The following is a 57,671-nucleotide window of genomic DNA, read 5'->3' as shown; positions in this document are numbered from 1 at the left end:
AATCCCCAGTTATTTCGAGAAATCAAAGGCCGCTTGAATACTGGCAATATGGCGATCGCCTCTGCCCTTTCCCTAAGCGCTCAACTGCTGCTGTGGATGTATTTCAGCGCCCAGATACCCGTTCCCCCTGCTAATGGCAACTACACTTATCCCATCCATCACAGATTTTGCTTAGAGACTGCCAAGTCCTCTGAGAAACAGTGCGTCAGAGATGCCTTGGGCAACTTTGCCATTGACTGGCCCAACTGGTGGCTAGAGATATTCATTTTGCTGAGCATATTGAGCGTGTTAGCTTTATTAGTAGCAGGGACTTATCTGCTGGTCAGCGACTTAGACAAAGAGGAACGCCGCGGCACCCTCAACTTTATTCGCCTCAGTCCCCAATCTGCCAAAACAATTTTTCTCGGCAAAATTCTGGGCGTCCCAATTTTACTTTATCTAGCAGCAATTCTGACAGTACCGCTGCATTTGTACGCTGGATTAGCAGCCCAAATACCCCTGAATGAAATTTTATGTTTCTACACAGCCGCTGCCGCTAGCTGTGCTTTATTTTACAGCGGTGCGATGCTATTCGGATTGACAACCAGTTGGTTGGGAGGATTTCAACCTTGGTTGGCTAGCGCTACGGTTTTTGTTGTGTTTGGGATTTCTTGGCTGCCGCTCACGCGAGCTGCTTGGGATGTGTTACATTTTTTGTCTCCCCTTGCTATGCTGAGATATCAGCTTTTTGTAGTTGATAAAACTGATTTCGATTCGTTAATTGAAAACTTAGACAAGTTGCAATGGTTTTACTCGCCAGTGGGTACAAATATTGCGAGTGGCCTTGCTTTGTGTCTCTTGGTTTGTGGTACCGGAACCTACTGGATGTGGCAGGGATGGCAGCGCCGCTTTCCAAATCCCAGTGCTACAGTTTTGAGCAAGCGGCAAAGTTATTTGCTAGTTATCTGCTGTCAGGTAATATTTTTAGGGTTTGCACTCCAATCAGACACCCCAGACAACGCTAATCTCATCTGTTTACTTATCTTGAATTTGGTGATGTTCTTAGCTTTAATTGCAGCTTTAACATCTGACAGACAATCATTGTACGATTGGGCGAGGTATCGGAAACAAATCGTTCCCAGCAATCAGAAGCTGTGGCGGCGCTACCCACTACTCGATTTAATTTGGAGCGATAAAAGTCCGGCTGCAGTTGCGATCGCGATTAATTTCCTCAGCTCAGTAATAATTTTAACACCTTGGGCACTGTTGGAAAAAAGTGAGAATAATGGATTTTGGGGTGTAATTTTCTGCCTGAACCTTATCCTGATTTACGCAGCCATCACCCAACTATTCCTATTTACCCAAACCCGAAATCAGGAAATTTGGGCTGCCTGCACAGTCGGTGGCGCTATCTTGTTGCCGCCTCTGATTTTATCTATGCTCTTGCTCACCCCTGAAAAAGCTCCTCTGTTGTGGTTGTGTTCAACATTTGGTGGCTTTTGGTCTTCGTCGTCTCTGGCAGCGTCAGGAAATACAATTTTGCTCTCCATACTGAGTCAGTGGAGTGTCTTGGTGTTGTTGAATCTCAAATTACGATCGCAACTGAGACTCGCAGGGCAATCAGCTTCTAAAGCACTGCTGAAAGCTTGAAAAAGCTGGGGAAGGGATTAAACGTGAAACTCCGATTCAGGCAGGGATTTAAACCCCTGCCTGAAAGCTTAAGTCGTCTGAAAACGACTGTTTAACTAACTTATTATGCCAATTCCGCATTTATAATCCACTTTATATTGAGCGATGGTGGTCGCCGCCACACACACAAAGCCCCCCTTCGCAGGCTTTAAAATTAAAGTTGAAAAATAATTTCTGACTGGACAGATCCAAAATTATAGAGTCAGCGTATATTACTAATGAAAGCAGTACAAAATTTCATAGGTTCGCACCGCTAAAAATTTCAGCTTGCCTGTTTGCAGTTGAGCTGCGATCGCCCTTGGCTACACACCCAACTATAAAATACGGCTAAGTGATCTGTATTTAGGAGTGAGTTTATTTGAATCCGGGGGCGGGTTTATATATCATTTTAGCTGCGTGTAATACTTTTATGGCAACCCACCCCTACAGCCGAAGATAAGAAAAACTATCCTCAAAGTGCGAATTTGTGATATTTTGACTGAGAATACCGCCACCGTTAGGCAACAGAAGTATCAAATTTAGAGGGTGATTAGAGCATGGCAGAAATTAGAGGCACCGCCCAAGCAGACTTGCTTGCAGGAACTCCCGAAAATGACCTAATTTTTGGTTTGATGGGCAATGACACCATTACCGCAAACTCTGGTAATGACAGTATTTATGGAGGAAAACAAAGCGATTTAATTGAGGGCAATTTAGGTCAAGATTCGCTTTTTGGAGATTTAGAGAACGACACTATTAACGGCGGAGACGGTAACGATTTTTTGGTGGGCGGAAAAGGCAGCGATTCCATATCGGGAAACTCCGGCAATGATGTTTTGTCTGGCGATCGAGATACTGATGTCCTGATAGGCGGAGACGGGGCAGACCTATTTGTTTTGAGACGCTACGCTGAGGCAGATCCGGTTCGTACCAGCGGCGGTGTTAGTTTGGCAAATGCAGACGCGATCGCCGATTTTACACCCGGTACAGATTTAATCGGTTTGGGCGAAGGTCTCAGTTTTAGCGACTTAAATATTCTCGAAGCTGGAAACAATACTGTTATCCAAGACCGCGTAACAGGAGAATTTCTCGCTACCCTCCAAGGGGTGAGACAAAGTGCGATTAACCAGGCAAGTTTCACTAATAATATTAGCAGCGTTGTTCCCAATCCCCCGCCTCCAGCGCGGACAACGGCTTATGCTTTAACTCCTGCTAATCGGATTGTCGGTTTTAGCCTTTCCAATCCGGGAAGTGTGATCTCAGATTTGCCCGTGACTGGATTGCAAGCGGGAGAAAGTTTGCTGGGAATTGATTATCGGCCGGCTAACGGTTTGCTTTACGGTGTGGGTTCTAGCAATCGCTTGTATACTGTCAATCCGATGACTGGGGAAGCAAGTCCAGTCGGTAACGGGGAGTTTGCTGTTCCCCTAACTCCGGGGGCTGCGGGTTTTGATTTCAATCCGACAGTCGATCGAATTCGGTTTGTCAATCAAGCCGATCAAAACGCCCGCCTCAACCCGGATACCGGGGCACTTGTGGATTTTGACACGCTGGCGGGGGGAATTCAACTAGACGGGAATTTGGCTTATGCTGCGGGCGATCGCAATTTTGGAAGTTCTCCGGCTGCTGCTGGGGCTGCGTATGTGAATAACTTTGCAGGCGCAACTTCTACAACCCTGTTTGCAATTGACAGCGATTTGGATGTTTTGGTGCGCCAAGATCCGCCGAATAATGGAGTGTTGAATACGATCGGATCTTTGGGAGTTGATGCTACTAGCGTTCTCGGCTTTGATGTCAGGAGTATTGGCGGCCGCGAGGTGGCAGTGGCGGCGCTGGAAGTTGGGGGCGTTTCCGGCTTGTACAATATCAATTTAAGTAGTGGTCAAGCTTCCTTTGTCGGTCAAATTGCCGACGGGAGACAGATTAACGGTTTGGCTTTGCCTTTGCCTACAGCTTACGCTTTAACTGTCAGAAATGGCGCTGAAACAATTGTCGGTTTTAACGAGGCGGGACCGCGGGCGATTCTCAGCGACGTGGCAGTTACGGGGTTGCAGCCGGGAGAAAGTTTGCTGGGAATAGATTTTCGCCCCGCTAACGGTTTGCTTTACGGTGTGAGTTCTAGCAATCGCTTGTACGCGATCAATCCGGTTACTGGGGCTGCAAGTCAAGTCGGTAGCGGGCAGTTTGCTGTTCCCCTTACTCCGGGGGCTGCGGGTTTTGATTTCAATCCGACGGTCGATCGAATTCGGTTTGTCAATCAAGCCGGTCAAAACGCCCGTCTCAACCCTGATACTGGGGCACTTGTAGATTTTGACACCCTGACGGGGGGAATTCAACTCGACGGGAATTTGGCTTACCGGACTGGCGATCGCAATTTTGGCAATCCCGGCGCTGGTGCTGCTGCTGCGTATGTGAATAACTTTGCCGGGGCCACTTCGACGACACTATTTGCAATTGACACCAATTTAGACGTTTTGGTGCGCCAAGATCCGCCGAATAATGGAGTGTTGAATACGATCGGATCTTTGGGAATTGATGCTGGTACTGTTCTCGGCTTTGATATCAGGAGTGTTAACGGTAACGAGACGGCTTTGGCTGCGATCGAGGTTGGCGGAGTTTCCAGCCTGTACAATATCAATTTGACGACCGGTCAAGCTTCGATCGTCGGCCAAATTGGTGACGGGCGAGGGATTAAAGGCTTAGCACTGACTTTGATTTAACTGCTAGATTCCCAGCGATTTTAGGCATCAATTATCTAGTTTTTAGGTGGAAAATTGAAAACAAGTCAGCTTTTCTACAATCTCAAATTGCAGGACTAAGGCCAACTGGCTACAAGTCGATAGTCCTGTGACAGTTGGCCTTAGTCCTAATTGTCAATCTAAAATCGTTTGGGCAATTCCAAATACTTCGGCTACGCGAGAGTACAAGTTCAAAATTCCAAATTCAAAATTCCCAACTTGAGGTAACATATTATTTTGACAACAAAGATAATATGTTATCTCAAGTTTTTTACTTGCTCCGTTCCCGCAGTGACGGCAAATATCTCTGTGCCAATCCCAATCCCGATGCGGCAGTTAGTTACCTGCTGATGTTTCGCGAAGACTATGACGCTTTGAGTTATCTCAACGCCCACGCTGCTGAGGTTGCCGATCGATTCGGGGTAGAATCGATTTCTGGTTCTTCTGTCAAAAAGCTGCTCGAACGTTGGGGATTTAACGGTGTGGGGGTTGTTCAAGACCCCCTGTTGCCAAATATTGAGTTTTTAACAACTCATTAAAGTTATTTTCCTTAAAATTGAACTCGAATCATGAATCTAAAAAAAAGGTTGCCACACTCTCCCTTGGCGATCGCCGCTTATTGCCTGATTATTGCGATCGGCATCATTTTTTGGGGCGGGCCGATTTCTGTAGCTGGATCAGTTGCAGAATTGAGAATTGGCGAAGGGTCTAGGTATGGGTTAGCCCGTGAAGGTCATCGAATTACGATCGTGTCCGGACATTCTTTTTCATGCGATTGGAAAGATGCCTCCAATAACATCAATCGATGTAGAACGAACCTGAAAGGTCGATCGCTTGAGATTGAATTTAAGGAAGGATGGTTGGAAGTAGTACCGCAGTGTAATATTAGATACAGCGGACAATCGTTTCAATGCGGCGCTTTTTATGACTTGCCCCACAAACCCAATCAAGCCGATGTCTGGATAGAAAATTCTCTGGGCTTAACAGACTTCGATCGAATTTGGCTTTTTTTAACCAATCCATTAGCCAATATCTTCGGAAATATGATCGAAAGTGATTGGGATAATATAACACCTATTTTGAGTTGGGTAGTAGCCATTCTAATTGCAGCGGCACTCGGTGTGCAGTTTATGCAAACACCCAGGGTTGGGTCGAGATTTGCAGGTTTGATTCTAATCGTGCCGATATCAATATTAATCACACCGATCGTTTGGTGCTTTACACTATTAGTCTTGATACTAACCGGACACGTTGATTGATAAAGTAATAATAAGTAATAGACATCTCCCATAATTATTGTGGAACAGGCCGTCCAGCCTGTTCTTCACAGCCTTTTTGGAAGATGTCTAATAAGTGATAAGTGATAAGTGATTAACTCTCGAATTATAATTTCCATTTTCAAGCGCGGAAGCAAAGAGAGTAGTCATGCGATAAAGCCGTTTCCCGAATTCTCGGATGAGATTCAAAATAGCGTTATCGATCGCCTCGCCTTAAACGGAACTTACACCGTGTAATGGCTGTAGCGATCGCCCGATCGACCTTCCCGAGTCCGAAGCCCCATATTTAGTGCAAATTGTCAAATTTATCAAGCTTTCACCCTAAATCTGAATCCTGTTGTATATTCGTAGTCTGTTGATTTATTCCGACACGTCAGTACACAACCTATGGTTCGAGAATTAGAGCGATCGAGTGCCAGCGAGAAACGCAACCCGTCCGATTTCCCCGAAACAGCACCCGCAGCCAATCCAGTATTTTTTAGGACTTACAGCCGCCGTACCGAGACGGGAAGGGAGACTTGGGCCCAAGTGTGCGATCGAACAGTCAAGGGGTTGCAAAAGCTGGGAAACCTCACCCCCGAAGAAACACAACTGCTGCACCGGATGCAAAACCAGCTCAAAACCCTCGCTTCAGGCCGCTGGCTGTGGGTAGGTGGCAGCAAATGGATCGAACAACCAGAGAATTTTTCCGGTGCATATAATTGCTCCTCAACAAATATTCTCGACTGGCGTTCCTTTGGTTTGTTGATGGATTTGGCAATGATGGGCTGCGGCACTGGGGCAGTCTTGGAACCACAATATATCAACCAACTGCCGCCGATTCGCAACCGTTTAACCCTAACCATGCAAGGCGAAATTGGCTCTACACCCGCCCAGTTGCGCCGTCAAGAAACAGAAGTAAAAATAGCCGAAAAAACCGCAACTATTTATGTCGGAGATTCTCGCCAAGGTTGGGTAAACTCCTATCAAACTTTGCTGGAATTATCCACAGATGAAAGATTTGCAGGAGAAGTTCAACTATTCATTGATTTGAGCGATGTTCGCCCGGTGGGAGAACCTTTAAAAGGTTTTGGCGGAGTAGCAAATCCGGTGAAATTGCCCGACCTTTATCAGCGCTGCGCCGCTATTTTGAATAAAGCTTTAGGGCGGCAGTTAAATTCAGTTGAATGCTGCGTTCTGATAGATGAAGCTGCGGTGACAATTGTGGCTGGCAATATTAGAAGATCGGCCGGAATGCGTCAGTTTTCTTCTGATGACGAACTGGGGGCAAATGCTAAAAACAATTTGTGGCAACAAGATGAAAGCGGCAACTGGAGAATAGATCCAGAACGCGATGCCCTTCGGATGGCCAACCATACGCGAGTTTTCCATACCAAACCTACACTAGAAGAATGTATAGATGCTGTCCGCAAACAGTATTACAGCGGCGAAGGTGCGATTCAATGGGCCGGCGAAGCTGTAGCTAGATCTAACGTTGATTTACTTTCAACACCGAGTCTTAGAAGTGAGTTTTTGAAAGCTTACGACGAAGGAAAAGCTAAAGAGTGGTTGCAGGAACGCCATCCTAATATGACTGCTGGGGAGTTAGAGCATCGGTTAGTCCGCGTGGGCTTAAACCCGTGTGGTAAGTAATTTTGCCTCACGTAAAAAACTTCGCAAAATCGGAGAAGACTGAGATGTTAACTCCGAGGTAAGTAAGGGAATTAAAAATCCTTTACCACCGTAGAGCGTACCGGGTGAACCTTCTTTATTGAAGAATATAATCCTGGCAAGAGTGCGGGGCATTTACAACTAAAGTAGATGAAAAAGTACGCCGATCTACAGGGAAAATCGAATCTGTAGAACTAAAGGATAAAAAGCCTCTAGGGTAACAAAAATGGAAATCATCGGCTCTAATTTCCACTGTAATTTGGCGGAGGTTCACCTCAATCAAATTGATCCTTACAACTTCAAAGAACAGGAGGAAGCTTTCAGGGCTGCGGCTCTATCTGTCGCGGTACTTCTCAATCACAAATTTCTTGAACCGCGCTATCAATACAGCCGCGAACTAGACCCGATTGTCGGCGTATCTTTCACGGGATTGTTCGATTTCTTCGTTCACGCTTTCGGCGTTGAGTGGCTGCGCTGGTGGGTGGAAGGCCGCCCGCAAACTCCGCAAGGAATCGCTTTTAAACAGCGGGAAGAAGAGTATTTGAGTGGTTGGCGGGAGATTGTGAATCGGGTAGTATGGGATTATTGCGATCGCCATTCCTTAAAACGCCCAAATCGCTGCACAACGGTTCAACCATCGGGTACTAAATCTCTGCTGACAGGTGCTTCCCCTGGGTGGCATCCGCCGAAAGCCCAGCGTTTTATTCGCCGCATCACTTTCGGCAAAAACGACCCCGTAGCCCTCGCCTGTATCGACTACGGATACAATGTGATTCCGTCTCAATCTGACAAGGATGAAAACGGCAATTTGCTGAACAATCCCTTCGATGAACGCTGCACGGAATGGCTGGTAGAAATACCTGTTGCAGTAAGTTGGGCTGACTTGCCCGGTGCTGATGAAATTGACATTAACAAGTTCTCAGCGGCGGCACAAATGGACTTTTATATGCAGGTGCAAAAGTTCTATGTGCGACATAACACTTCAGCCACGATTGAACTGCGCGAAAATGAAGTAGAAAGTTTGGGTACTCGGATTTACGAAGCGATTCGCGATGATGAAGGCTACATTTCCGCAGCGCTTTTAGCTCGGTTTGATGCTCTTGAAACTTTCCCGCGTCTGCCCTTTGAACCGATAAACAAGGAAACTTACACCAAGATGGTGGAAGAAACTTTAGCGCGCCGCGAAATTGATGTTTTTCACGCGGCTTTGAGTCGCTATGACTTAGGTGAAATGATGGATTCGGGGCCGGCGGGTTGCGATTCTGATAAGTGTCTGATGCCGGAGACTAAGGCTATGTAATAGCCTTGAAGGAAATCCCCCAAATGGGGGATTTTTTTTATGTTTAATTGCATATAAACATAAAATCGTAGATACTGTCTTGGTCTGTCAAAGAGTACCGTTCAAATAATTGGGATCGAAAGGCTTTTGGGATTTTAAAATCCCAAAAGCCAAATGCACTACCTTCCGATATCAGGGAAAAAACGTACATTGAGTGGGGGCGGGTTCCTCAGATTATTAATTTTTGGCGATTATGGTTGGTAAAAGTCTGCCCTAGAGGAATTGGGGTTTAATGTTCCGCTGTCAAAAGATGGAATTGCTCGGTATCAATGCGATTTGCTCGATACAAAACTTCAGCTATTTCCGAAAGCGCTAACACAGAATGTGCGCGATAACCGTTGGCCTGCATCTTATCTTTGACTCCCTGTTCGTGGTCGATCAATACCACGATATCTTCCACATTCAAGCCAGCAGATTTTAACTTAGCCGCGCCTTCCATTACGCTTTTGCCACTAATCAAAATATCATCGACTACGACAATCATTTCTCCTGGATGAAAATGCCCCTCGATTAATTTGCCGGCACCGTAAGTTTTCACCTCCTTGCGCGGGAAAATCATCGGGCGTTCCATCCGCAAGGCTAAACCGGTTGCTGTGGGTAAAGAACCGTAGGGAATTCCCGCAATGCGATCGAATTTTAAGTTTTTAAGAATGTCTGCATAAGCGCTGACAATTTGGTGGAAAATCTGGGGAATTGAGATTATTTTCCGCAAGTCGATGTAATATGGAAATACGGCGCCCGATGCTTGTACGTGGTCGCCAAAAACTACGCAGCCGATGTCGTAAAGTTGCAAGATTAAATCGCGGTGAGGTTCCGGTTGTAAAAAGCAAACATCGGGCAGCCACAATTCGCAAGTGGGACTACCTTCGATCGCGCGCAGCCTCTGTTGATTAATATTATCCCGCAATTTCTCAATTTCTCGGTGCGGCTCTTTCCCCGCTAATAAAATCGGGGGGACTGGCAGCAATAAACCTTCACCATTCTTGCTTAAACCGGCCGCCAGCAGTTGTGCGAGGTCGTTTTCTTCTGTCAGGTCATTTTCTTCGGCGATGTCTCCTTCGACTAAAATTAGGCGTTCAGGAGCAGCTTGGCGGATGCGCGCCAACATATCCGGCATTACTCCTACTTCTAAACCGACTTTTTCGGGAGTTCCCCAAGTTTGAGAGAGTCGGACTAAGTGCAAGTACAAAGGATTTTCGGGCGTCGGGTATTCTTGCACAGCCTCGGCTGAGGGGTTGGCGGTGGCACAGAGTACAAAAACAGTTTTTCCGGCGTATAACAAAAAAGGCGCTACTTGGTCGAATCCGGCATAGGGACTTAAGGTAATAGCGTCAACTCGCCAGTCTTGAAATACAATTTTGGCAAAGACTGTGCTGGTATTTAAATCGCAGTGTTTGGCATCTAAAATTACTGGCAGGTGAGGGGGAATAATTGTTAAAATTTCTTGCAGCAATGCCCAACCTGGAATACCGAGAGATTGGTAAAAACCGAGGGTGATTTTGCAGGCACAGATTAAATCGGCTGTTTGGTCGATCGCACTTTTTAGCTTTGCAAACAAATCAGTTACAAAACTTTGAGTTTCCTCCCCTGTCATGGAAACCAGCGGGGGCAAGGTTTCCGGGTCGGGATCGAGGGCTAAATACAGCAAACTTTGATTGGTTTCAACAGCCGCTAACAGTTTATCGAAAAAGTCGGTTCGTTCCGTCATAATTTGTTAGGAAGGTAAGGGGAATTAAAAAAATTGGAGATCAAAGTGGGATTGGTGTTGTGCCGGAAGAAACCGATCCCCGTTGAAATTGAAATTAAGAATCTTTTAAGATTGTAGAATGTAAAGAGCAGGAAATCTGTAACTTGGGGAGCAGTTTCATGGGGAATGATTTTCGGGTTGGCTACACGGGTGATTGCACCTAAGTCACAGCAAGTCAATTAGTTGTGGTAAACTAACCAGTGTCCGGGCGGGGATTTTATCGGCATTCCCTGGGGAAGGCGAGTTTAGCAAATGCGAATTTGCCAGGGGCAGATTTAAGAGAAGCAAATTTTAGGGAAGCTAATTTATCGGGGGCAAATTTGAGCGGCGCTTCTTTGTGGCAAGCTAATTTACAAGGCGCTAATTTGACTCAAGTTAATTTAATCCAGAGCCCGTTTGACGGGGTTAATTTAAAAAATACTACCGTTGTAGGTGTTATTTTGGTTGACGGTAGTATTAAATAGAAGCAGAAGCTAAAGCAATGCCCGCCTTATATTATGGATAGTAATAAATGATCGGTACGATCGACTTTAGGATTTGGGACGAGTTGCTGCAACGCTACGTTGACGATTTCGGTCGCGTCAATTATCGGGGCTGGAAAGCTGAGGGGGCGGATGTTCTGAGGGCGTGGCTGGAAAGTTTGGCAGATGTGGATTTGGCGGATTGTAGTGATGCGGATGCGCGGCTGGCGTTGTGGCTGAATGCGTACAATGCGATCGCAATTTCTCAAGTTCTCGAAGTATATCCGATCGCGTCGATCCGTCCCAAAGTTTTGGGAATTCCCAACTGGCTGAGTTTTTTGGATTTTTTCACTCGTTCAAATTCGATTATTGGCGGCAAAAAGTACAGTCTCAATCAAATCGAACACGCAATTTTGCGGCCGGAATTTGCCGAACCGCGCATCCATTTTGCATTAGTTTGCGCTTCAGTCGGGTGCCCGCTGCTGCGCCGGGGGGCTTATTTCCCGGAGTCTGTACGGACTCAACTAGAAGCGGATGCCAGCCGTTTTATTCACAATCCTGATAAGGTGCGATATGATGCCGAGAAAAAGACGCTTTATTTGAGCAAGATTTTTAAGTGGTACGAGGAGGATTTTGTAAAGGCGGCGGGTTCGGTGGCTGAGTATGTGGGCGGTTATTTGGGGCCGGAGGCGGCTGTGAGTGATGGATGGGCGATCGTTTTTTTGCCCTATGACTGGAATTTGAATCGGGTTGAAGGTTGAGATTTGCGCCTATGGGTAGGTGTTTTTTTGAGGGGGTAATTTTTTTCGGCTGTATCAGTTGCGTAGTATGGGTTTAAGGCACTTTAGGAAAAATCCGCCGGACGCAAATGCTGTATTGCTTGCTGTGAAAGGTTGTGAGGTTTATGGAAAATTTTGCCTCTTGACAGGCCGGTTTTGAAATGGTAGTTTTAATGTGTACAGACGCAAACGAACCTTGAAAACTAAATACAGTAACGGTTTCAGAAACCAACTGTTGCAATCAACCTAAATCCCTATCAGGGATTGAAACTTTGTCCGCTCAGAGATCGAGCATAGCAGATATGTCAAGGGTTGCAATCAACCTAAATCCCTATCAGGGATTGAAACCGCCTCATCCTTTGTGAAATAGCGGGGGGTGTCTGGTTGCAATCAACCTAAATCCCTATCAGGGATTGAAACGCGCAATCACCTTCGCTCGCTAGTGAATCGCGGGTTGCAATCAACCTAAATCCCTATCAGGGATTGAAACAAGTTAGGAAGCTATCGCCCCGACCTTTGGGGCTTTGTTGCAATCAACCTAAATCCCTATCAGGGATTGAAACGCTGCTGCAAATTCGGCATCCCGCGCGATCGATTGTTGCAATCAACCTAAATCCCTATCAGGGATTGAAACCCATCTGCTTCGCAGCCAAAGAAACATCTAGCCCAAGTTGCAATCAACCTAAATCCCTATCAGGGATTGAAACCATCAACTCCACCATATTCAGGATGGTAGTTTTCAAGTTGCAATCAACCTAAATCCCTATCAGGGATTGAAACACTGACCGCCCACGGGTTAGAGTTCGATCGCAAAGTGTTGCAATCAACCTAAATCCCTATCAGGGATTGAAACACTGGAGTGCCATCAAGACAATGAAGTTATTCAAGGCGTTGCAATCAACCTAAATCCCTATCAGGGATTGAAACACGCGGATTACGGTGCTCGCGTGTGTAAATTTTTTGTTGCAATCAACCTAAATCCCTATCAGGGATTGAAACTTGTTTGGGGGCATAGAATGTGTGACCTTCCGAAGTTGCAATCAACCTAAATCCCTATCAGGGATTGAAACTACCCCGATCCGGGATGCAAGTTGCCTGAACCTGGTTGCAATCAACCTAAATCCCTATCAGGGATTGAAACACTCATATTAACGGCGTAAAAACAGTTTTTGCTGATAAAAGTTGCAATCAACCTAAATCCCTATCAGGGATTGAAACCCGGTTGTTCCTGAGCCTCGGTACTTCGACCGCGGTTGCAATCAACCTAAATCCCTATCAGGGATTGAAACAATCTGTGCCAGCGCCACAAACGGACAGTCGAACTGTTGCAATCAACCTAAATCCCTATCAGGGATTGAAACACGGCTGTGGCAGCGCCGCCAAAACCTCAAACAGTAACGCAAGTTGCAATCAACCTAAATCCCTATCAGGGATTGAAACCCAGCTTAATATCAGGATTCGCCCTAAGTTATGAGTTGCAATCAACCTAAATCCCTATCAGGGATTGAAACATAAATTTGAAAAACAGTGGTTAGGAGTAGAATACAGTTGCAATCAACCTAAATCCCTATCAGGGATTGAAACTAACTACGGGATTGTCCGCAGTCAACCAAAAGCTAGCGTTGCAATCAACCTAAATCCCTATCAGGGATTGAAACTGAAGATTTGAGCATCGGGATTCAGCTTAAAGTCGTTGCAATCAACCTAAATCCCTATCAGGGATTGAAACCCCGGCGCAAATGCTTCTGTTTCGGGAAAAAGCTACGTTGCAATCAACCTAAATCCCTATCAGGGATTGAAACGTAATTTTTGCCGCCGTTGTGATAGTGATAGTTGGTTGCAATCAACCTAAATCCCTATCAGGGATTGAAACGATTTACGGATTGATTGAATCCAGAATGTGCGTGTAAGTTGCAATCAACCTAAATCCCTATCAGGGATTGAAACAAAGTCCCAGCGATCGCAGGAGAATTCAAACCAAGTTGCAATCAACGTAAATCCCTATCAGGGATTGAAACGTTTTAAAATCTGCTTTTGATGCTTGCCTTCAATGTTGCCATCAACCTAAATCCCTATCAGGGATTGAAACTTTTGGCAATCGATTTTGACGGCTCCTCGGCGTGGGGTTGCAATCAACCTAAATCCCTATCAGGGATTGAAACAACACAAAAACATTTAGAAGAGTTCAAGAAATCGGGAGTTGCAATCAACCTAAATCCCTATCAGGGATTGAAACTCTGGATGATTGAACTTAGTAATATTTCTGGTAGTGTTGCAATCAACCTAAATCCCTATCAGGAATTGAAACTCAAATGGACGCCAGATCAAGGAAAAAAAAATTCTCAAGTTGCAATCAACCTAAATCCCTATCAGGGATTGAAACTTATAATAGCAATGCAATCAAATAGAATTTTTTAGGTTGCAATCAACCTAAATCCCTATCAGGGATTGAAACTCAAACCTCCTGCTAATTTCGCATACTTTAAGAGCATTATGTTGCAATCAACCTAAATCCCTATCAGGGATTGAAACTTTCGGAAGTATTCAGGAGAGGAGGAGACAGGAGGAAAGAAGGTATTCTTCTCCTGACTCCTGACTCCTGACTCCTTCTTCGCCGCAATCAAACTAAACCCCTATTAGGGATTGAAACAATGATTCTTGCCGGGTATACTGGCGGAGGGAAAGCCGCAATCAAACTAAACCCCTATCAGAGATTGAAAAACGGTGGCAGTAACAGCGCATGAACTGGCAGCCGATGTTGCAACTACCAAAAACCCCACATCCAATAACTTTAAGTAAAAAAATATGACCCAAAAACAATGGATGATTAGCCGGATGACGATATCGGAACTTAATTTAGCAGTAGATTGGGCAGCCGCAGAAGGTTGGAACCCCGGATATTATGATACCGAATGTTTTTTTCAAACAGATCCTCAAGGATTTTTCATGGGTTATTTGAATGATGAACCTATTGCTTCAATTTCTGCCGTTGCCTATGATTCCAGTTTTGGTTTTATTGGTTTATATATTGTCAAACCTTCCTTTCGGGGCCAGGGATGGGGATTAAAATTGTGGCAAGCCGCGATCGAATATTTAGGAACGCGAAATATTGGTCTGGATGGCGTTATTGCCCAACAGGAAAATTATCAAAAATCTGGTTTTAAATTAGCTCACCGTCACATTCGTTATCAAGGTCGAGGATTTGGAGTTATTCCTGACGATCTGATTCCACTTTCAACCGTTCCTTGGGAAGAAATTCTCGCCTATGATTCTCAACATTTTCCTGTTCCCCGTCCGGTTTTTTTAAAGCATTGGATTCAACAACCTGAAATAATCGCTTTCGGTGTAAAAGATAAGGGAAAACTACGCGGTTATGGCGTTTTAAGAGTTTGCCGTCAGGGGTATAAAATTGGGCCGTTATTTGCCGATAATGTCGGTCTTGCCGAATTATTATTGCAAGGGTTAATGGCACAAATCCCTAATAATACTGTATTTTTAGATGTGCCTGACACCAATTTAGAAGGTATTAATTTGGCTGACAAGTACGGAATGAAACCAGTTTTTGAAACTGCACGAATGTACACATTAACGCCACCAATTTTACCCCTAAATCAAGTGTTTGGGGTGACAACCTTAGAACTGGGTTAAACATCAGTTAACAGCACAAGCTGATGGGCCGCCATTGCCGCGCGCCAAACAGTATTGCGGTGATTGTGGCTAGTACCGCTATTTTGCCGACACTTGCTTCACCGATCGCCAACCCCTGCCACATTCCCAGTCCCCAGGTGATCGCCAGTTTGATCGACAGGAGGAAGTAATTTAGGTTGCAATTACCATAAAACCCTATTAGGGATTAAAACATCGAGGATTATAATCCTCGACAACAAATGATTCATAGTTGCAATCAAACTAAATCCCGATCGGGGATTGAAACAAAATTCTGCGTTACTAGGAAAAGTGACTGGTTAGATGAATGCTAACCAATTAGCTATTGATCCGCCCTTAAACCTCTCCACTCAAAATCTGTTGAACCGTCAAACTTAGCTGTGGAAACATCGGAGATACGATCGCCTCTCCATCCCGAAACACCCCAACCTCAACATATTGCCCATTCTCAAGCCGCAAAACCGTCACAACTTGTTCAATTGGATCGATAACCCAATACTCTGCAATGCCCCGCGCTGCGTACTGTGCTCGTTTGCGTTGGCGAAGCCCTCGAAGAGGATCGTAATCCCGATCCCTGCCCAGTCTACCCGGACTGACTACCTCCACAACAAACCGAGGAGGCAGCATATCGAAAGTGATAGTTAGCCTGTTTGCTGTCAGCGGAATGTGTTCAGGTTCTAGAATTATCAAATCGGGGTAGCGGTTGGCGGCATCTCCCGATCGCAAAACGGCAACTTGAACCTCGCACTTATGCGTTTTAATCAGTCTAAGTGGCACTAGCCCGCTGCTAGCAAAATAGAAAAATAGATAGTTAGCAATGAAATTATTAGGTTCAGATTCTGGCGACAAAGCGATTAACTCCCCATCAATTAACTCATAGCGTTGATCCGTATCATTTGAGTAATTAATGTACTCGTCAAAAGTTAATTTTTTAGATTGAGCTTGTACCATAAAATTACCTTCCTTAATTTATTCGTCCCTTGCTGCTGGGAGTTTGTTTATATAGAAACGGTTTCAACCGCCGAAGGATCTCAATCAAATCTGCTGTGCAAGTTAGACAGGTGTCCCAGCCTCCATCGACAATCAACCCACAAGTGACATATTAAAAACTATCACAGTTCAAATCCTCTGGAATATAAACAATGATTTCAGATAAATTTCGACGCGAGTTGCGAGAACAAGCCAAACTCTGGCAAGCAGAAGGACTCATCGACACTTCATTCTACCAACAACTTTCGGAACGCTACCAATTCAACACACTCGAAACCGCCTCCCGCAACCGATTCCTCAGCATTCTGATGAGTCTCGGCGGCATTCTCCTCGGTATAGGAGTCATCACCTTTGTAGCCGCAAACTGGCAAGCTTGGTCGCGAGAAGTGAGAGTTGCGCTGCTGCTAAGTCTTTTCGTAGCAGTCAATGCAGCCGGTTTCTATCTGTGGCGAATTCCCCCATCCCGAAGCAAAAACTCCAATCTCAAGTTGCCCCTAACAATAGGGCGAAACAAACTCCTAGGTCAAGGATTGTTGCTGTTAGGATCTCTGATTCTAGGAGCAAATATGGCTTTGATGGCACAAATGTTTCACATTGGCGGTTCTTCCTACGGACTTTACCTCACTTGGGGAATCGGCGTGCTCGGAATGGCTTACAGTTTGCGGTTGACTTCCTTGGGCGTTTTGTCCGCACTTTTAGTCGGTTTAGGCTATTGGATTGCCGTGTTAAATTGGTCTTCCAAAGTCGAGTTTTCTTGGCTGGAAGTTTTAGTGCGGCAAATGCCGATCGCAGCCAGTATAATGTTTGTGCCGCTGGCTTATTGGTGTCGATCGCGTGCTATTTTTGCCATAAGTGCGATCGCGATAATTTTTTCCCTACAAGTTTCTATCGTCCAAGGGTTAAATCCAAGCTGGGGTGCAGCAATTTTTTGCGCCCTACCGCCCGCTTTGCTGTGGGGATACGACGATGCAATGTGGCCGAAAGTACACAGCAGGCTGTTTCAACCTACCGCCCGCAGTTTAGCACTGCTGTTTCTCGCCGGTGTATTTTATGTTCTTTCTTTCTACGGGTTTTGGCAAGATTCACCGACTCCTGCGCCAACTGAGCTCGATTGGGTTTTGCTGGCAAATGTGGTTGTTTTGGGCGGTTTCACAGTGTTTGAGTGGCTGCATTTGGGACGTTTGGAACTGCGGCGACCAAAACAAAAAGCAGTGGATTTGACTACAAGTGCGATCGGCATTTTCATCCTCGCCAGCGCCTTTATACCGCTTTTTCACCTCAGTTTTACTCCCATTCCGCAATTAGCGACTTTCCTGTTTAATGTTTTATCTTTTCTGCTCGCTGTCGGCTTAATACGAGAAGGTTTAGCATTAGGAAACCGCAGGAGTTTTTGGGGAGGCATAGTATTAATCACCCTGCAAATTATCAGCCGAGTGTTTGAATATAACACAGGATTGTTGCTCAAATCTTTTGTCTTTGTTTTGTGCGGGATTGGCGTAATTGCTGCGGGTTTGTGGTTCGAGCGCCACTTCGCAAAAATCCCCGATGAATAGAAAATATTCATCTCTCTCTTTTCTAACTCAGCGCCCTCTGCGTTCTCTGCGGTTTAATCATTCCGAAACAACCGTAAACAATATAGCCCATACCTAATATGAACACAAACAACATTGACTTATTAGTTGAAAATCCAGATACAACAAATGCGTTTCAGCTTCCCCCGGAAGCAAAACGCCTTCCTGCGTGGCGGCTGTGGGTTCCTTTACTCTTGCAAATCGGACTAATTGCCGCCGTACCCGCCACCGCCGTTTACACTTTTATTACTGGCAAAACAGTTGTCCTGCAAACAGCACCAGTAGACCCTTACGACTTTTTGCGCGGATATTACCAAGTTTTGAGCTATGATATTTCAGCTAGCACAAATCTGCAAAAACTCCCCGGATGGAAAGATTTACCTCCCGAAAAAACACCTTGTCCGCCCGGAATTGTTTGTCCAAAAAATACGCACAATGTCAAGCCACAAACCAGTTTTTATGTAATCTTAGAAGCGCCAAAAGCCGCGACTAATCCCGGCCGCCCCCAAGCTTGGAAACCCGTCCGCGTCAGTCTAGAAAATCCCACCAATTTGCCCGCCAATCAAATCGCAATTAAGGGCAAATATAACGGTTGGCAGATGGAATACGGCTTAGAAACTTATTATATGCCAGAGGATGAAAGGGAAAAAGTCAACCAGGAGATTAGCGAAGCTCAAAGGAAGCAGCGACAATCTTTTTTGGTAGAAGTAAAGGTTGACAAAACAGGCCATGCTGTGCCTGTGAGTTTGTGGGTGCGCGATCGCAATTATCGATTTTAGCCAAAAAGGGCAAAAGGTCGATCGCTCTTTTGCCCTTGTTTTGAGTATTTTAGCTTAGGGAGGGGGCTGCTGGTGGGCGATTCCCTACCGCAACGGGCCCGCAGGCGCATTGGGGATAGCTTCGCTCGCGCAGACATTTCAATTGCCGACAACCCAGGAGAATCTATTAAGATATATAAGACTTGTGCAAATCTTGCCAATTCAAGGGCGCAAGTCATGACTCTACTGGAGCTTCTCATGTTAGCCGAGCTAATCTCAGCCAGACGCATACTCAAGACCAAACTCCTCGACTTCTTAGGACTTCCCGAAAATTGCCCAGACAAAACAGATCATCTCATCAACCAAATTGTATCCCTGCTGGAAGCAAATCCAGCCGAACAAGAAAGATTTTGGGAGACTTTCAAAAGTGAATTAGCCGTCGATCCCGTAGAATTAGAAACAATACTCAAATGTTCGCCAGCAGAACGCCAGCAGTGGATTGAACAAGACAAACTCCCTGTTCTAGAATACCGCTCTTTCCGCAAATCAGGAATCCATTTAGAATATCCCGTTCACGACAGAAGACTCATCTTAAGTCTAACGCCAACCGATATTAATAATTGGCGCAAAGAACCCAAAGGGCTGATTAAAAATAATGACAAAATACCCACCCCAATCAATACAGAAAAGCCCGAAGAAAACGAACAATCACGAGTAGCTTTTAGTTCCGAGTGGGAAAAAATCATTGCCGACTGGAAAGAACAAGGTTCGGCGGAAATTTCAGCAACCTTCCAGCTAGCTTACTGGACAGTTTGGGCGTCGCGGTGGGCCAAAGAAAATCAGCTCAACAGCTTTAAAGCAATTAATAAATATAAGGAAATCTACGAAGCTCACCAGCAGGAATGGTATCAGCGAAAAAATCAAGCAGTCAAGTTACTGATTGAAATGCCCTACGCCATGCTTTACTTCTACCGTCCGGCGGATGCTGACAAATTATATCTCGAACTGTGCGACGACCACCAGGAAATGATGAAAGATGGCTACTATTGGGATAAGTGGGATTTTTTCTATCAGAACCGCAAACTGGTAAATAAGTGCCGCGAATGTGTGTACTGCGAAACCAAAGATTATTACTCGCTTTACTACCTGGAAATCAAGAGCGACAAGTTTCCCGATTTTAGCTTTTCTTTCCATACGCCGTACACCATCGGCAGAAAATTTTTGCCACATCCAGAAACGCTGCCTTATGTAGACCACGTAGAACAGGACGGCATTTTTCGCTTTGGCCGTCCGCTGCTGGAACAAGAGAAAGCTATTCACACAGAAAAGGATGTGTTGCTAAAGTTTGAGGCGGCTTTGGCAGCAGCGAAAAAGTTTGTTTAGTTAGGAATCATTAGCCATGAGTCATTAGTAGACTTATTGCAAATTTTTTTAATTGATAGGGAAACCGCAGATAAACGCAGATAAACGCCGATGCTTTTCCAGATTGTTTGCAAGGAAAGGCAATCTTGTCTCCTAATGACTTTTGAACTTGGATTATATCAAATCCGTTAGCATCGGAATAGTAAATTCGAGTTCACTGTTGACGGTTGACGGTTGACGCCGTGAACAGTCAACCGTCAACATCATTCCGGTGTAACCGAAAATGATATTACTTGAATGCTGCCGCCAGCATAAATTTTGGGTTGTTGAGCTTCTTTGGAATTGTACGATCGCCATTCCACCTCTGCCAACAAACTTTCCAAGTCTGTTTCGCTCAACTTCCATGCAGTTTCAGTCTCAAACAACCACAAAAATACAGCCAACCCTGGCAAAAATACCGGATTTGTATGCCGATGAAAATCTACCAAAATGAATAGACCACCGGGCTTGATCACGCGGTATACTTCCTAAAAGATTTGTGGCAATTGCGCCCGTTGCATTTCCTGCATCGCAACGCTGCTGTCTACTCCTGTCAAACTGACAGTCGGGAAAAGCTTCTAAATAATAATTGGCTGATGGCACATTTTTCCTGGCCGGTTACAGAGATAATCGCGCAGCGTCAAGTCCTGTGACATCCTGGAAATATTGCACCAGAAATTGCTTAGTTTGACCGCTACCGCAGCAACCGTCTAAAACTTTAGTTTCGGCGCTGACGGTCAAATTTTCCCAGGCTAGTTGACTCAAACGAGGGTTGCCGCCTACGCTCAAAGCAGCCAGACGCGCGATCGTATCGTAGAGCTACTGATACCGATAACTTAAATCTCTAAAAATTGTTGCCACAGTCAAAATTATGTATACCTTGCTATCGACTTAAGATATTATTAAGTTATATGATAAAGATAAGTAACAGAACTGAGACGATGGGAGAGCTGTAACCGCTATGGGTCGTGTGGGAGTATTGCTATTAAACTTGGGCGGGCCAGATCAAATCGAGGATGTCCGTCCTTTCCTGTTCAACTTGTTTGCTGACCCGGAAATCATTCGCATTCCGTTTCCGTGGATGCAAAAACCGCTCGCCTGGTTGATTTCGACCCTGCGCTTTCAAAAATCCCAGGAAAACTACCGCCAAATCGGGGGCGGCTCTCCTTTGCGGCGAATTACCGAGGAACAAGCCCTAGCCCTGCAAGAACTCTTGCAAAAAAAGGGACAAGATGCTCGAGTGTACGTGGGGATGCGCTACTGGCATCCTTTTACCGAAGAGGCGATCGCCAAAATTAAGCGCGATCGCATTGAACATTTGACAATCTTGCCGCTGTATCCTCAATTTTCCATCAGCACCAGCGGTTCTAGCTTCCGGCAGCTAGAAGAAATGTGGGGCAAAGATCCTGCCCTCAAGGATATACAATATACCGCGATTCCTTCTTGGTATCAGCGGCCTGGTTACATTCAGGCAATGTCGGAACTGATAGCCCAACAACTAGACCACAATCCGAATCCCGATCGAGTTCACATCTTTTTCAGCGCCCACGGCGTCCCCCTCAGCTACGTAGAAGAGGCTGGAGACCCCTATCAGCGCGAGATTGAAGATTGCACTCGTCTGATTATGGAACATTTGGATCGACCGAACGAACACACTCTAGCTTATCAAAGTCGGGTTGGCCCGGTGGAATGGCTCAAGCCTTACACCGAAGACGCCATAACCGAATTGGCAGAGAATGGAGTGCAAGATTTGTTGGTAGTTCCAATTAGTTTCGTTTCCGAACACATCGAGACTCTGCAAGAAATTGACATGGAGTATCGAGAATTAGCAGAAGAATCGGGGATTGAAAATTTCTACCGAGTGCCCGCCCTGAATACTCATCCGGTGTTTATTGAAGCCTTGGCCGATTTAGTCATCGAGTCGATCGAATCTCCCAGCGTTAAATTCTCTGATGTTATACGCCCTTCCAAGATAGTGAAAATGTACCCTCAAGAGCAGTGGGAGTGGGGTTTGACCACGGGGGCGGAAGTCTGGAACGGTCGTGTGGCGATGATTGGTTTTGTGGCACTATTGCTGGAGTTAATTACGGGTCAGGGCCCGCTACATTCGATCGGATTGCTTTAAATTGACAGTTGACAGTTGACTGTTGACCGTTGACAGTTGACTGTTGTTACAAATCACTAATGATATCAAATCCGTTGGGAGCGGAATTATTCATCTCTCTCTTCTCAAACTCAGCGCCCTCTGCGGTATCTGCGGTTAAATCATTCCGAAACAACCGTAAACGATATGATTAATCGCCAATAACTAATCAATAATTAATCAGGATCGTGCTTGTGGCGGCGGGGATTTCCCCTATCGCCCGGTATTCCCTGACTTTTGTACCAGCGATACCACTCTTTAGAACTGCGAATTGCCAGCCACAGCAGCATCATCGCCACTAACCCTCCCTGCCGTGGTGCGTCAAAGGCGAACAAAACCAAGGAAATGCACAGAACATCTTGGAGGAAAATCACCCAAATCGGCAAACCCCGCAGCCGGTAAAACCATCCTGCTTGTACCAGTTGCAGCACTAAAGCCAACAAACCTCCGACAATACCAATTATCCACAGCATCCAAGGGTGAGCAATAATTTCGTCGATCGAACTTACTTGAGCGATCGCAATTCCCATAATTGCTCCTACAATGGGGCTGAAAATAATTTGCACAATTTGCAGTACCCGCTGTCCTACAAAAGTTTTAGAAGCAAATAACTCTAACAGCGACCAACTCACCAAGATGGTGATAGCCACCTGGGGGGGAACCCCCGACAATAGGGGTATTTCCGACCAAAGTTTGTCAATCCGCAACAAACCAATTAACAGCAGGGGCAGGGCAATTCTCATACCCCCTGCCGCAGACGCTGAGAGTGCGGCTAGGAGTCCAACCATAATAATAATTCAGTTTCTAACGTCAGCTAAAGCCTCGATCTATTTCAGAATTTAATTCCCCTGATGGCTGGCACTGATTTGAGCGATCGAACTCAAATTGCGGCTTGAGGTTAAATATCACCTTCTATTGTAAGTGTATCTGCTTAATCGCTGCTTGGCACTGCGAGATTGTCGATCGACACAAGGTAGTTGACTGTTAACTGCTGACTGTTGTCAGAAGAAAGGAGGCAGCATTCAACCAGGATTGTGATTAAATTAGCTTAAGCACTCCAAGCCTTCTTCTCTCTGACAACAGTCAACTAACAACAGTCAACAGTCAACTAACTTCTTATGTCTGATTCATTATTTGCCGATGCCAGTCGCCGATTAGAACGAGCCTTAAAATATGTGTCCCTTTCCGAGGATACGATCGAACGGCTGAAATATCCCAAATCCAGTTTAATTGTATCTATTCCCGTGCGGATGGACGACGGTTCCCTGCGAATTTTTCAAGGTTATCGGGTGCGCTACGACAATACCAGAGGCCCGTCTAAAGGAGGAGTGCGCTATCATCCGGGAGTATCCCTTGATGAAGTGCAATCCTTAGCATTTTGGATGACTTTTAAATGTGCAGTTTTGAACTTGCCTTTTGGAGGAGCCAAGGGCGGAATTACTCTCAATCCCAAGGAGTTGTCTAAACTGGAATTGGAACGGTTGAGCCGGGGCTATGTCGATGCGATCGCAGATTTCATCGGCCCCGATGTCGATATTCCCGCACCGGATGTCTACACCAATCCCATGATTATGGGTTGGATGATGGATCAGTACAATATTATTAAGCGGCAGCTTTCTCCAGCGGTGGTGACTGGAAAACCAGTGACAATTGGTGGCAGTCTGGGCAGAGATACGGCAACAGCAATGGGTGCTTTTTTTGTAGTAGAAACTATTTTACCCAAATTTGAACTCAATCCTCAAGATACCACTGTAGCAGTACAAGGTTTTGGTAATGCAGGTGCCGAAATAGCTGAACTGCTCTGGAAAGCAGGCTACAAAGTTGTTGCTGTCAGCGATTCCCAAGGGGGAATTTATGCTAAACAAGGGCTGGATATCCCCAGTATTCGAGGCTTTAAAGACTCTAACAAAGGTATCAAAGCTCTTTACTGCGAAGGTTCGGTTTGCAATATTATCGAACACGAAATCTTAACAAATGAGCAACTTTTAGCATTAGATGTAGACGTGCTAATTCCAGCCGCTTTGGAGAATCAAATAACGGAAGCGAATGTTAATGATGTTAAGGCTAAGTTTATTTTTGAAGTAGCTAACGGTCCGATTGATTCTGCTGCTGATTTGATTTTAGAAACGAGGGGAATTCACGTAATTCCTGATATTTTAGTTAATGCCGGAGGCGTAACGGTTAGTTATTTCGAGTGGGTGCAAAATCGCAGCGGACTTTATTGGACGCTGGAGGAAGTCAACCAGCGGTTGAAGCATAAAATGGTTGAAGAAACAGAAGCAATTTGGAAAGAGTCTCAGGAATTGTCAGTTTCCATGAGAACTGCTGCTTACGTGTACGGGTTAAATCGACTCGGGGAAGCGATGAATGCGAAGGGAACGCGGGATTATTATGTGAACGGTTGAGGGAAGTGCGGTAAGATTGTGCGATCGCACAATCTTACCGCAGTTATTCGAGAAGAGTGCAGTCTACGAACCGACTTCTACTTGGCAAAACTTAGCTCGGAATAGGGAAATTTTAGGTCTGCACGCAGCAGTTTATTTGACCGCAACTTTGCTATTGGAGAAGCGGAAAGATATTTTAAAATAGAGATTTTAAATAGAGTGGTGTTAATTTTTACGAACTACCTAATTGTACAAGGCCCGCAGTTATCATGTAGGGGCAACCACCTGATGATTACCCCGAACAAACACCATATTGCGAGATCATGCTTAAGTTTGGATCTTGCACTTTTCTAAATCAATCGCCGCTGCACAATACGGGCATTTTTTTTAAGAGGGGAAGAGAAGAGACGATCGCACTTTTTGATTAGATATGGAATAGGTGCGATCGCTGTTACTTTTGCTATTGCCTAGTTTCCTTTGTTAATCTACCAAATCGTCTAGGGAAAGCTTCAGGAGGTCCCACAATACTTTCGTTTGTTCGTAAAAATTCAGGTGGTGGGTATTGACAAGTGTGATACTGGAAAGTAGGATATAGCACAGAAATGTTGAATTTTGATACAAAAATTTACATATTTAGATATAGTAAGACTAACCAGGTAAATCTTTCAACAAAACATGAGTTCCTCAAACCAATGAACAAAACTAATTTTCTGACACATACAAGCTTGAAGATAGCGAATCTTATCTAATAGTTTATTACCCCATTGCGCGGGAATAGATATCAGTAGTAAAATTAGATAAGCAATTAGGATAATATAAAGTTGTATGGTAATACCCTTCAAACTTTTGCCAATCAATCTATCAAGTTTTAGGTGCATCTTTAAAAACTTCCAGAACAATCTTTCTGACTGAAATTCTAACTTCCAATTATTTTTAATCCGCAACAAAAAACATTTGTTATCTTGGACCATTTGTGACAAGTTAACAAAAAGTGCAAATTGTCAAAGGGGTACACAAAAAAATGTAAAATAGGCTGAAACATCTATAGGGCAAGCAGTTGAGCCCGAGTTGAACCAGTTATGAGTAGCAAAAAAAGAATCAACCGAGACCATGCAAAGGAGAAAAATCGTCCCCAAGTAGAAAATGAAGCGGTAGCGAATTACCTGGAAGATTTATTAATTACAGCAATGGCTGCCCAAAAAAATTTTTATCGCCAATTAAATTTAAGAGATAGGATTCTGACACTACCATTAATGATGGCAGCAATATTAAGTCTCTGATGGCGAGATGTAGCGGGAGTAACAGAATTAACCAGATTATTAAATAGAGAGGTATTTTTATGGTGTCAGCCATCAGGAATTAGTCAACAAGCATTATCACAAAGATTTTTAACTTTTCCCGCAATTTTATTTAAAAAAGTATTTAAACAATTACTGCCTCATTTTAGTCATCAATGGTTGATGAGAAAATCGAGACCGTTACCCGATCGCGTAAAATTTGCCTTAAAAAACTTTGAAAATATCTGGATAGCTGACGGGTCAACATTAGAAGCATTATTTCGGAAGCTACAAAGTTTATTAGATGTGCCAATTGGTCAATTAGCCGGACAAATGGGAGTAATCATCGACCTAGTAACTCATCTCCCCGAAGAAATTTGGTTTGGGACAAATCTCAAACCAGATACTCAATGGGAGGAAAATTTCCTAAAAACAGTTAAGCCAAAAACTTTGCTGTTACTGGACAGAGGCTTCTATCACTTCGCTTTTTGGTCAAAACTCATTTCTCAAGAAATTGGATTTATCACTCGAATAAAGAAAGGTCCATCTTATCAAATCGATCGGGTATTAACCAATACTTATGATGTCAAAGACCAGATAATTAAAATAGGTGCCGGCACAAAACAGACACCAGCTTTGACTATAAGATTAGTACAGATTCGCTCCAATACTTCCTGGTGTTCTTATCTAAACTGTCCGATAACCTGAAATATTACCGCCCTATGTAGTAGCAGATTTATATCAAAGACGCTGGCAAATTAAAGACGCATTTTGTACAGTAAAAAGATTATTAAATTTCAGCTATTTATGGACAGGTTCATTAAACGGGATCAAGCTCAAAATCAGGGCTACTTGGCTATTTTATGCGGTTTTAGTAGACTTAGGAGAGGCGGTGGCAGATGAATTAGGAGTGCCAATTGAACGTATTTCATTAGAACTGATTTATCGGGATGTATCATTTTTCGGTTGCCTATCAAAAAGGATTAGCTTCTGACCTGGGTAACTATTTTTCCGCTGATAAAAATCAAGATTTAGGGATTGTTAAGCCAGGGCGAAAACCTCATGTCAGGCTAATTATTTCTCCTGTCCCTGGAACTCAAAGAAATCCCGAACAATTTTTTTTCAATAATAAAGGAACAAATGGAGTCATATTTTAATTGGGTAAACAGGTAAAAAATGAGTAAGGTTACCCATTGACAACAGTGTTTTTAGCTTAACTTGTGAGTAATGGGTTAGCCCCCGCTTGGGCATACGGTTTCAAATCACACCAGAAACCCTCGAAATTTATCGCCCAGACGATCGCAGATTCCTCACTTCCGTAGAATTAGATTAACTTCGAGAACAGGAAAGCCAACGTGCCGATCGCGAACAACAAGAAAAACAACTTGCTCAGCAACAGCTAGAAGAAGAACGCACTCTGCGGCAACAGGAACAGCAGTGCTATCAAGCTTTAATAGAATTGCTGCGAGAAAAAGGGATTGACCCCCAACAATTGTAAGGGCGATCGCCCGCCCAACACCACCAATACCTCCAGACTTGCTACTGTAAAGAGAGTTAGATTTAATCAAAATCAGCGCAAGCAATTATGAGCGGTACTGTTACATCCCCCAAAAACCTCAACCAGCAGCGGCCGCTCTCCACGGCATCCGCTGACACTTCCAGTTCCCTGCTGGGCGACTTCATCCAAGAAACACTCGCCTTAACCAAGCGCCTGTTTATTCAATTGCAGCGCCGCCCCTCGACGCTAGTTGCAGGAATTATTCAGCCCCTGATGTGGTTGGTTTTGTTCGGAGCTCTGTTTGAAAATGCACCCGCCGGCTTGTTCGGCGAAAGCCAGAATTACGGACAATTTCTCGGCGCTGGCGTAATCGTTTTTACAGCCTTTGCCGGGGCGCTGAATGCCGGTTTGCCGATTATGTTCGATCGCGAGTTCGGATTTCTCAACCGTTTATTAGTCGCGCCCTTGGCTTCCAGATTTTCGATCGTCCTGGCTTCAGCCATTTTTATCGTCACCCTCAGCTTTATCCAAACCGGCACAATCGTTACAGCGGGGGCGTTTTTGGGCGCCGGATTCCCCGGACTGGCCGGACTGGGGGCGATCGCCCTAATTGTCCTACTATTAGTTTTGGGCGTCACCGGCTTGAGTCTGGGTTTAGCCTTCGCCCTTCCCGGCCACGTAGAATTAATAGCGGTAATTTTTGTTACTAACCTACCGCTGTTATTTGCCAGCACAGCCCTCGCGCCGCTGTCATTTATGCCAGAGTGGCTGCAAGTTGTGGTGACTCTCAATCCTCTGAGTTACGCGATCGAACCCATCCGCTACCTGTACCTGCACAGCGATTGGTCCCTAGCCAGTGTCGTGATGCACGCTCCTTGGGGTAATGTTACCTTTGGAGGAGCGCTGTTAGTATTGCTAGCCTTTGATTTGGTGGCACTGCTGAGCATTCAACCGCTGCTGCGACGCCGGTTTGCTTAGTTAGGGCGATCGTTTAACCTACACCATCAATTGTAGGGACACTCCAAGAACCCATGGGTGTCAACTTAACGTCAAACCCAGTCACACAATGGTGCTGGACTATTAAGCCCAGATCCCGCCTAGCCCCCCTTAAGAAGGGGGGAACCGGAAATGGATCGAAGTCCCCCTTCTTAAGGGGGATTTAGGGGGATCTGGACTCAGGTAAAAACGAGATTTATCAAGGCTTTCAGGCGATTGTTCACACCAATCGGCATTGCCGTCTCCTTAGCCTGAGCGAAGTAATATAATATTTATTCGCAAGTCAGAATATTGTTTAGATAGAATTGTTTTTTTGAAAGTTCAACTAATAAATTATGAACACCAAAACTTCCAAATCGGGCAAATTGATGATGGGGATTGCTGCAAGCGCGATCGCATCCTGTGCTCTGTTCTCCCCTCAAGCAAGCTTCGCCCAAGCCAGCGGTTTAAATAATGCCCAACCGCTGCGAGACTTTCAAACTCAAGACAATACCGACCCCTTTTCCGGCCGCAGCAGCGGAAGCGGAATATTTGATTTAATTCACAGATCCAAATTGGGAGGCGGCCGCAGCATGGAAGAATTTAATAGCGAACAGCAACAAAATTTGAACGAGGCGGCCGCAGAATTTCGCAACAAACAGCGCCTACTACTGGAAAAGCAAGCTGTACCTTCAGAAGGGGCAATCGCACCAGCAGAAATTACCGCCCCCGTCCCTTAAATTGACAAGTTTTGTTGGCAGTAAGGACTTTTTTAGGTTTGTAGTTGCGCTTCAGCGCCGGCCGGCGCAAAAGCGCAACTACAAACCTTTTTTCAATTTGCTACTTGCGTGAGTTATAACATCATTTCGCCCTTAATCCCGTTCCAACCACGCTCGCATTTTACCCGGATTCAGCAAACCGTAAGGATCGACCAGCTCTTTAAACTGCAACTGTTCCACATTAATAGTTTTCATCCCTCCATCTTCCAATATATAAGTGTGAGGATTAGCAATCAGCGCGCCTTGCTCTTCGTGATAGCGAATAATTTCATTGAGCCGTGATTTCGTAGTGTAGCGAACTATTTGCAAAGCCGCGGCGATCGCCCTGCCGTTCATCCGCAAAAACTCCAAGTGCATCATCACCTCATCCCCATAATAATTGTACAGTTCCTCAATCAATTTCAAACCTTGATCTGCGGGAAAAAGCGTCTGTAAATAAGTCAGAGACGGGTCAGCGCTGCGAGCGTGCAGAGTTGTATGATTCCAAGTAAATTCAGCAATGGCTGCACCTTTGCTCGCTGCTTGCGCGTTTTTTTGATAGCAAATTGTGCCGCCATATTCGCCCACCAAATCTTGCAGCGGTTCCAGACAAGATTCAGCTACCATTAACAAAGCGCAGTGCTTACCTTCAGGAATCGCATCGCGGAAAGCCGCAAAATAAGCAGGAATCGGCCAAGCACAAACACAAATTAGTTTTTTGATAATTCCGTCCGCATCGCCCAAAGCTTGACCGAAGTTTGCCGATGTCATAAAATCGTCAAAAGCGACAATGATTTCCGCCCAAGGATAAGCAGGGGCGAGGGGAATTTCTAATTCAGTAATAATCCCATTTGTGCCGTAAGCGTGATTGACTTTTTGCACTTCATCGCCGCGCAATTCGATGACGCGGGGATCGTCTTCCATTGTAACGACTCGAACCGCATGAAGATTTCCCCGATCGCGCAATTGCCCGTAAGTTACCGAACCAATTCCCCCGCTACCGCCGCCGATAAATCCCCCAATCGTTGCGGTGCGATAGGTTGAGGGAACCATCCGCAATTCCCAACCAGTTTCTCGCGCTTGTTTGTCGAAAACCGACATTTTCACCCCGGGTTCTACGCAAGCTAAACCCGGTTTTATCCAGCGGATACTGTGCATTTTGGTGGTATCTAAAATGACGCCGCCCTTGAGGGGAATGCACTGCCCGTAATTGCCCGTTCCTGCACCTCTAACAGTTAGCGGAATTTTGGATTTGACGCAGGCTGCTGCAATCCGCAAAACTTCGGCTTCGCTGGCGGGACGAACTACTAAATCTCCTGTTTTATCACTTAAGAGAGGTTGCAAAACTGGACTGAAGTGATAATAGTCTTGAGATAGCTTGACAACTTGCGCGCGATCGCTAATTATTTCAATTCCCGATAGTTCCGAAGAAAAAGCATCCCAGTCAATACTTTGAATCGCAGTTGCAGTCATTTTGTTTCCTAAATCCTGACAGTATTATATATTTTTTCCAGCAGAGCTTAGTAACATAAAATACTAACTGCAATCTTTCTTTAAGTAATAAGGTGCGTCCAGGCGCACCATACATATAAAAGTTCTGCCTCCCGGACTGCTGTTTTCAATTAACAAATCCCCCAAACACTGCCATACCGTAGTATTTCCAAGGAACTGCAACAGTGTCAAATCTAGCTTTTACCAACATTTCTAACTGTGCCGAAAGTGTAGCTAGGCGATCGGGATTAGAATACCCGTAAGAGACACTCGTCCCCACATTTGCGCGAATTTGTGCTAATGTTTCCCCCTGATTTCGCGCCCAATCTTCTCGCGCCGCTTGATAAATATCTTTCATTGCTGCTGATTCTGCTAAAAGAGGATCGGCATTCCAAAAACACCCACCAGCATTTAAACTTTCGCGAATGCGTTGAAACAATTTCAACTTCATCTCATCCTCAAGATGGTGTATTGCCAGAGATGAAATGCAAGCATTAAATTTATCGCCCAAGCTGGATAAATTGGGATTGTTCGCCCATTCTCCAAAGTCCATTTCTCTGCCCGTCCACCGAGTTGTGTATCCTGCCGACTCTATTTTGGCGCGGGCAAAATCAAGCATTCGCCGCGAGTAATCGACAGCAACTATTTCCGCAGATGGGTAGCGTTTGAGAACTTTTACCGTGAGTTCCCCGGTACCGCAGCCGAGCTCTAAAATGCGGTGGTTTGTGTTAGCAATGCAGCCTGCTAATACATCCAGCATTTCGTCATATTTAGGTAAAAGTCGCCGAATGCCGGTATCAAAATCAGCAGTATTCACGAAAACTTCTCCCGGAAAAATTTCCTTGTTAGTAGGTGAGACAGTAGAGTCAGAATTCACGATCGCCAACCATAGACTACAATTGCTATCCTAACTGAGATACAGCAATAAGTGCGTGAAGTAGGGACACAGCACTGCCGTGTTTTTACCTGTGATATCTCAACTGAAAACCGTTATAAAGTTATGCGTACTTTTACGGAGAAACCCAACACTCGCTGTAAATAACAATAAGCAATCCCTTGCACTACGCCGTCTGGGTTTAGCCCGACGCCGACAAAGCGACCTGAAAAAGCAGTGTTATGTTAGTAGTGCGTAAAATCACTTAAAGATTCAACCTCACATTTGAGGATACCATGCGCCAGTTAATTTCTCGCAGTCGGGCTGCCATCAGCCAATTAATTTACAAGCGAATTCTGCTTGCGGTGACAATTTTATTTTGTGTAGGTGTAGGAGTAGCGATGGCACATATGTCTCGTCTTTCCTCCACCCTAATTGAATCGCAAGCCCTGCAAAATGCCTCCCTCTATGCCCAAGCTATTAAAGAAGCCCGCACCCTTTACAGTTCGGATGTTGTCAATCCTCTTAACACCGCTAAAACAATTAACTTTACCCACGACTACAACCCGACAAAAGTAACAGTTCCCGTACCTGCCACCTTCTTAATAGAACTCGGCAACAATATCACCAAGAAAAATCCCGAAGTATCAGTTCGTCTCTACAGCGACTACCCGTTTCCCTGGCGGCGAAAAGAAGGCGGAGCTCGAGACGATTTTGAACGGCAAGCTATTACCTATTTGATGAAAAATCCCACAGAAAATTTTTTTCGACGTGAGGATTTTCGCAGCAAGCCAGCATTTCGATATGCCGAGGCAGATATTCTAACTCCTAGCTGCGTTAACTGTCACAATACTAACCCTTACAGTCCCAAAAAAGACTGGAAAGTGGGAGATGTACGGGGGATATTAGAAATTACTCAACCTCTCGATACCATCACGAAAAATACTCGCAGCGAACTGAAATACCTGTTTTTACTGTTAGCAGGACTTTCAGTTTTAGGGGTAACAGGATTAACTCTATCTATCAGCAGGTTGCGCCAAAATGCTAAACAATTAGAACAGCGCGTCAGGGAACGCACGGCACAATTGCAAGAAACTAATGTAGAATTGGTAAAAGAACAGGAAAAGTGCGATCGCCTGCTGCTCAATATTTTACCCGAGTCCATTGCTGCTAAGCTAAAAGATGGTCAAAGCAGTATTGCTGACGGGTTCGCAGAAGTCACGATTTTGTTTGCGGATATCGTAGGCTTTACCGTGCTGTCAGCACAAATATCTCCCGAAGAATTGCTCGAGTTTCTCAACGAAATTTTTTCTGCCTTCGATGGTTTGACGGAAAAGTACGGCTTGGAAAAAATCAAAACAATTGGAGATGCTTACATGGTAGTCGGAGGTTTGCCCAACCCCAGCACCAACCACGCCGAAAGCATTGCGGAAATGGCTTTAGATATGCAGGAGGAATTAGCAAAATTTAATGCCAAACATCATGCAGGAATTAACATTCGCATCGGCATCAATACCGGGCCTGCAATTGCGGGGGTTATTGGCACTAAAAAATTTATTTACGACCTCTGGGGCGATGCCGTCAATACAGCAGCTCGCATGGAATCCCACGGGATTGCCGGCGAAATTCAAGTCACACAATCAACTTACGATATCTTGAGAAATAAGTATCTGTTTAAAGACAGAGGAATTATCCACGTCAAAGGCAAGGGCGATATGAATACTTATCTGCTTGCAGGCAGGTTAGTCAGCGCAGTTTCGGTTTAATTTGTTTATTATATTATTAAGGGGTCTGCTAGTTAGTCCGGAGTCCTCAGCCGTTAGTGGTTAGCCACTAACGGCTGCTGACAATTACAGGAATTACACAAAGGATGTGAGGAACCCGGTTTCGGCACAGTTGATTTGTTGACAAACCCAAAATTTATTACGAGAAACCGGGTTTATTTTCCTATGTCCTACATTAGCAATTTGCAAAATAGTAAATTTTATGCCAGCGCGGATTTTATCATTCTTGAGTTTTTTCAAATCTCGCTTGTCTAGGCAAATAGCTTTGTGGGTATTTGCTAGCATTCTTGTCATAGAGGGAATTATTTTAGTTCCCTCTTATTTTCGGCGAGAAAATGAACTTTTAAGTCAACTGGAACAGGTATCTCGCGCGACTGTTGATTCCCTAGAGTTTTTGCTTCAACAAGATATTTCCGATCGCACTTTCTTGCAAGAAGAAGTAAAAAATATTATTAAGGATTCTCAAGTAGTTTTAGGACTATCTATTTACCAAGCTAACGGTGAGCTAATATATACACTTGGCGAACCCCCAGAAATCAGTTTAAAGCAACTAAAAAAAGCTCGTATAGTTCACAGTCACAAGTTCGATGGCAAGCGCTACGATATTGCTTGGACGGAGCGACATTTGGGAGGCGATTACATCTTAATTGTTCGCCACGATGCTTCTACCGTTCAACCGGAACTCTACGCATTTATCGGGCGAATTGCCGTTCTAGTTATCATTATATCAGCCTTTGTCACTTCTGTGACTATGTTTTTTTTAGGGGTGACAGTAATTTCACCTATCTTGAGATTGCGCGATGACTTGATCGCTGCCGGAGACGCGTTGAGCAAAGATCGAGAACAACCTGATTTCTACTCTCTGTCTGTCAAGCGCGATGACGAGTTGGGAGAACTTATGGTCGCATTCAATCAAATGTTTCACCGAGTATACAAGGAAATTGCACAGCGGAAGCAAGCTGAGGAAATATTGCGGGCCGAACAAGAAAAATCGGAACGTTTATTACTAAATATATTACCGGTAATGATTGCCGATCGCCTAAAACAAGGTCAGATAAATATTGCGGACGGATTTGCCGAAGTTACGGTTTTGTTTGCTGATATTGTGGGCTTTACCGAAATATCTTCGCGCACATCTCCTGAAGAATTAGTCGAATTACTTAACAAAATATTTTCATCTTTCGATAGCTTGAGCGAACAATACGGTTTAGAAAAAATTAAGACGATAGGTGACAATTATATGGTAGCAGGCGGTTTGCCACTTCCCTGTACAAATCACGCTGAATCTATTGCCGAAATGGCCCTGGAAATGCAGCAAGAAATTATGAAATTCCGCGACGAATGCGGTAAACCTCTCAATATCCGCATTGGCATTAATACTGGGCCTGTTGTAGCAGGTGTCATCGGCACTAAAAAGTTTATTTACGATTTGTGGGGAGATGCTGTGAATACAGCAAGCCGCATGGAGTCTCAGGGACTTCCTGGTAAAATTCAAGTTAGCAAATCAACTTATGAGTTGCTGTGCGATAAGTATTTGTTGGAAAAACGCGGTAAAATTAATGTTAAAGGCAAAGGCTCTATGACGACTTATTTGCTCAAAGGCCGAAAATTGTAACTGACAATTTTCACCATCGCCGGGGAATACGTGATATGGCGGCAGACGTTGCAGCGCAGCCGCCCTCAACACCAAACTAGATTTTGTTTGAAGGAACCGCGAAGACGCTAAGGACACGAAGGAAGAGAAGAAGAAATAAGAAAAAATAAAAAGTTTATAAGTGAGTTAAACTTGCTATATTAAAATACGACTTAATATTAGTTTGATTGGTAAAAATGACTGCGAATCAGGAACATAATTCTTCAACTTCACCGATTTGGCAGCCCTTCACGCAAATGAAAACGGCTGCCCCGCCAATGAAGGTAATTCGCGGCAAAGGATCGGTGCTGGAATTAGCAGACGGGCGGCAAATTCTCGACTGCATTTCTAGTTGGTGGGTGACTGTTCACGGGCACAGCCATCCGGTTCTGGCGGAGGCTCTTTACGAACAAGCCCAAAAGCTAGAACACGTAATCTTTGCGGGGTTTACTCACGAACCTGCCGAGAAACTCGCGAGTAAACTACTAACTCATACGCCTGCTTCTTTAACGCGGATTTTCTTTTCTGATAACGGATCGACTGCTGTTGAAGTTGCTCTGAAAATGGCTTTTCAATATTGGCGCAATCTCGGAGAAACTAACCGCACTAGCTTTATTAGTTTTGAGGGAGGTTATCATGGCGATACTGTGGGCGCGATGTCTGCTGGGAGAAGTTCGCTGTGGTGGGAATCTTTTGCACCTTTAATGTTTGCTGGGGATGTTGTTCCTTTCCCGGCGACTTTTGATGGCGATGAGGAAGTGGAAAGCAAGGAGGCGGCGAGTTTGGAGAAATTGGAGTTTTTATTAAAGCAGGGCGGCTATGCGGGTATTTTTATCGAACCTTTGGTGCAAGGTGCCGGGGGAATGCGAATGTGCCGCCCTGAGTTTTTGCAGGATCTCGCACAACTTGCGGGCCAGTTTAATGTATTGTTGATTTACGATGAAGTAATGACTGGTTTTGGTCGCACGGGCGAACTGTTTGCCTCTGTTAAATCTGGAACGAAGCCGGATATCCTGTGTTTGTCTAAAGGATTGTCTGGCGGCTGTTTGCCAATTGCTGTCACAATGGCATCGGAGGATATTTATCAAGCTTTCTGGCGAGATGAACCGGACAAAGCTTTTTTTCACAGTCATTCTTACACCGGAAATCCCTTAGCTTGTGCGGTGAGTGTAGCATCCTTGGAGCTTTTGGAGCAAAACCCAAATGTGTATCAAGGGATGGAAAAATTGCACCGCCAATACCTGAATCAATGGCTGAGAAATCATCCTAAACTCGAACGGATTCGGACTTGCGGCACCATCGCAGCAATGGATGTGAAAACCGAAAGCGTTTCCGGTTATTTTAATGACATTGCTCCTGTATTGAAAGCCAGATTTCTCGAAGCGGGGTTTTTGCTCCGCCCCTTGGGAAATACGCTTTACTTGATGCCTCCCTACTGCATTTCTCCTGATGAACTCGAATCGATTTATCGGGCGATTCGTCAGGTTTTGGATACTCTGTAAACCCTTTAATTTTAGTAATGAATTTACCCAATTGGAACGATTTGGCTGACGAGGCGCTGGCGGGCAAATGTCTCTCTCGCGAGCAATCTTTAGCCGTATTGCGCGCACCGGATGAGGTTTTGCTGGAACAACTAAACGCAGCTTATCGGGTGCGCCGCCACTACTGGGGAAACCGAGTTAGGCTGCACTATTTGTTAAACGCTCAAAGTGGCCTTTGTCCTGAAGATTGCCATTATTGTTCTCAGTCAAAAATTTCGACTGCGGAAATTGAGAAATATCCGCTTTTAGTTAAGGATAAAATTCTAGATGCCGCCCAACGCGCAGCAGATTTAAAAGCTGGTACGTTTTGTTTGGTGATTTCGGGCCGCCAACCTAGCGCATCTACTTTCGATCGCGTTGTGGATGCTGTCGAGACTGTGAAGGCAAATTATAACCTAAAAATTTGCGCTTGTTTGGGATTGTTGAGCGAAGAGCAAACTCATCGTTTGGCTAAAGCTGGAGTCGATCGCGTAAATCACAATCTCAATACTTCCGAATCATATCACTCGGACATTTGCACGACTCACACTTTTGGCGATCGGGTTGAAACTGTCGAACACGTAAAAGCAGCGGGAATCACAACTTGTTCCGGCGGAATTTTGGGGATGGGCGAATCGGATGATGATGCGATCGATTTAGCGCTTTCGCTTCGCAAGTTGGGCGTTACTAGCGTGCCGGTCAACTTTTTCATTCCGATTCCCGGGACGCCATTTGCAGATGTGAACAGGTTAACTCCCCGCCAATGTTTGCGAATTCTCTGTTTGTTCCGATTTTTGCTTCCCAGTCAAGAAATTCGGATTGCTGGGGGACGGGAGGTGCATTTGCGATCGCTGCAACCTCTCGGACTCTACCCCGCTAATTCTATCTTTGTTGGCGATTATCTGACAACTCCCGGACAAGCTGCCCATCAAGATTGGGACATGATTCGAGATGCGGGATTTGCGATCGAATCCCCCGAAGGTTCTCTCTTAGAAGTTGATTCAGCAGTTACCAAACCCGAACAAAGAACCCTGGTTGTTTAACTCTTATACCAGGAGTCAATCGGATGAAATAGAGTAGGACACGGCAGTGCCCAAAGCGTGTCAACTTAACGTCAAACTTAGTACCATCCTGCTGTTTGACTATTAGGGTTCGATCCCCCCTAGCCCCCCTTAAAAAGGGGGGGACAAGAGTTTGATCAAAGTCCCCCTTCTTAAGGGGGATTTAGGGGGATCTAGACTAGGGTAAAACCGATATTTATCAAGAGTTTTAGCCTTAAGTGGACACCAATGGGGTTTTGGAGTGTCCCTACGGTTTACCTTCTAAAATCTCAAATCTCAAATCTCAAATCTCAAATCATACAAGAGGGGGAAATTGTGGACAAACGCGAAGAAATTACGATCGCAGAATACCAGCTAACTGCCGAATCTTTCCGAGAAGGAACTTGGCATCACGACGTATCCCAAAATCGCGAGGCATTGACCGCTGCTATGCCCCGCAATCCCGGTAAAATTCTCGATATAGGATGCGGCCCGGGACGAGACTTAGTAGCGTTCAAGAGCCAAGGACACACAGTTGTAGGCTTAGATGCAACTCCGGCTTTTGTAGAAATAGCTAAGAAGTTATCGGGATGCGAAGTTTGGCAGCAATCTTTTCTGAATCTCGACTTGCCAAAAGGAGAATTTGACGGTATTTTTGCCAATGCTTCCCTGATTCACGTTCCCAGCGACGAAATGGTGAAAGTGCTGCAAGATTTGCACAAAGCCTTAGTTGTTAACGGTGCAATTGTCATGTCAATGTGCCGGGGAAATTGGGAGGGATACGACGAGCGGCCAACGGGAAAACGCTATACTGCCGGATGGGAATATCATACTTTAGCGCCTTGTTTAGAACAAGCGGGATTTGCAATTGTCAATCACTACTATCGTCCCCCCGGCTTACCCCGCGAAGCTCAATCTTGGGTAGTAATGGTGGGCAGAAAAATATAACGTAAATTGGAAATTAGGAATCGGTAATTGCGAATTATTCCCCTCTCTTCCTCTGCGCTCTCTGCGGTTAAATAAAAAAACTAATTCACCAATTGACAGAGTATTGTTGTATAATCTACAGTCAAATAAACCACTTTCTGCACAAATTAAATCGCAATTAATATGACAGAGAAATTCCACATTTTTTTAGCGGGTGCTAGCCGAGGCGTAGGCCTAGAAATCGCGAAGTTGTTGGTAGAACAAAAGATGCAAGTAACTGCACTTTTGCGATCGCCCGCAACCAGCACAGAATTAGAAGCAATGGGGATCAAAGTCGTCACTGGCGATGCTTTGGATGCTGCCGCTATGGAAGTGGCGATGGCTGGCGGTGAGCCAATTCATGCAGTAATCAGCACAATTGGCAGCTTGCCAAAAGATAGAGAAAAATCCGATTATTTGGGCAACAAAAACTTGATTGATGCGGCTGCAAAAGCAGGCGTGCAAAAATTTATTTTAGTCTCATCCATCGGCAGCGGTAATAGTGTCGGCGCTTTGCCACCCCAAGCTTTAGAAACTTTGCGCCCGGTTTTAATTGAAAAGGAAAAAGCCGAAAATCATTTGATAGCAAGCGGGATGATTTATACAGTGATTCGTCCCGGCGGACTCAAATCGGAACCTGCAACGGGCAACGGTATTTTAACAGAAGATTGTCGAGTTTCTGGAACGATTCACCGGGCAGATGTAGCGCAGCTAGTTTGTCAGTGTTTAGTTTCTGATGCTGCTAACAATAAAGTTTTGTCTGCGGTAGATAAACAGATGGTTTACGGCAATCCAGAATTTGAGGTGTTAAATCTTTAGGGGCGGGTTTAGCGCAAAATAAGCTGTTTCGCATCTAAATTGTATTTTTTGGGCAGGCTAGGAGCAACGCCCCACAATAAAATTGAACTTTTGTGGAACAGGCATCTTGCCTGTTCCTAAAAATGCTGCAAGATTTTGCACTCAAGAATCAAAGGGCTTAATCCACGATCGCCCGATCGCCCAATCCAAAAGCAAACCCGCGATCGCAAACAATACCACGCTCTCGGCGCTGCGAACCGCAAACGGCAATAACTCCTGTAGGGCGGGCCTTTTCCCGGGTTCAAAAAACAATCCAGCATCCAACTGTCCAAAAGCCCGCACCAACCCAAAAGCCAACACCGCACCAGATTTAAGCTGCGGGTTAACATCTCGGCGAATCGCATAGCGGTAAGTCACGCCGAACAAAAAACCGCCCAAAAGTGCGATCGCCCCTCTGAAGGCAAAATTTAGGTCAATTTCCCTTACCTGTAAACTCGCCAGAGAATCCAACCTATCCGCTAGAATTAAGCTATTACCAAGGGCGATCGCCCCAAAACCAAGCAAACAAGACAAAGCAGCAACGCTCCCTGCCTTCAAAGATTCTACCCGTTCAGCCGCACTAAAATTTGACGAATCCTTCACGGCGCCCTCATTTCAAAAATGGCTCAAATTGACTTATCATAAGGTTTGGAGTCACTTTGTACAGTTTGTTCAATAAATAGCTATGGATATTTTGTCACTCGGTTGGGTTTCGGTGCTAGTTCTGTTCTCCTTCTCAATTTCAATGGTCATTTGGGGACGCAACGGTTTCTAGATTCCAGAATAGCTTGCGGGGCAAGCTTTTTAACTGCCCCGCATTTTTTGAATCCTATTTAACCAAATCAAAATAACAGGAGTTGGAAACATGACAGCCAAAAAAATCTTAATGTTAGTCGGCGACTTTGTAGAAGACTACGAAGTAATGGTTCCCTTCCAAGCACTGCAAATGGTAGGTCACACCGTCCACGCCGTCTGCCCGGACAAAGTGGCAGGTCAAACAATTCGCACTGCAATTCACGACTTTGAAGGCGATCAAACCTACAGCGAAAAACCCGGTCACAACTTCACTTTAAACGCGACTTTTGACGAAATCAACCCGGCAGACTACGACGCTTTGATTATCCCCGGAGGACGCGCCCCAGAATACATCCGCCTCAACGAACAAGTGCTGCAAATTACCCGCTACTTTGCCAACAGCAAAAAGCCGATCGCATCTATTTGTCACGGCTTACAGGTTCTCACTGCAGCAGGCGTACTCGAAGGCAAACGCTGCACCGCATACCCCGCTTGCAGCCCTGACGTACTCCGGGCCGGCGGCAAATATACAGAAGTTCCCGTTACCGAAGCCGTAGTCGATGGCAATTTAGTCACCGCCCCCGCGTGGCCAGCACATTCTAACTGGCTGGCTGAATTCCTGAAAGTTTTGGGAACGAAGATCGAACATTCAGAGAAAGTCGAAGTGTGACTATTTTCACAGTCAAAGTTAAACCGAATTCCAAACAGCAAAGCATCGCAGAACAACCCGACGGCAGCCTCACAATACATCTCAAGTCGCCGCCCGTTGATGGTAAAGCGAATCAAGAATTAATTGTGCTGTTGGCGAAAAAGTTTAAAGTGCCGAAATCGGCGATCGGCATTAAATCCGGTTTTTCCTCCAGAAATAAACTTGTGGAAATACCGAGCGAACCTTTAACATAGAAATAAAGGTAATAACAAATCTATCTAAAGAGGGATATAGACTCAACTTTAAAATCATATATTAGTATTTGTAGAGTTAGAATATAAAATTATGAGCATTGAAAATAGAGTCGAAGCCACAGCGAAGAATATTGAAGGCAAAATCCAAGAAGCTGCTAGCGAAGTTACAGGCAATCAGAAAGATAAATTAGAAGGTCAAGCCAAGCAGGATGAAGCATCAGCAATTCACCTGAAAGAAGACCTCAAAGATAAAGCAAAAGAAATTGTAGACAAAGCTTAGTAACTGTATTCCCTACAAGTTTCCTGCCTACTAAATCCCGCAAACGATATGTTTGCGGGATTTTTTTATAATGAGCCTAAATCATTTGTACCAATATCTTGGGGCAGGTTTTACCAACCATAATTGCCCAAAACTAACCATCTCATAAACCCGCCTCCCCCCAGCCCAAAATTCAGAATTAATTGAATTTAACGGTTGGGCGACGATGCTTAATCGGGGTTGTTTGTTGGGTGGGGGCGGGTTTATCAACATTATTGGTGCGTGGCAAAATTCATCGGCGAACCGCCCCTACAGATTCTAGTAATTCATAATGCAAAAGCATTAATTTTGTGGTGGGAATTGTTTCCATTCCATAAGTTGTGTCACCTTGATGAGAAAATTCTACCTCCAAAGCACTGCCATCAAATTCCACCACGACTGTTCCTATTTCTCCTTTATATAATTTAATGATTTGTTTTGTTTCAAAATGGATAGCTTTTAAATCTTCAGTTAAAGCAACAATATCAAGATTTTTAATTGTTTTCATTGTTTTTACCTCACTTTTTTACGGGATAACAACGTGTTAATATGGGAAAATTTTCACCTGCGCGGACGATTCAAGCTGCTAGAATCAGAGATTCATCTACTTCGGTTTTCAGCAAGAATTTCATGTTGTAATGTGTTCCGTATTTATTGTTTTTTTAAATAACAACATCTTCGTTGATAGCAGCTTTTTTTAAAGCCTGTTTGAGCATTTCAGCATTTTTTATGGTAATGTCTAACTTACTGGCAAACAAAACAGCTTTATTTTTTCCTTCTTGATGATTATGATTTAAAGAATATTATTCTATTTTATTGCCTAAATCTGTTAGATGACTATTGGACAGTTTCACTATTAATAACTGTTTTTGAAGAATAAAATAGAATATTAGTCTGCTACGATAATCGACTTTTACTCAAATGTCAATTATATCGTCTTTGAGTTGGGTGGCTAGTTTATCAACATTATTGATGGGTGGGAAAATGGATCATCGGTGAATCTGCCCTTCCTTTCAATACCCAATGCCCAATGCCCAATCCCCGATCGCCAATTCCCAATGCCAATAAAAAAGCCAGGGATGGATATCCCCAGCTCGAAACAAAGCACTATTTGTTTTGAGAGTTGGCGCGGGCGATGTTTCAGCATCGACCCGACCCACTTTTACCCAAATTAAATCAGGGTAATGTCAGCAGCCGTAATGCCCGGTCTGCCATTCAGAACTGCCAGTGTAACGCCTGGGTCAGAACCACCAAAACCGTCAGAGTCAAATCCTAGTCGTCCAGTTGAATTTTCATAAAAGACGAACGGCTCTGTCGGGCCGGCCCCGGCTGGACCAAAACTGCTGTTGTAAGACCCACTCTCAATCGCCAAGAACGCCTGCGAAGAAATTCGATTCGTATTTGGCACTACCCTCAAGTTGGGGAAGCCGTTGGAGCCATTGATTTGGAAGATAAACTTGTCTTGGCCTATCGTAAAATCGCCGATTTGGTCTGTGTTAGTACCCACTGCGCCTTCGCCGAAGTTGTTGTAGTAGAAGCTGTCATTGCCACTGCCACCAATCAGCGTGTCAGGACCCGGCCCGCCTCCGAGAGAGTCGTTACCGTCGCCGCCGATCAAATAGTCGCGACCAAAGCCGCCCAGCATGGTGTCGTTTCCGGCACCGGCATTTAAGGTATCGTCCCCGGCTCCTCCGAGGGAGTCGGTAGCATTGAATGAGTCGCCGAACAGGATGTCATCGCCGTTACCAGTAGTGACCACATCAGTGCCGTTGCCACCAATAATGAAGTTGCTGCCTAAGGTATCGGTAATCAAGTTGGCGGCTGTGCCGCTAAAGGTGACGCCGCTAGCGTAGGAGATGAAGTCGTTACCCGCAAAGTTGCCGATCACGCGATCACGCGCGCTGCCAAAGATGATGGTGTCACTTCCCTCGCTACCGTTCATGAGGTTGGTGACGGTGAAGCTGCTGCCAGTAGTAGGATTGGTGTAGCCAATTAACAGATCGTTGCCCAGCCCGCCTTCGAGAGTAATCACAGCACTACCAGTACCAGCAAGAAAGGCCCTGGTAGCATCGATAGTATCGTTGCCATCTCCACCGGCTGCGTTAGTAAATGTACCGCTCAGGCTGTCGTTGCCTTCGCCGCCAATCATCGTATCGCTGGAGAAGGCAGCGACGATCGTGTCATTGCCTACTCCGCCGTCGAGCAAGTTGCGACCCGCGAAGCCTGAGAATGAACTGGAGGCGCCTACGCTCGAAATTACATTCGGCACCGACGCGGACACGATGAAGTCGTCGCCTGCACCTCCCAACGCAGTATCCGAAGTGGCAAAAACGTTGATCGTGTCGTTGCCGTCGCCGCCTTCAAAGAAGTTTCTGCCGCCGCCAAACTCGCCGATCGCCCCGGTGATAGAATCGTTGCCGCCACCACCAATCAAGCTGGTTCTCTCAATTCCGATCGTGATGACCGAGGAAGTAAATGGGCTGCTTTGCGTACTGTTGGTAATGAATAAGATGTCGTCGTCAAGATCGCCCGACAGGTAGCTGTTGCTGGCGACACCTCTTAGGGTGTCGTTGCCTCTACCGCCAAAGAGACTGTCTCTTACATTGATACCTACAACTAAGTCGTCGCCCAAATCACCCCGCAAGTAGTTGCTGCCTTCATTGCCAGCGAAGCCAATACCCAAACCACCGTCTAAAGAGAGGTTGTTGCCACCGCCTGCGATGAAGAAGCCGATCGCGTCATTGTCCTTACCGCCGTAGAGGGAATCTCCTCTCTGCGCCCCTCCCAGCATCGTATCTGCGCCCTGATTACCAAACATCAGGTTAGCTTCGACAGTACCTTGGAGGATGTCTTCTCCCTCGCCGCCTGCCAGGGTAGCGCGGGCTTCAGCGATTATGGTGTCCGAGCCTGCGTCGCCAAACAGCAAAGCCGGAGTCCGCTGAGATCTGATTGAATCTTCGTCGTCGCCGCCGTATATGGTATCGTTCGGGCCAACTGAAATCAGAGTATCGTTATCGCCTTGGCCAAATATTAAGCTGCCGCCCAGGGTGGAAGTTCTAACGAAATCCGCCCCCTCTCCGGCGAATACTGTATCCGGCCCTAGTCCCGGAAGGTTTAAATCTAGTTGATTAGGATTGTCATCTAACGTTGTCATAAAGCTTCACTCCTCTACTTGTTGGTCATCGCTGGTGCGACTACAGACACTGCCTAGAACACCGAATGTTTGGATTCCGCTGTAGTTTAACCTGTTTGCCAGCCGCAAGTCTAGCCTACTGGCGTTAACCCTGTCTAGACTTTCTCCCTCGCGGTTTTTTTGCTTGTAAGCTTTTATTTTCAAAGTCTTCACCCTTTAATAATCCTGGTGCACTGTCTCAGGTGCTCACGCTCCATAAGACGCGGCTCATATTCTTAATGTTCCACTCTGGATTTGCGCTCGGGGATCGCGTCCGGGGGAGGAAATTAAAGATTAAAAAAGGCAGATCTGGGTGATCGGGAAGACAAGGGAAATTGGGAGATTTGTTACTTGGTACCAAGGCTTTGTGGCAATTTCCGGTTTTCCAGGCAGGGTCGTCATTTAATAATTCTGACCCGGATTGAACTGCGTACCGCTCCGGGCTTTAAAAGTCTACGCCCCGCTTTAGTTCTACGCCCCGATCGCCGTAGTGTTTGTGACAGTATACCTCGGAGTGTACGCTTGCCAAGTCAAAGTAAGCATGGGGTTTGTGGCAACGCCCGGTGATAATAATTTCTGTATCCCGCGGCTTGCGTAGCAGGGCTTCGACGATCGGCTCTACCGGCAGCAGTTCTAAGTCTACTGTGGGATTGAGTTCGTCGAGAATAATCGTTTTGTACCAGCCGCTGGCGATCGCACATTTGGCGATTTCCCAGCCGCGTTCTGCTTCTATGCAGTCTAGCTCTTGCTGTTGCCCCCGCCAAACTATAGCATCTCGGCCGCACCGCTGGTGGTCTACTAACTGTGGATAGCTTTGGCGCAAAGCGGAGATCGCCGCATCTTCTGTATAACCGGTGCCGCCTTTTAGCCACTGCACGATTAACACCCGGTGAGATTGGTCTTGACTGATACCTCTACCTATTGCCTGCAAAGCTTTGCCCAAAGCGCTTGTAGACTTGCCTTTGCCCGCTCCGGTGTATATTTCGATACCCGAAATATGATGCTCTGCCGCTGCGGGGTGATAGTGGGGCTTCATTTCTGAATGCAAGTCGGCAATCTCCAGCAAAGCTTCCGGGGCCGCTCGGCCTGTGGCGATGACTTCTAAATATTCTGGTTTGTTTTTGAGGGTTTGGACTACTTCGTCAACTGGCAGCAAACCCAAGTCCAATACGGGGTTTAGTTCGTCTAGTACCACGACGGAATAGAGCTCGCTGGCGATCGCTCCTTTGGCGATATCCCAGCCTCGCTGAGCTTCGGCGCGATCGAAGCGGGTGATTGCTTCGCTCCCAAAATATTCGGCTCTGCCGGTACGCACTTGGTCGATCAAGTGGGGAAATGCCCGTTGCAAGGCTTCTATTGCCCCGTCTTCGTCGTAGGAGCGGCCGGGGCCTTTGAGAAAGCGCAGCAACAAGACTCGCGTGGGCGAGTCAGAATTGATACCCAGCCCGATCGACCGCAACACTACTCCCAAAGCTGCCTGAGACTTGCCTTTACCAGCGCCGTCGTAGACGTGAATCTGACCCGCTGCGCGTTCCGATCGGGATGAGGCTGTCCGAATACCAATGCCATTCCTTACCATAATCAGCAGTTGTTTGAGTCTGTATCGGGGTGGGTATTCGATCGCGCGCCTTGAATGTTTAATTTTTCCATTCTGTTGGCGGATCTCAACAGATTATACGATAAGTTCTAACCCCCAATCTTTTAAGCAACGATTTAACGCAATCAGGGACTCAAACCTCCGGTTAAGATTATTCCGCTTGTGCTGTACAATTAAAATCTAACACGGACTGATATACCTAAAGGCTTATGATTGCGAGTGTTTTCCCATTTCGAACTGTTTTGGTGCAAATTTTAATTATGTTTTTGGCGATCGCGATCGAATCGTGGTTTTTGCAAAAACTACTTAAACTCGGCCCCAAAACCAGCATTGAATATACAGCCATCCTCAATCTATCTTGCACTTGCGTAGGCTGGTTAGTTTTCTTCGGTATTGAAAGCGTTCTTAGCAAAGAATTGCGGGAACAGCTTATCGGTTATATTTTATTAGGACGTGCGGATAATGTTTACGCTCCAATAACTATGATAGCACTCTCAGTATTAGCAGTAACTTTTCTAGCTAAATGGCAGGGATTAGAATTCATAGAGAACATGGTTTCTGGCAATAAAAAAGCTTCCAAACCTCAGTTTTTAGGACCGCCAACCCTCACCCGCCGTGCTCCCAAAAGAACTTTTCAAGTAACTACCCAATTTGGGGGAATTTTAATCGCTCACATTGTTAGCAATGTCGTTATTTTAACCGTGTTGTTTTTGCAAAGCGTCTATTGAAATTTATGATGAAGCAATTTTTGGATGTCACTCAGCAAATCACTAAACTGACGAACAACCTTTGGGAAACCAATAAAAAAATCCAAAAGGCGATGATTCCGCCTAAAGTTGTCCACTGGAAGACTCCTTTACTGCTCAGCATCTTTTTAGCTTTGCTGACAGTGGCGGCAGTCACTGACTGGCGGACGAGAACTCTTCTTTTTGATATGAGCTGGTTATTTTTTACACTTTCAATGGGTTTGCTGACCAGTCAGCAACCTTTTGTGATTAAAGGAGTAAGTCTGAGTCCGTGGGTGACAAGCATCTTAATTGGCTTGTGGTTGCTGGTAAGATTGCCGTCGGATAGGAAGGAAATAGCATGGATATCCGGCCCACTTATAGCAGTAGTAGTTCTGGCGACAATAGAGATTTGGAATAGCGAGTCAAAACGGGAAGGTATCAGGTCATTGGTGCGCCCTCAGTTTTTGATAATTACTCTAGTTCACCTGCTGTTTTCATGTTGGTTTGCTTTTCACTTTTTAATTCAAGGTTGGATACGACAGTACCCGAGCGTTTTATCCCAGGATTTGAGGCAAAGCGATTATGTGGTGACATTTCAACAGCCAACTATTAATCGTTCCAGAGGAGTTGTTATCCTCAATGAAATGGAGCGATACCTGCGAAATGAAGCCCGCACAAAACCGTGGGCGCAAGTAGAGCAAATGTTAATAGATATTGACAACGAGCGATTTTTTCTGCGGAATCAAGCCTTAAAAACAACTGGGGTAGTCGCAGAAGATGCGAGGTGGGATGTCAAAACTTCGATCGTCCAAGGAGAGTCCCGCTATCAGTTAGAGATGCAGGCAACTTGGCTGGGATTGGTTTTTAGACCGGAAATATATTCGTTTACCAAATCTTGCGAGGTGTTCGCCGTAGCCAATAGGGCGACTGTAACCTGCGGTGCAATCAAACGCTCTCAACCCGGACAGCGAAAAGATGGAACGGCGGGGGACAGTCAAGTTTGATTCTGTCTCTGTTAACTAATTGCGATCGGTATAGCGGGAGAGTGAGAGAGTCTGAGAGTCGGAGCGTCTGAGAGCCTGAGATGGAAAAAATCCTCTTTCTTCCCTCTTCCCTCTTCCTTCTTTTTACTCTGAGCGAAGCCAAAGAGCTTTCTTCCTTCTTCCTTCTTCCTTACACTAAAGTATGGCGAAAGTTTTCAGCGGGTTAATAACTAGATGAATTTGAGAAGAATCTTGACAGTCGCAACCAATGTATTTTGGGAAGTAATTCGCGATCGCATCTTTTACTTAATTATTATTTTTGCTCTGTTGATGGGCGCATCGGTACGGTTGATACCGGAATTGGCGGCGACAACCGAAAAGAAAATTATCTTAGATATCGGTTTGGCTGCTATGAGCCTCCTCGGTCTAATTGCCACAGTCTTTGTGGCTACCGGACTGGTCAACAAAGAAATTGAAAAACGGACTGTTTATCTGTTAGTTGCTAAACCGATAAGTCGGGCGGAGTTAATTGTGGGCAAGCACTTAGGGCTGTCGGCGGTGCTGGCGGTGCTTGTAGCAGCAATGACTGTTATCTATCTGGCTATTCTGAGTTTGAGCCACATTCCTTTCCCTTTGGAAAGCATTTTAATCGCTTCGTTGTTTGTCTGGTTTGAGCTGTGTCTCATGGCCGGTGTCGGGATTTTATTTGGGGTTTTTAGCAGTTCGCTGCTGGCAACTTTACTGACATTTGGCGTTTATTTAATGGGACATTCGACGCGGGATTTAGTTGCTTTGGGCAAGTTAACTAAAAATCCTGGCCTTGAACAACTGATGATGGGACTATATCTGGTTTTGCCGGATTTAGCCAGATTTAATTTGAGAAACGATGCTGTTTACGGACAAGTTCCTTACTTGGCAGGTTTGATTACAGATGCTGGCTACGGTTTGCTGTATGTGGTGCTGCTGTTGTCAATTGCGATCGCCATATTTTCCCGTAGGGAATTTTAAAACGCGCCTGCCCTACTTTCAAAAGTTTGAGTATATCTATCAAATTATCACGCTAAAATATCAAGGAGGCGATCGCTCATAAATCTCGACTAAAACTCAAACTTTTAATTGATCCCGAATAAGCTGTTCTGTATTTAAATAGTACCTTTGGGCGGGCTTTTCTGCCCTCCCCACAAGATCGGGACTTACGCATCGGGGCCCAGAAACCGGGTTTTGTACCGAATCTGCGGTCTACAACGCGTCTTTTCGTAAAAAAAACCGTTTCTAAACAATCGTGCGTAAGTCCTAAAGATGTTCAAGAGAAATCACCCTGGAAATTAGATTGCGATAGCTTAGCAGTAACAATAATTGAAATTATGTTAGTGGAAAAACTCGAACGATTAAAAGATATTTTCGCACAAATGGAACGGGCTTTGATTGCCTACTCCGGCGGAATTGACAGCACTTTGGTGGCAAAAATCGCTTTTGATGTGTTGGGCGATCGCGCTTTGGCAGTGACAGCAGTTTCCCCGTCTTTATTGCCAGAAGATTTAGAAGATGCGCGCATTCAAGCAGCAGAAATTGGCATTGCCCACCAGGAAGTAGAAACTCAGGAAATGGCAAATCCAAATTACACTTCCAACCCGGTTAACCGCTGCTATTTCTGCAAAAGCGAACTGCACGATACTTTGAAACCGCTAGCACTAGCAAAGGGTTATCCTTACGTGGTGGATGGGGTGAATGCTGACGATTTAAAGGATTACCGTCCGGGGATTCAGGCGGCAAAGGAACGCGGCGCGCGATCGCCCTTAGCAGAAGTAGGAATCACTAAATTTGAAGTGCGGCAGTTGGCAAAAGAATTGGATTTGCCTTGGTGGGACAAACCTGCTCAACCTTGTCTGAGTTCGCGCTTTCCTTACGGCGAAGAAATTACAGTTGGAAAGTTGCAAAGAGTGGGGCGCGCCGAACGGTATTTGCGGCAGTTGGGACTGAAAAATTTGCGAGTGCGATCGGACGGAGATACGGCGCGCATTGAGTTACCGGCAGAGGAGATTCGGGAGTTTGTGCTAAATACGGATTTGCCTGCATTGGTGGCGGTGTTTCAGGAGTTTGGTTTTATGTACGCAACTTTGGATTTGGAGGGGTTTCGCAGCGGCAAATTAAATCAGGTTTTGCAGCAGGAGTTGTTGGGGGCGAAAGATTGATTAATTATCATGAAAAGACGATCGCAATTTCGCTAAATTTGCATAAATCCTGACTGTTGGTTAAAGGAATAGCATAAACTATGCTAGCAGCAAGAGTAGCAAGTTTTATGAAAGTTAAATTTAGGTTATTTCCGTCCTGTTGGCTTTGTTTTTATCGGCGTATATCCCCTTTCTGGTGTTAGCTAACCCGCAACCTTCGGGTGATACAGTTAGTTCTGCGCTGTGGTGGCAAGTTGCTGTGTACAATCAGCTACAACAAATTAAAGATCGGCAATATCAAGGTTGTGTGTGGGGCGATTCTATTTCCTCGGCTCTGGGAGACTCTTTTGGAGCAGAAAATTTTAATTTTGCGATCGGAGGGATGAGTTCAGTCTCGCTGCTAGAACAGCTTAAACTTGTAGTGCCGCTTCGATTTACCTGCGAAAAAGCGATTGTGGCGATCGGCACAAATGATGCTATGTACGGCATTAGCGATGAGCAGTTTGTCAGTAATTTAAAAGAGGCGATCGCCGTGATGCGATCGATCGGAACAAAACAAATTATTCTGATTCCTGCTTTTTACTCAACTCTTGCCGCCAGCTACAATCCTAAATTAGCAGGAACAATTGCTAGAGTTGACGAAATCAATGGTCTCATCAATCGAGTAGCAGCCGCTGAAAATGTGACTGTTGAATCTCGCGGCATACAAGCATTGTTTAAGGAACAAGCTCTCAATGCAGATTTAACAATTGACGGTGTTCACCTCAATGCTAAAGGTTTAGATATATACAGAAAAGTTGTGTTAAATATTTTGAATGGTCTATTAACAACTCGCAATTTTTATGAGATAATATGTGTTTAAATTATTACTTTAAATTCCTTCCTGACTTGAATCGTGTGTTTTGAACTCAACGACCCTAATCAATTTTGTTGCAGGGAGGACTGAAGTCCTCACTACAAACTTATAAGGGTTATTTTACCTGACTAGATATCAAGGAGTAGTTGTCGTAGTTTGTGGCTGCATTTGCTGCGGCTGCTGATTTTGGAGCTGAAGTTGCTGCTGTTGAATCTGAAGCTGCTGATTTTGCAGATCGATTTGTCGCTGTCTGTCTTCAAGTTGCAGTCTTCTGTCTTCTGCTTCCTGCAATCTATCTTGACGTTGTAGCTCTCTTTCTAGCAGTCTGTCTTCACGTTGCTCTTGTCTGTCTTGACGTTGTTCGCGGATCTGTCTGAGCTGATTTCGCCGCTCGAAATCTCCTCCCAAAAATAAGTTTTGAAAAGCGTTGATAGTTGCTTGAAACCCAGTAAGAACGCCACTAACAGCGCTGACCCCACTTGCAACTCCTGTTATTGGCTGCAAGAAACTGTTGATATTGTCTCCTACCCTAGCATAGCCCGATCGCGCTACCAGAATCACATCGTCGTTGCGGAGAGTGGGGTTATTATTAGGATTCAACCCTTGAGCAAAATCCACCTCGATCGTGCGGCGAGAAACAGTACCGTTGGGGTTCAAACGCAATAGTTCTACCTTGTCTTTTTTAGCCCGCAATTGATTGAAACTGCCTGCGGTCAGCAAAGCTTGGTGCAGGGATGTACTAGGCCGCACCTGCAAAGCCCCAGGCCTAATTACTTCTCCTACAATATTGATGCTAATCGCGTTCGGAGAAAAACTGCTATTTGCGACTTGAGAAACTTCAGCTAAGTCTACAGTAGCCGCAGTCGGGATAATTACGCTATCTCCTTCTTGCAGCAAAATATCTTGAGTGGCGTCGCCTTTTTGCAGCAAATCCCACAGATTTACCATGATAGTTTGTTCATTGCCACCTCTGACTCGACGGCGGATTTGCACGCGGCGAATGTCAGCTTCTGTAGTGATACCACCAGCAATTTTCAGTGCTCTAGTTATTGTTGGTAAGCCTACAACTGCTCCTTGCTGTTGGTCGATAGATACAAAACTCAACTCGGTTTGTTGGTTGCTCGATCGCACATCCGAAGCAAATACAGTATAAGGCCCCGGCCGGTTTACTTCCCCGACAATTACCACGCCAATTGGTTTAGTAATATCAGCGGAAAAATTAGCACTGGCTCTTTGACGAACTTCTTGAGTATTCAGAGCCCTTGCTGTGGGTACAAAAATTGTATCTCCATCTCGAATGGTGACATCTTGACGCAAATTTCCCGTGTCTAAAAAATCCTGCAAATCAACATTAGTAACTTGCTCCGGCCCGCCTCTGCGGGGACGACGAATTTGGACATTTCGCATATCTCCTGCTGATGTCACCCCTTGTGCAAGTTGCAGCATTTCCATCAAAGTCGGGAATTTTACTCCTCCTCCTTCTCTAGTGGGATTAATCTTGTAGGAACCGGGGCGAGTAACTTCACCCGCCAGACCTATATTTAGGGGGCGAGCGACGATCACTGTCACGGTAACAACGGGAACATTGATGAAAGGTTCGTATCGCTGGGTAATCACATTAGCGGCTTGTTGCAGGGTCAACCCTTGAATTGATACGCTGCGAATGATGGGCAAATTGAGCGTCCCGTCAACTAACACTTGATATTCCTTGCTGAATTCAGGAACGCCGAAGATATCTAAAGCAATGCGATCGCCCGGGCCTAAAGTATAAGCTGCTTCTGGTGTCAGCGAACCTGAATTGCCACTCGCCGGCAAACTCGAACCCGCAGGTGGCGGAGGCGGTACTCTCGGTTGGTTTGGGTTCCTAGCAGGCACAGGATTTCTGACGGCAGGCAACTGAGCGATACTGGGCAGCGAACTCAATAGCACCAGGAGTGCTGACAAACTCAGACTTGTAGCGGTTTGAACGGTATGTTTCATCTTTCTTCCCTGGTTGCAGCCTGCCAATGAACAAGAGCGATTTAGCTAGTGGATTTTAGTTTATTTTCCCTGCTGTCCAGTGTAGCCTCGCTTCGCTGCAAAATCCACAGGTGGAAACATAAAAATTGTGCGATCGCACTTAACTATTTTGCCCCTTGTGTGTAAAGAAAGTGTAAAGCCCGCCAACTGTTCTCAGGATTACGATCTCGTTTGAGAAAAATTCTTCATACATAACCCGGAATACAAATCAACCCGCCACAGAAAGGAGATAGGAAAAAACCACCCTGATTTGAGGTAAAATATGAGATAATTCTATCTGCGGGACAAAGACAAGTGTCACTAAAATTGGATAAAGTAATTCCCTGGGGACGCTGCTTGGATGAATACATAGGAATGTTTAGCTTGACATCAAGTGACCTCAAGCTAGAAATTCTTGATTGTGCGGGCGGCCCGGCGAGTTTCAATGCCGAAATGACTCGCCAAGGTAAAAAGGTAATTTCTTGCGATCCAGTGTATCAGTTTACTGCGGTGGAAATTGGCGATCGCATCCAAGAAACATATCAAACTGTGATTGACGGTGTTAAAGCCAATTTAGACGGCTATCTGTGGAACAATTTTGAATCGCCGTACCAGCTAGGCGAAGTGCGAATGAAGGCGATGCAGGAATTTTTAGAAGATTTTCCATCAGGCTTGCAGCAAGGCCGATACATTAATGCTGAGCTGCCAGTTTTGCCTTTCGAGAACGGTAAATTCGATTTAGCTTTGTGCAGCCATTTCTTATTTGCTTATTCTCACCTGCTGTCCGAAGAATTTCATCTGGAAGCAATTACAGAAATGTGTCGGGTTGCGAAGGAAGTCCGGGTATTCCCTCTATTGCAGAGTTTTAGCGGTGAGGAATCCGATCACTTAAATCCGATTATCACAGAATTGAAAAAGAGAAATTTTAGTGTAGAAATTCAAGAGGCTCCTTATGAGTTTCAAAAAGGCGGGAATAAGATGCTGCGAGTTAGCAACAAAAGCTCAGCATAAAAGTAAGCCTAATTTATTAGGCTGTTATGGAAACCAAATAACAGCCATTAATTCGCCAACTATTATCAAACTGTTTTTCCATGAGATAAATGGCTCGGATTGGGATGCCTTCCGAGTCCAGCAACAGCACCGGCTGAGCGGGAATTCCTTCTACAGTGGCGAGGTTTTCAAATAATACCGATCGCGGACGGTAAACAGCTTCATAGGCAATTTTTACCATGTGCATAAAGTTTTCGGCTGTGCGAAACTGCTGCTGAATTCCGGGACTGGCAAAGGAAAAAGCCCCAGCAGCATCGTCTTTTTGAAATGCTTGCAGTTGCTGTTCTACGACTGAGCGAATGGTAGCGCGATCGCTATCAGTAATGTGCATAATTAATTTTGATAAGAAAGTGCTGTTAGGGCTGGGCGCGTCCAAATTACTGAGGGCATGGCAATTCGCGATCGCTCCCTAGACTATCTGCCCATTGCTTAACCCGATCGTGCCCCATGCCCGTCTTGTTTGTCTGGTAATCTTGCAAGGCTGCGAGACTCTTGGCGATCGTTTCTTCTTCACCGACGGGTTGAAACTCGTTTGCTGTGTCAATTTCTCCAGTAATTCTAATCAAAAACCGCAGAGCTTTATTTACAGCTTCAGAATCGGGAAACATCTCTGCAACATCCGGTTCTAAACGAATATTTACACCACCAAAGGTCTTTCGTCCAGAGCCTACCCTTCTTACACGCAACTTCCTCAAATCATATTCCGACCGCAGATCATCGTCCATCCCTGTTTCATCCTTATTCATAAACTTATCGTCCACTCGTGTTACTTTTAGGGCGCTAATCATAGGAAAAAAATCTGCTTTTTCTGTATACGAGACTATCAATAAATTACATTGCTAGGAGTCTCCAACAATAATATAGCGAGCTTCTTCATCAGAGCGATCCGGAGCTGAGAAATCGACGTAGAGGGGATGGTCACAAACCGTTCTGGCTTCCTAAAATGAGATGCCATTCTGGGACAAATTTACTGCAGCCTTGTTTTCATCCCACTCGAATTTCATAAAGCTCCCTAATCAGCATCTTTGATATAATATTACATCAAGAAGCCAAATTCAAACCAACTCATGCCACAAACAGTCTGGATCGCACGACACGGAAACCGCATCGACTTCGTTAACCCCGACTGGTTTCTCAGCGCAGAACGCCGCTACGATCCCCACCTTTCCGAAGACGGTCACGTTCAAGCCAAACAACTCGCTAATCGCCTCAAAGGTGAAGGAATTTCTCATATTTTTGCTTCCCCTTTTCTGCGAACAGTCCAAACAGCAAATCATGCGGCCGAAGCTCTTAATTTGTCAATTAAATTAGAGTGGGGACTGTGCGAATGGCTGAATCCGGAATGGATGACAGAAATGCCGGAAACTGAGTCCGTCGAAGCTTTGTGCAGGCGTTTTCCCAGGATTGATGCTTCCTACAAAGGCGGTATTGCTAATTATCCCGAAACTGGGGAAGCTTGTCTCAAAAGGGCGGGGGAAACGGCTAAACGCCTCGCGGCTGAGTTCCCCGAAGATATGTTATTGGTAGGTCACGGTGCGTCGGTTTTAGGAACTGCGATCGGGCTGGCGGGCTGTGCTGAAACGGAAATTAACGCTTCTTTGTGCTGTTTGGTGAAAGTGGTGCAGGGTGAGGGAGAATGGTCGATCGCACTTAATGGCGATACTTCTCACCTGACTGACTCTGAAACCGTGATCCGGTTTAATTAAAGTTGAGATTCGTGCGAAAAATCGCATTTTATGCTATGTGTGTAAGGTGCGCCGAGGTGCACCCTACATTAATCTGATTAGTCCGAATCTGGGTGTTATTGTTTAATCTCGATCGCACATTTTAAATCGAAAATCTAAAATAGGTATGGCTGGACACAGTAAGTGGGCGAATATTAAACGCCAAAAAGCTAGAGTTGATGCCGTTAAAGGCAAGGTTTTTGCTAGAATATCTCGCGAAATTATTGTCGCGGCCCGCAGCGGAGTTCCAGATCCCGCTGGGAATTTTCAACTGCGGACGGCTATAGAAAAAGCGAAGGCGGCGAGTATTCCTAATGAAAACATAGAAAGGGCGATCGCCAAAGGTGCTGGCTTAGCCGGGGGAAGTTCGGATTTAGAAGCTATTCGCTACGAAGGTTACGGCGTTGGCGGAGTTGCTATTCTGATTGAAGCGCTGACAGACAATCGCAACCGCACCGCGGCTGACTTGCGAGAAGCTTTTACTAAAAATGGCGGCAACTTGGGCGAAACAGGTTGTGTGGGCTGGATGTTCGACCACAAAGGAGTTTGTACTGTACGCGGCCCGATTGATGAGGAACAATTGTTTGAAGCGTCGCTAGAGGCGGCTGCGGAATCTTATGATTTGATATTAATTGATGAGGATACTGAAGGTGCAGAGGTATTTACAAGCGTGGCTAATTTGGAACAGTTAGCTGATGTTTTGAAACAAAAAAAATTTGCAGTTTTGCAGTCGGAAACTCGCTGGATTCCCAGCAATACAGTGGAAATAGACACTCCTGAAAAAGCTCGATCGCTCCTTAAGTTAATGGATGCACTGGAAGATTTGGACGACGTGCAAAGTGTGACGGCGAATTTTGAAATGACAGATGAATTGATGTCTTCGGTCATGGTTTAATGGTTGAAAGATGAGGGATGGGGAGCGTCCTGCTGGCATTGCAAAAGACGAAAAATCGCCAGCAGGACGATCGCACGGCACTATTACCAGGAAACGAATCCCCATCTGTATGCTAGGGGGGAGTGTCAATCCAACGCATTGCTGAAAAAGCTGCATTGAAAATCTCAACCCACAGTAAACCCATGCTAGATAGCAACGAAAGGAAAATAGACAGCACTCACTCAGAAGAAGTTCTCTCAGCAACCGAAGTATCCGAAACGAACGATATATCCGAATCGGAGGTGCAGGTTGAACCAGGGGATAAATCCAATTGGTTCGGTTCCGTTTTCGGAGCCGTCTCTGCAACGGCGAGTGCGGTAGGGAGTGCGGTAGGCAATGCCGGAAGTGCGATTGTTAATACTGCGAGTGTGGTGGGGAATGCAGCAGGCAGTGCTGGAGATGCGATTGTTGTTAATACCGCGAGTGCGCTAGGCAATGCCGGAAGTGCGATTGTTAATACTGCGAGTGCGGTGGGGAATGCAGCAAGCAGTGCTGGAGGTGAGATTGTTGTTAATACCGCGAGTGCGGTTGGTAATGCGGTAGGCAATGCCGGAAGTGCAGCACTCCAATTTCCCAATTTTTTTGGTTCAGCTTTTGGTTTGATTTCCCAAAGTCCTATCCTGAAAAAACTCACTGAAAATTTCAAAATTGATTGGTTAGTCAGTGCGATCGATAAAGTTGATGTCGTGAATGCCGAGGCGCAAGTTCGAGAGTTGCAGCGCCAATATCCTCACGAGAAACCTCAAGAAATCGCACATCGCTTAATGGTGGAAAAAGCCTTGCTAGCGGCAGGAAGTGGCTTGGTTAGCAGTTTAGTTCCGGGCGCAGCTTTGGCATTTGCTGGCATGGATTTAGCTGCAATGACGGCGTTATCCGCCGAGTTGGTTTATCAAATAGCTGCCGCCTATGGAATGGATTTGCAATCGAGCGATCGCAAAAAAGAAGTTGTCGCTATTTTCGGTTTATCCTTGGGGAGCAATTTAGCGATCGAAGCTGGAGTTACCCTTGTCAGCAATATTCCCTTGGCGGGTGCGGTAATTAATGCTAGCGCCAGTGCGACAATGATTTACGCGCTGGGATACGGTGCTTGTCGGTTTTATGAAGCGCATCTCGATTCCTCGAAAATCGAAACCAAGCTCGAAGATTTACAAGAGGTATTGCAAGCGGAAAGTGAGCAATATTTAGGGCTTGCTGAATAAGTCCAAAAAACTCAAAAAAGTTCGAGCGCGCTATTGCCCGCCCACGCTCAACATAAGTT

At 45.4% G+C, this 57,671-nt stretch carries 50 protein-coding genes, 4 pseudogenes and 1 CRISPR repeat array (1 of these 55 running past the window's edge); of the genes and pseudogenes, 38 read left to right on the top strand and 16 right to left on the bottom strand.

Features of this window, described 5'->3' with window-relative positions; all coding sequences use genetic code 11:
* The 6 genes from QUA23_RS24910 to nrdJ (QUA23_RS24885) all read left to right on the top strand — a co-directional run.
* Positions 1-1,629: the 3' portion of a hypothetical protein gene (locus QUA23_RS24910; RefSeq protein ID WP_333074921.1), read on the top strand. It extends 36 nt beyond the left edge of the window; only the last 1,629 of its 1,665 coding nucleotides appear in the window; its start codon lies beyond the left edge, outside the window; it ends in the stop codon at positions 1,627-1,629.
* Between the two features lie 575 nt (positions 1,630-2,204).
* Entirely contained in the window at positions 2,205-4,367 is a 2,163-nt protein-coding gene (locus QUA23_RS24905) for a DUF4394 domain-containing protein (protein ID WP_333074920.1), read from the top strand.
* A gap of 272 nt (positions 4,368-4,639) precedes the next feature.
* Positions 4,640-4,924 carry a hypothetical protein gene (locus QUA23_RS24900; protein ID WP_242716892.1) on the top strand — a complete coding sequence of 95 codons (285 nt, stop codon included), beginning with the start codon at positions 4,640-4,642 and terminating at the stop codon, positions 4,922-4,924.
* A gap of 30 nt (positions 4,925-4,954) precedes the next feature.
* Positions 4,955-5,644 (top strand): hypothetical protein, encoded by a 690-nt coding sequence (locus QUA23_RS24895; protein WP_333074918.1) that lies wholly within the window; start codon positions 4,955-4,957, stop codon positions 5,642-5,644.
* A 405-nt stretch (positions 5,645-6,049) separates the two neighbouring features.
* On the top strand, positions 6,050-7,294 hold the full coding sequence (gene nrdJ, locus QUA23_RS24890) for a ribonucleoside-triphosphate reductase, adenosylcobalamin-dependent (RefSeq protein WP_333074917.1): 1,245 nt from the start codon (positions 6,050-6,052) through the stop codon (positions 7,292-7,294).
* 244 nt (positions 7,295-7,538) lie between these two features.
* Positions 7,539-8,612 carry a ribonucleoside-triphosphate reductase, adenosylcobalamin-dependent gene (gene nrdJ / locus QUA23_RS24885; protein ID WP_333074916.1) on the top strand — a complete coding sequence of 358 codons (1,074 nt, stop codon included), beginning with the start codon at positions 7,539-7,541 and terminating at the stop codon, positions 8,610-8,612.
* 268 nt (positions 8,613-8,880) lie between these two features.
* Here nrdJ (QUA23_RS24885) and QUA23_RS24880 read toward each other — a convergent pair whose 3' ends face one another.
* Entirely contained in the window at positions 8,881-10,359 is a 1,479-nt protein-coding gene (locus QUA23_RS24880) for a bifunctional orotidine-5'-phosphate decarboxylase/orotate phosphoribosyltransferase (RefSeq protein WP_333074915.1), read from the bottom strand.
* 239 nt (positions 10,360-10,598) lie between these two features.
* On the opposite strand from QUA23_RS24880, the gene QUA23_RS24875 reads away from it, so the two are divergent.
* From QUA23_RS24875 to QUA23_RS24860, 4 genes are all read left to right on the top strand, one after another.
* Positions 10,599-10,862, top strand: a complete 264-nt coding sequence (locus QUA23_RS24875) for a pentapeptide repeat-containing protein (RefSeq protein WP_333074914.1) — start codon at positions 10,599-10,601, stop codon at positions 10,860-10,862.
* A 47-nt stretch (positions 10,863-10,909) separates the two neighbouring features.
* Positions 10,910-11,620, top strand: a complete 711-nt coding sequence (locus QUA23_RS24870) for a DUF547 domain-containing protein (RefSeq protein ID WP_333074913.1) — start codon at positions 10,910-10,912, stop codon at positions 11,618-11,620.
* A 252-nt stretch (positions 11,621-11,872) separates the two neighbouring features.
* Positions 11,873-14,359: direct repeats of the CRISPR family, unit length 37 nt; unit sequence GTTGCAATCAACCTAAATCCCTATCAGGGATTGAAAC.
* A gap of 84 nt (positions 14,360-14,443) precedes the next feature.
* Positions 14,444-15,286 carry a GNAT family N-acetyltransferase gene (locus QUA23_RS24865; RefSeq protein WP_333074912.1) on the top strand — a complete coding sequence of 281 codons (843 nt, stop codon included), beginning with the start codon at positions 14,444-14,446 and terminating at the stop codon, positions 15,284-15,286.
* A gap of 23 nt (positions 15,287-15,309) precedes the next feature.
* Positions 15,310-15,456 carry a hypothetical protein gene (locus QUA23_RS24860; RefSeq protein ID WP_333074911.1) on the top strand — a complete coding sequence of 49 codons (147 nt, stop codon included), beginning with the start codon at positions 15,310-15,312 and terminating at the stop codon, positions 15,454-15,456.
* Between the two features lie 184 nt (positions 15,457-15,640).
* Here QUA23_RS24860 and QUA23_RS24855 read toward each other — a convergent pair whose 3' ends face one another.
* Positions 15,641-16,255 (bottom strand): Uma2 family endonuclease, encoded by a 615-nt coding sequence (locus QUA23_RS24855; RefSeq protein ID WP_333074910.1) that lies wholly within the window; start codon positions 16,253-16,255, stop codon positions 15,641-15,643.
* 191 nt (positions 16,256-16,446) lie between these two features.
* Between QUA23_RS24855 and QUA23_RS24850 the strand changes: the two genes are divergently transcribed.
* The 3 genes from QUA23_RS24850 to QUA23_RS24840 all read left to right on the top strand — a co-directional run bounded on the left by QUA23_RS24850 (position 16,447) and on the right by QUA23_RS24840 (position 20,006).
* Complete coding sequence (locus tag QUA23_RS24850; RefSeq protein ID WP_333074909.1) at positions 16,447-17,847, top strand: DUF2157 domain-containing protein; 1,401 nt, start codon at positions 16,447-16,449, stop codon at positions 17,845-17,847.
* A 98-nt stretch (positions 17,848-17,945) separates the two neighbouring features.
* The gene (locus QUA23_RS24845) at positions 17,946-18,644 is read left to right on the top strand and encodes a GDYXXLXY domain-containing protein (RefSeq protein WP_333074908.1); all 699 of its coding nucleotides are present in this window, start codon (positions 17,946-17,948) and stop codon (positions 18,642-18,644) included.
* A gap of 237 nt (positions 18,645-18,881) precedes the next feature.
* Positions 18,882-20,006, top strand: a complete 1,125-nt coding sequence (locus QUA23_RS24840; protein WP_333074907.1) for a hypothetical protein — start codon at positions 18,882-18,884, stop codon at positions 20,004-20,006.
* Positions 20,007-20,248: 242 nt separating this feature from the next.
* On the opposite strand, the gene QUA23_RS24835 is transcribed toward QUA23_RS24840, so the two are convergent.
* Both QUA23_RS24835 and QUA23_RS24830 read right to left on the bottom strand, forming a co-directional pair.
* A complete protein-coding gene (locus QUA23_RS24835) occupies positions 20,249-20,500 on the bottom strand; it encodes a hypothetical protein (RefSeq protein ID WP_333074906.1) in 252 nt (83 codons plus the stop codon).
* A gap of 142 nt (positions 20,501-20,642) precedes the next feature.
* Positions 20,643-20,789: a hypothetical protein gene (locus QUA23_RS24830; RefSeq protein WP_333074905.1), complete on the bottom strand. Its 147-nt coding sequence runs from the start codon at positions 20,787-20,789 to the stop codon at positions 20,643-20,645.
* A 196-nt stretch (positions 20,790-20,985) separates the two neighbouring features.
* Between QUA23_RS24830 and hemH the strand changes: the two genes are divergently transcribed.
* Positions 20,986-22,149 carry a ferrochelatase gene (hemH, locus tag QUA23_RS24825; RefSeq protein WP_333074904.1) on the top strand — a complete coding sequence of 388 codons (1,164 nt, stop codon included), beginning with the start codon at positions 20,986-20,988 and terminating at the stop codon, positions 22,147-22,149.
* Positions 22,150-22,343: 194 nt separating this feature from the next.
* Here hemH and QUA23_RS24820 read toward each other — a convergent pair whose 3' ends face one another.
* Positions 22,344-22,955 carry a DUF4126 domain-containing protein gene (locus QUA23_RS24820; protein WP_333074903.1) on the bottom strand — a complete coding sequence of 204 codons (612 nt, stop codon included), beginning with the start codon at positions 22,953-22,955 and terminating at the stop codon, positions 22,344-22,346.
* A gap of 330 nt (positions 22,956-23,285) precedes the next feature.
* Here QUA23_RS24820 and QUA23_RS24815 point away from each other — a divergent pair, with 330 nt between their 5' ends.
* A complete protein-coding gene (locus QUA23_RS24815; protein ID WP_333074902.1) occupies positions 23,286-24,572 on the top strand; it encodes a Glu/Leu/Phe/Val dehydrogenase in 1,287 nt (428 codons plus the stop codon).
* A gap of 644 nt (positions 24,573-25,216) precedes the next feature.
* On the opposite strand, the pseudogene QUA23_RS24810 reads toward QUA23_RS24815, so the two are convergent.
* Positions 25,217-25,549, bottom strand: a pseudogene (locus QUA23_RS24810) (IS4 family transposase); the annotation flags it as partial.
* 81 nt (positions 25,550-25,630) lie between these two features.
* On the opposite strand from QUA23_RS24810, the pseudogene QUA23_RS24805 reads away from it, so the two are divergent.
* From QUA23_RS24805 to QUA23_RS24790, 4 genes and pseudogenes are all read left to right on the top strand, one after another.
* Positions 25,631-26,985, top strand: a pseudogene (locus QUA23_RS24805) (transposase).
* A 71-nt stretch (positions 26,986-27,056) separates the two neighbouring features.
* Positions 27,057-27,326: pseudogene (locus tag QUA23_RS31160) on the top strand (Uma2 family endonuclease); the annotation flags it as partial.
* An 87-nt stretch (positions 27,327-27,413) separates the two neighbouring features.
* The gene (locus tag QUA23_RS24795; RefSeq protein ID WP_333074900.1) at positions 27,414-28,304 is read left to right on the top strand and encodes an ABC transporter permease; all 891 of its coding nucleotides are present in this window, start codon (positions 27,414-27,416) and stop codon (positions 28,302-28,304) included.
* 353 nt (positions 28,305-28,657) lie between these two features.
* Positions 28,658-29,041 (top strand): hypothetical protein, encoded by a 384-nt coding sequence (locus tag QUA23_RS24790; RefSeq protein ID WP_333074899.1) that lies wholly within the window; start codon positions 28,658-28,660, stop codon positions 29,039-29,041.
* 132 nt (positions 29,042-29,173) lie between these two features.
* On the opposite strand, the gene QUA23_RS24785 is transcribed toward QUA23_RS24790, so the two are convergent.
* Positions 29,174-30,532, bottom strand: a complete 1,359-nt coding sequence (locus QUA23_RS24785) for an FAD-binding oxidoreductase (protein WP_333074898.1) — start codon at positions 30,530-30,532, stop codon at positions 29,174-29,176.
* A gap of 145 nt (positions 30,533-30,677) precedes the next feature.
* Positions 30,678-31,427 (bottom strand): methyltransferase domain-containing protein, encoded by a 750-nt coding sequence (locus QUA23_RS24780; protein ID WP_333074897.1) that lies wholly within the window; start codon positions 31,425-31,427, stop codon positions 30,678-30,680.
* Positions 31,428-31,720: 293 nt separating this feature from the next.
* Between QUA23_RS24780 and QUA23_RS24775 the strand changes: the two genes are divergently transcribed.
* From QUA23_RS24775 to QUA23_RS24750, 6 genes are all read left to right on the top strand, one after another.
* Positions 31,721-33,190 carry an adenylate/guanylate cyclase domain-containing protein gene (locus QUA23_RS24775; RefSeq protein WP_333074896.1) on the top strand — a complete coding sequence of 490 codons (1,470 nt, stop codon included), beginning with the start codon at positions 31,721-31,723 and terminating at the stop codon, positions 33,188-33,190.
* A 220-nt stretch (positions 33,191-33,410) separates the two neighbouring features.
* Complete coding sequence (locus tag QUA23_RS24770) at positions 33,411-34,823, top strand: adenylate/guanylate cyclase domain-containing protein (RefSeq protein ID WP_333074894.1); 1,413 nt, start codon at positions 33,411-33,413, stop codon at positions 34,821-34,823.
* Positions 34,824-35,038: 215 nt separating this feature from the next.
* A complete protein-coding gene (gene bioA, locus QUA23_RS24765) occupies positions 35,039-36,343 on the top strand; it encodes an adenosylmethionine--8-amino-7-oxononanoate transaminase (RefSeq protein WP_333074893.1) in 1,305 nt (434 codons plus the stop codon).
* 17 nt (positions 36,344-36,360) lie between these two features.
* Positions 36,361-37,404 (top strand): biotin synthase BioB, encoded by a 1,044-nt coding sequence (gene bioB, locus QUA23_RS24760; RefSeq protein WP_333074892.1) that lies wholly within the window; start codon positions 36,361-36,363, stop codon positions 37,402-37,404.
* A gap of 333 nt (positions 37,405-37,737) precedes the next feature.
* Positions 37,738-38,349, top strand: a complete 612-nt coding sequence (locus tag QUA23_RS24755) for a class I SAM-dependent methyltransferase (protein WP_333074891.1) — start codon at positions 37,738-37,740, stop codon at positions 38,347-38,349.
* 162 nt (positions 38,350-38,511) lie between these two features.
* Entirely contained in the window at positions 38,512-39,186 is a 675-nt protein-coding gene (locus tag QUA23_RS24750; protein ID WP_333074890.1) for an SDR family oxidoreductase, read from the top strand.
* Positions 39,187-39,327: 141 nt separating this feature from the next.
* On the opposite strand, the gene QUA23_RS24745 is transcribed toward QUA23_RS24750, so the two are convergent.
* Positions 39,328-39,807, bottom strand: coding sequence for a hypothetical protein (locus tag QUA23_RS24745; protein WP_333074889.1), 480 nt, complete (start codon positions 39,805-39,807; stop codon positions 39,328-39,330).
* 82 nt (positions 39,808-39,889) lie between these two features.
* On the opposite strand from QUA23_RS24745, the gene petN reads away from it, so the two are divergent.
* The 4 genes from petN (at position 39,890) to QUA23_RS24725 (ending at position 41,182) form a co-directional block, all read left to right on the top strand.
* Positions 39,890-39,979 (top strand): cytochrome b6-f complex subunit PetN, encoded by a 90-nt coding sequence (gene petN, locus QUA23_RS24740; RefSeq protein WP_071883976.1) that lies wholly within the window; start codon positions 39,890-39,892, stop codon positions 39,977-39,979.
* A gap of 90 nt (positions 39,980-40,069) precedes the next feature.
* On the top strand, positions 40,070-40,669 hold the full coding sequence (locus tag QUA23_RS24735) for a DJ-1/PfpI family protein (RefSeq protein WP_333074888.1): 600 nt from the start codon (positions 40,070-40,072) through the stop codon (positions 40,667-40,669).
* Positions 40,666-40,902, top strand: coding sequence for a DUF167 domain-containing protein (locus QUA23_RS24730; protein ID WP_333074886.1), 237 nt, complete (start codon positions 40,666-40,668; stop codon positions 40,900-40,902). The genes QUA23_RS24735 and QUA23_RS24730 overlap by 4 nt, the downstream gene beginning before the upstream one ends.
* A gap of 91 nt (positions 40,903-40,993) precedes the next feature.
* The gene (locus tag QUA23_RS24725; protein WP_006631016.1) at positions 40,994-41,182 is read left to right on the top strand and encodes a CsbD family protein; all 189 of its coding nucleotides are present in this window, start codon (positions 40,994-40,996) and stop codon (positions 41,180-41,182) included.
* A 271-nt stretch (positions 41,183-41,453) separates the two neighbouring features.
* Here QUA23_RS24725 and QUA23_RS24720 read toward each other — a convergent pair whose 3' ends face one another.
* The 4 genes and pseudogenes from QUA23_RS24720 to QUA23_RS24710 form a co-directional block, all read right to left on the bottom strand.
* Entirely contained in the window at positions 41,454-41,708 is a 255-nt protein-coding gene (locus QUA23_RS24720) for a DUF4926 domain-containing protein (protein WP_333074885.1), read from the bottom strand.
* 154 nt (positions 41,709-41,862) lie between these two features.
* Positions 41,863-41,991 (bottom strand): annotated as a pseudogene (locus QUA23_RS31155) (hypothetical protein); the annotation flags it as partial.
* 380 nt (positions 41,992-42,371) lie between these two features.
* The gene (locus QUA23_RS24715; RefSeq protein ID WP_333074884.1) at positions 42,372-44,354 is read right to left on the bottom strand and encodes a calcium-binding protein; all 1,983 of its coding nucleotides are present in this window, start codon (positions 44,352-44,354) and stop codon (positions 42,372-42,374) included.
* Between the two features lie 463 nt (positions 44,355-44,817).
* Positions 44,818-45,951, bottom strand: a complete 1,134-nt coding sequence (locus tag QUA23_RS24710; RefSeq protein WP_333074883.1) for a cob(I)yrinic acid a,c-diamide adenosyltransferase — start codon at positions 45,949-45,951, stop codon at positions 44,818-44,820.
* Between the two features lie 227 nt (positions 45,952-46,178).
* Between QUA23_RS24710 and fraC the strand changes: the two genes are divergently transcribed.
* The 5 genes from fraC to QUA23_RS24685 all read left to right on the top strand — a co-directional run bounded on the left by fraC (position 46,179) and on the right by QUA23_RS24685 (position 50,713).
* A complete protein-coding gene (gene fraC / locus QUA23_RS24705; protein WP_333074880.1) occupies positions 46,179-46,697 on the top strand; it encodes a filament integrity protein FraC in 519 nt (172 codons plus the stop codon).
* A gap of 5 nt (positions 46,698-46,702) precedes the next feature.
* Positions 46,703-47,701 carry a DUF5357 family protein gene (locus QUA23_RS24700; RefSeq protein ID WP_333074878.1) on the top strand — a complete coding sequence of 333 codons (999 nt, stop codon included), beginning with the start codon at positions 46,703-46,705 and terminating at the stop codon, positions 47,699-47,701.
* 213 nt (positions 47,702-47,914) lie between these two features.
* Positions 47,915-48,688 (top strand): ABC transporter permease, encoded by a 774-nt coding sequence (locus QUA23_RS24695; protein ID WP_333074877.1) that lies wholly within the window; start codon positions 47,915-47,917, stop codon positions 48,686-48,688.
* Between the two features lie 356 nt (positions 48,689-49,044).
* Complete coding sequence (larE, locus tag QUA23_RS24690; protein WP_333074875.1) at positions 49,045-49,872, top strand: ATP-dependent sacrificial sulfur transferase LarE; 828 nt, start codon at positions 49,045-49,047, stop codon at positions 49,870-49,872.
* Between the two features lie 175 nt (positions 49,873-50,047).
* Complete coding sequence (locus QUA23_RS24685) at positions 50,048-50,713, top strand: SGNH/GDSL hydrolase family protein (protein WP_333074873.1); 666 nt, start codon at positions 50,048-50,050, stop codon at positions 50,711-50,713.
* A gap of 129 nt (positions 50,714-50,842) precedes the next feature.
* Here the strand turns inward: QUA23_RS24685 and QUA23_RS24680 are convergent, their stop codons facing one another.
* Positions 50,843-52,687: a polysaccharide biosynthesis/export family protein gene (locus tag QUA23_RS24680; RefSeq protein WP_333074872.1), complete on the bottom strand. Its 1,845-nt coding sequence runs from the start codon at positions 52,685-52,687 to the stop codon at positions 50,843-50,845.
* 333 nt (positions 52,688-53,020) lie between these two features.
* Here QUA23_RS24680 and QUA23_RS24675 point away from each other — a divergent pair, with 333 nt between their 5' ends.
* The gene (locus tag QUA23_RS24675) at positions 53,021-53,716 is read left to right on the top strand and encodes a class I SAM-dependent methyltransferase (protein WP_333074870.1); all 696 of its coding nucleotides are present in this window, start codon (positions 53,021-53,023) and stop codon (positions 53,714-53,716) included.
* Positions 53,717-53,732: 16 nt separating this feature from the next.
* On the opposite strand, the gene QUA23_RS24670 is transcribed toward QUA23_RS24675, so the two are convergent.
* Complete coding sequence (locus QUA23_RS24670; protein WP_333074869.1) at positions 53,733-54,086, bottom strand: DUF4864 domain-containing protein; 354 nt, start codon at positions 54,084-54,086, stop codon at positions 53,733-53,735.
* A 46-nt stretch (positions 54,087-54,132) separates the two neighbouring features.
* Positions 54,133-54,501: a hypothetical protein gene (locus QUA23_RS24665; RefSeq protein WP_333110550.1), complete on the bottom strand. Its 369-nt coding sequence runs from the start codon at positions 54,499-54,501 to the stop codon at positions 54,133-54,135.
* A 321-nt stretch (positions 54,502-54,822) separates the two neighbouring features.
* Between QUA23_RS24665 and QUA23_RS24660 the strand changes: the two genes are divergently transcribed.
* The 3 genes from QUA23_RS24660 (at position 54,823) to QUA23_RS24650 (ending at position 57,612) form a co-directional block, all read left to right on the top strand.
* The gene (locus QUA23_RS24660; RefSeq protein WP_333074865.1) at positions 54,823-55,461 is read left to right on the top strand and encodes a histidine phosphatase family protein; all 639 of its coding nucleotides are present in this window, start codon (positions 54,823-54,825) and stop codon (positions 55,459-55,461) included.
* A 145-nt stretch (positions 55,462-55,606) separates the two neighbouring features.
* Positions 55,607-56,374, top strand: coding sequence for a YebC/PmpR family DNA-binding transcriptional regulator (locus QUA23_RS24655; protein ID WP_190738112.1), 768 nt, complete (start codon positions 55,607-55,609; stop codon positions 56,372-56,374).
* 122 nt (positions 56,375-56,496) lie between these two features.
* The gene (locus QUA23_RS24650) at positions 56,497-57,612 is read left to right on the top strand and encodes a hypothetical protein (protein WP_333074863.1); all 1,116 of its coding nucleotides are present in this window, start codon (positions 56,497-56,499) and stop codon (positions 57,610-57,612) included.
* The last annotated feature ends 59 nt before the right edge of the window (positions 57,613-57,671 follow it).

Source organism: Microcoleus sp. Pol1C5, assembly GCF_036701115.1.
In the GTDB taxonomy this organism is placed as follows: Bacteria; Cyanobacteriota; Cyanobacteriia; order Cyanobacteriales; family Microcoleaceae; genus Microcoleus.
The sequence above is the reverse complement of the archived record's forward strand: the minus strand, read 5'-3'. Positions and strand labels throughout refer to the sequence as shown.

Bases quoted from the DNA above. Each gene is read 5' to 3' on its own strand.
- QUA23_RS24710 (WP_333074883.1), bottom strand. From the start codon at position 45,951: ATGGTAAGGAATGGCATTGGTATTCGGACAGCCTCATCCCGATCGGAA.
- QUA23_RS24700 (WP_333074878.1), top strand. From the start codon at position 46,703: ATGATGAAGCAATTTTTGGATGTCACTCAGCAAATCACTAAACTGACG.
- petN (WP_071883976.1), top strand. From the start codon at position 39,890: ATGGATATTTTGTCACTCGGTTGGGTTTCGGTGCTAGTTCTGTTCTCC.
- QUA23_RS24865 (WP_333074912.1), top strand. From the start codon at position 14,444: ATGACCCAAAAACAATGGATGATTAGCCGGATGACGATATCGGAACTT.
- hemH (WP_333074904.1), top strand. From the start codon at position 20,986: ATGGGTCGTGTGGGAGTATTGCTATTAAACTTGGGCGGGCCAGATCAA.
- bioB (WP_333074892.1), top strand. From the start codon at position 36,361: ATGAATTTACCCAATTGGAACGATTTGGCTGACGAGGCGCTGGCGGGC.
- QUA23_RS24770 (WP_333074894.1), top strand. From the start codon at position 33,411: ATGCCAGCGCGGATTTTATCATTCTTGAGTTTTTTCAAATCTCGCTTG.
- QUA23_RS24815 (WP_333074902.1), top strand. From the start codon at position 23,286: ATGTCTGATTCATTATTTGCCGATGCCAGTCGCCGATTAGAACGAGCC.
- QUA23_RS24790 (WP_333074899.1), top strand. From the start codon at position 28,658: ATGAACACCAAAACTTCCAAATCGGGCAAATTGATGATGGGGATTGCT.
- QUA23_RS24695 (WP_333074877.1), top strand. From the start codon at position 47,915: ATGAATTTGAGAAGAATCTTGACAGTCGCAACCAATGTATTTTGGGAA.
- QUA23_RS24880 (WP_333074915.1), bottom strand. From the start codon at position 10,359: ATGACGGAACGAACCGACTTTTTCGATAAACTGTTAGCGGCTGTTGAA.
- QUA23_RS24655 (WP_190738112.1), top strand. From the start codon at position 55,607: ATGGCTGGACACAGTAAGTGGGCGAATATTAAACGCCAAAAAGCTAGA.
- QUA23_RS24850 (WP_333074909.1), top strand. From the start codon at position 16,447: ATGATTTCAGATAAATTTCGACGCGAGTTGCGAGAACAAGCCAAACTC.
- QUA23_RS24660 (WP_333074865.1), top strand. From the start codon at position 54,823: ATGCCACAAACAGTCTGGATCGCACGACACGGAAACCGCATCGACTTC.
- QUA23_RS24720 (WP_333074885.1), bottom strand. From the start codon at position 41,708: ATGAAAACAATTAAAAATCTTGATATTGTTGCTTTAACTGAAGATTTA.
- nrdJ (WP_333074917.1), top strand. From the start codon at position 6,050: ATGGTTCGAGAATTAGAGCGATCGAGTGCCAGCGAGAAACGCAACCCG.
- QUA23_RS24680 (WP_333074872.1), bottom strand. From the start codon at position 52,687: ATGAAACATACCGTTCAAACCGCTACAAGTCTGAGTTTGTCAGCACTC.
- fraC (WP_333074880.1), top strand. From the start codon at position 46,179: ATGATTGCGAGTGTTTTCCCATTTCGAACTGTTTTGGTGCAAATTTTA.
- QUA23_RS24795 (WP_333074900.1), top strand. From the start codon at position 27,414: ATGAGCGGTACTGTTACATCCCCCAAAAACCTCAACCAGCAGCGGCCG.
- QUA23_RS24750 (WP_333074890.1), top strand. From the start codon at position 38,512: ATGACAGAGAAATTCCACATTTTTTTAGCGGGTGCTAGCCGAGGCGTA.
- QUA23_RS24845 (WP_333074908.1), top strand. From the start codon at position 17,946: ATGAACACAAACAACATTGACTTATTAGTTGAAAATCCAGATACAACA.
- QUA23_RS24820 (WP_333074903.1), bottom strand. From the start codon at position 22,955: ATGGTTGGACTCCTAGCCGCACTCTCAGCGTCTGCGGCAGGGGGTATG.
- QUA23_RS24895 (WP_333074918.1), top strand. From the start codon at position 4,955: ATGAATCTAAAAAAAAGGTTGCCACACTCTCCCTTGGCGATCGCCGCT.
- bioA (WP_333074893.1), top strand. From the start codon at position 35,039: ATGACTGCGAATCAGGAACATAATTCTTCAACTTCACCGATTTGGCAG.
- QUA23_RS24905 (WP_333074920.1), top strand. From the start codon at position 2,205: ATGGCAGAAATTAGAGGCACCGCCCAAGCAGACTTGCTTGCAGGAACT.
- nrdJ (WP_333074916.1), top strand. From the start codon at position 7,539: ATGGAAATCATCGGCTCTAATTTCCACTGTAATTTGGCGGAGGTTCAC.
- QUA23_RS24715 (WP_333074884.1), bottom strand. From the start codon at position 44,354: ATGACAACGTTAGATGACAATCCTAATCAACTAGATTTAAACCTTCCG.
- QUA23_RS24900 (WP_242716892.1), top strand. From the start codon at position 4,640: ATGTTATCTCAAGTTTTTTACTTGCTCCGTTCCCGCAGTGACGGCAAA.
- QUA23_RS24775 (WP_333074896.1), top strand. From the start codon at position 31,721: ATGCGCCAGTTAATTTCTCGCAGTCGGGCTGCCATCAGCCAATTAATT.
- QUA23_RS24665 (WP_333110550.1), bottom strand. From the start codon at position 54,501: ATGAATAAGGATGAAACAGGGATGGACGATGATCTGCGGTCGGAATAT.
- QUA23_RS24860 (WP_333074911.1), top strand. From the start codon at position 15,310: ATGGGCCGCCATTGCCGCGCGCCAAACAGTATTGCGGTGATTGTGGCT.
- QUA23_RS24725 (WP_006631016.1), top strand. From the start codon at position 40,994: ATGAGCATTGAAAATAGAGTCGAAGCCACAGCGAAGAATATTGAAGGC.
- QUA23_RS24735 (WP_333074888.1), top strand. From the start codon at position 40,070: ATGACAGCCAAAAAAATCTTAATGTTAGTCGGCGACTTTGTAGAAGAC.
- QUA23_RS24855 (WP_333074910.1), bottom strand. From the start codon at position 16,255: ATGGTACAAGCTCAATCTAAAAAATTAACTTTTGACGAGTACATTAAT.
- larE (WP_333074875.1), top strand. From the start codon at position 49,045: ATGTTAGTGGAAAAACTCGAACGATTAAAAGATATTTTCGCACAAATG.
- QUA23_RS24870 (WP_333074913.1), top strand. From the start codon at position 10,910: ATGATCGGTACGATCGACTTTAGGATTTGGGACGAGTTGCTGCAACGC.
- QUA23_RS24785 (WP_333074898.1), bottom strand. From the start codon at position 30,532: ATGACTGCAACTGCGATTCAAAGTATTGACTGGGATGCTTTTTCTTCG.
- QUA23_RS24670 (WP_333074869.1), bottom strand. From the start codon at position 54,086: ATGCACATTACTGATAGCGATCGCGCTACCATTCGCTCAGTCGTAGAA.
- QUA23_RS24840 (WP_333074907.1), top strand. From the start codon at position 18,882: ATGTTAGCCGAGCTAATCTCAGCCAGACGCATACTCAAGACCAAACTC.